This is a genomic window from Bacteroidales bacterium (assembly GCA_014860575.1).
Classification (GTDB): domain Bacteria; phylum Bacteroidota; class Bacteroidia; order Bacteroidales; family JAAYJT01; genus JAAYJT01.
Genome location: JACZJK010000065.1, coordinates 1 through 49,481, shown reverse-complemented (window position 1 = coordinate 49,481; position 49,481 = coordinate 1). Strand labels below are relative to the sequence as shown.

Genomic DNA, 49,481 nt, shown 5'->3' with positions numbered 1-49,481 from the left:
GTTGTTTCGTAAATTTCGGAAAATCGCTCTTCACTAATGGGTAAATTGATTAAATGTTTAGGGATTCAGAAGGTTACAGTGAGGCTTGTAATATGCTTTTTTATTTTGGTCGGGCAGAGATCAGTTAAAAACATCCATTGCCTTATCAAGTTCTTCGTTTACGATTTTGGCATATACCTGGGTGGTTTTGATGGAAGCATGGCCCATGAGCTTTGAAACGTACTCGATGCGCATGCCTTTGCGGAGGGCACGGGTTGCCCAGGTGTGGCGGGAGGTGTGGAAGTGGAGGTGTTTGGTTATGCCGGCGTCTTTTGCCAGGTCTTTCAAATCGGTGTTGGTATAGGCGGTGATGCTGCTGATGGCCTGGTGGAGGACTTTGGGTTCGGAATAATTTTTTTCGTTGCTGAGAAAGGGGAAAATGTAATGAGCCGGTGCCTGTGATGGGGTCTTATATAAGCTGATAATCTCAAGGGCTTTCGTAGGCAGTTTGATTGAGATTACAGCACTGGTTTTGGTAGTGGCCATTAGGATGCGTTCACCGTCGAAATTTTCCCAGCGGAGCTTGATAATATCGGAAATGCGCATACCTCCGGCATAAGCAGCGAAAACATACATGTTGCGGTGGTGATATTTCATGGAACCGGTTTCGAGGTTGAGGTCTTCGAGAGCTTTTAGTTCATCTTCAGTTAGAAAGGCTTTTTCGGTGTTCTGCCACTTGAGCTTATAGCGGAGGAAGGGGTTTTTCTCGTAAGGCAATAGATCATCGTTTATGGCTTCGTTAATGATCCGGCGGATGATCTTCATGTTTGCATTTATGGTGTTGGGAGAATTGCCCAACTTGTCACGTAGATAGGTTTCGTAGTTTTTGAGGAAGTAAACATTGAGATCGTCGAAGGTGAAGTCCTTCTTGCCAATGTATTCCTTTAGCTTGGCGATTATGGCTTTGACGCGGTTATATGAGCCTATGCGGCCTTGCTTTTCAATCTCGGCAGCATACCTATCGGCATAGGGGATAAATTGCTCGGTTGTCTTTCCGGTGATGGCCTGCTTGATGCTTTTGGGAGTGACATACTTGGAATTGGTTTCCATATCCAGCGATACGGATTGGGCATCGGCGATTTTCTTGGCCAGGTAACTGTTCAAGTAGACGGAATTGGGGTGCGATTTGCGGACCACCTTATCACTTTCGTTCCAGTATTTGGGCAGTATGGAAACTCCCAGGGAAATGAATTTTGCCTTGCGGTCTTTGATAATGCGGAGGTAAATTGGTACTTCTCCGTTAGATTTTGCTTTTTTGGTTCTAAGTATTATCTTTGTGGTCGCCATGGAAGTGTTATTTATGTAAAGGTACAACAATTATTGATAGGTACAACAATAGGTACAACAAATGTTACTTTTGGTTGCTTTTTGGAGCATTGTGATGCTTTGGTGTAATTTATAATAATCTGTATATCAGTGTATTGATTGTAAGTGAGTGCAAGAGAGTGAGGGGTGTTGAATCCCAGCGGGATCACAACTTTAAGCACAACGCTTTCAATAAACGCTAACTATCAAGTAGTTAGCGTTTTTTTATTCCCCTGCCCTACCCAAAATTCTCATTAAATCTCAACTATTAGGGTACCAATTCGGGTACCATTAATGTTCTATAGATACTGTCACAAATAACTTCCATAAGGTTTGGCTGAAGCCAAATGTAAAAGTCTAACTAGACCATGCAACACTTTTTATATTTTTTACCGCTGCCACAAGGGCATGGTTCGTTCCTGCCTATTTTCAAGAATCGGGCTTGTGTTGGTTGATCATAGGATACATCTTGATCATCAACACTTTCATCGAAATCATTGTCATCGTTCTGATAGCCCGCCCAGGAGCTTAGAATGTCATCATACATTTCAAAAATTGTGAAATCATCTCTCTTAGGACTGCAAGCTAACGTTTCATCAAAGGCCTTTTCTACAGCCTCACAATCGCCTACGATGCCGATAGCAACATGTTTCTTGTCAAAAAGAACTCTTATGATAGGCAAGAGTTCTTTCAAACCGCAATCAATTGTATCACTGATGGCAAGGCCTATAAAATTAGTATCAATCAGATTATCCTCTTAAATCAGATCCTTAAAAATATATCTTACATCGGACTGCACCATTAACAAGATTCCCCAACTTTTGCCCCGCCCATTTTTTTATCCTAAGTTTGCAGCATAAAATGTAACATGAAAGCCGTGGGAGTTGAATTGTGAGTAATGAGCGGTGAAGAGGCATGAGCACCTAAACACTCTAAACACCCTAAACTCACTAAACATTTTAAACACCTGAATACACTAACACCTTAACACAATAAAAAGAAGATGAAAATAACCGTCGTTGGATCCGGCTATGTTGGATTGGTTACCGGAACTTGTTTCGCTGAAATTGGCATTGATGTTACCTGCGTAGACATTGACAAGGAAAAAATTGAAAAGCTAAAAAAAGGCATCTCCCCAATTTACGAACCGGGCCTTGATGAAATGCTTGCCCGTAACATCGAAAAAGGCCGTCTGCATTTTACCACTGATTTAACAAGTTGTGTAAATGATGCAGAGGTGATTTTTTCCGCTGTCGGAACTCCACCCGACGAAGATGGCAGCGCCGATCTGCAATACGTGCTGGATGTTGCCCGCACCGTCGGCAACGTAATGAACAAGCATTTGATCCTTGTAACCAAGAGTACGGTTCCCGTTGGTACAGCGATCAAGGTGAGGAATGCTATCCAGGAAGAATTGGACAAGCGTGGCGAAAAACTCACTTTCAATATAGTTTCGAACCCTGAATTTTTAAAAGAAGGCGCCGCCATTGACGATTTCATGAAACCCGACCGCATTGTTGTGGGCGTTGAATCGGAACATGCAAGGGAAATCATGGCCAAACTTTACAAGCCCTTCACGCTGAATAATCATCCTGTACTTTTTATGGATGTGCCTTCGGCCGAAATGACCAAATATGCCGCCAATTCGATGCTGGCTACCCGCATCAGTTTTATGAATGACATTGCCAATCTTTGTGAAATCGTGGGCGCCGATATCAATATGGTTCGCAAAGGAATTGGCAGCGACTCCAGGATCGGCCATAAATTTCTTTACGCCGGTGTAGGTTATGGCGGCTCCTGTTTCCCAAAGGATGTGAAGGCTCTAATCAAAACCGCCGAACTCAACCATCACCCGCTGAGAATCCTCAAGGCTGTTGAAGATGTGAATGACGACCAGAAAACTGTGTTGTTTAAGAAATTGCAAAAGTATTTTAATGGCGAACTCAAAGGCCGGACCATTGCAATGTGGGGACTTTCATTCAAACCACAAACTGATGATATGCGCGAAGCCCCTGCGCTGGTATTGATTGATCTGTTGCTGAAAGCCGGTTGTAAGGTAAAAGCCTACGATCCTGTGGCGATGGAGGAAGCAAAACGCCGCATTGGCAATGTGATCGAATATTCAAAAGATCCTTACGATGCTTTAATTGATGCCGATGCAATGCTTATGGTTACAGAGTGGACTGAGTTTCGGTATCCGAACCTGAAGGTGCTAAAAAAACTGTTGAAAACACCTGTGGTTTTTGATGGGCGTAATATCTACGACCCCAACGACATGCTGGAAGCCGGAATTGATTATTTCAGCATCGGGCGCAAGGTCAATAAAAAATAAAACAATGAAAAAACGCATCCTGGTTACCGGTGGCGCCGGATTTCTTGGTTCGCACCTTTGCGAACGCCTGCTAAGCGAAGGGCATGATGTAGTGTGCCTGGATAACTATTTTACCGGCCAGAAACAAAATGTAGTGCACTTGTTGAAGCATCCGTTTTTTGAGATGGTCCGGCATGATGTTACAATGCCTTACTATGTGGAGGTTGACGAAATTTACAACCTGGCCTGTCCGGCATCGCCAATCCATTACCAGTTCAACCCGATTAAAACGGTGAAAACCTCGGTGATGGGCGCTATTAACATGCTTGGAATTGCAAAAAGAATCAAAGCCAAAGTGCTGCAGGCATCCACAAGCGAGGTGTATGGCGATCCGGAAATCCACCCGCAAACTGAAGAATACTGGGGCCATGTGAACCCGATTGGCGAAAGGGCCTGCTACGATGAAGGCAAAAGGGCTGCGGAGACTTTGTTTGTTAATTATCACAAACAGAATAAAGTAAGAATTAAAATTGTTCGGATTTTCAATACCTTCGGGCCACGGATGCATCCAAACGACGGGCGTGTTGTTTCAAACTTCATCGTGCAAGCGCTTCAGAATAAAGACATCACCATGTACGGCGATGGAACCCAGACCCGCAGTTTCTGCTATGTGGACGATATGATTGAAGGTCTAACCAAAATGATGAACACAGGTGATGAAATTACCGGACCTATTAATATTGGCAACCCCGGGGAGTTTACTATTCTTGAACTCGCAGAAAAAATAATCAGGCTTACTGGTTCTAAATCGAAAGTAGTATTTATGCCCTTGCCTTCTGACGATCCCATGCAACGCCAACCTGATATCAGCAAAGCAAGGGAAATACTTGGCTGGGAACCGAAAATCCCTTTAGAGGAAGGTCTGGTAAAAACCATTCAGTATTTCAGGGAAACTCTAACTTTGTAATCCTGTGAGGCTTTCTCAAAATTTAATTTTAACCGCTAAGACGCAAAGACGATAAGAAAGCTATATTAAACTCCAATTATTCGCGCCTTTGCGCCCTTGCGGTAAAAGAAATAACAGTCACCATGAAAAACATCTTGGTAACAGGCAGCAACGGTCAGCTGGGAAATGAGTTGAGAAACCTTTCAATCCATTATCCCAACTTCAACATGATCTTCACCGATCTGCCTGAGCTGGATATTACCGAACGAATCGCATGCGAATCATTCATCAAAAAGCACAACATTGATTTCCTTATTAATTGTGCTGCCTACACGGCTGTTGACAAAGCCGAAAGCGAACCTGAACTTGCCTTTAAACTCAACAAAGAAGCGCCAGCAATACTTACAGAACTTGCTGCAAAACATCATTTCACACTGGTGCATTTTTCCACCGATTATATTTTTGATGGGCAGCATTTCGAACCGTACACCGAACAGGATACTCCTAACCCGTCATCAGTGTACGGGAAATCGAAATTGGAAGGCGAAACGGCAATTTTGAATTCCGCCTCTTGTGCCATTATCATCCGAACCTCTTGGTTATATTCTGCTTATGGGCATAATTTCGTTAAAACCATTTTGAGGCTTGCAAGGGAAAAGGAGATTATCAACATCGTTTACGACCAGGTTGGAACGCCAACCTACGCTGCCGATCTGGCGAAGTGCATATTGGATATGTTGAAAAGTAGAAAAATTGAAGGTCAACACATTTATAACTATTCCAACGAAGGCGTTTGCTCATGGTATGATTTTGCCAATGCAATTATTGAGTTACGCGGTTTACAATGTAAGATTGTTCCGATCAGATCAGCAGACTACCCGACAGCAGCCCCCAGACCACCCTATAGCGTTCTTGATAAATCTAAGATCAAAAAAGATGTTGAAATTCATATTCCGTGGTGGAAAGACAGCCTTGCACTCTGCCTTCAATTCATGCAAAAACAAATTTGATTGAATGTACGTTTACCGAAATAGCAATATAGGGTTTAGAATGTAGAATATTGAATTTGGAATTTTGAATAAAGATTACACCAACAAACCTTAAATCAAATGAAACCAACCGATCCGGCAATCATTACCAAAGCCCAGGCATGGCTTAGTGAGCAATTTGACGAAGAAACCCGCGGCAAAGTCCAGCGCCTCATTGATGATGATAAGGAAGAACTTACCGACTCATTTTACAGGCACCTGGAGTTTGGAACTGGCGGACTGCGGGGCATTATGGGTGTGGGAACCAACCGCATGAACAAATACACGGTGGGAATGGCCACTCAAGGCCTGGCAAATTATGTAATAAAATCATTTCCGGGCAAAAGCCTTAAAGCAGCCATCGCTTTCGACTCGCGCAACAATAGTCCGTACTTTGCAAAAATCACTGCCGAGGTATTTTCAGCCAATGGTATCCAGGTTTATCTGTTCAATGAAATTCACCCTACCCCTGTCCTCTCCTTCACCATCCGCCACCTTGGTTGTCACACAGGTGTAATGGTTACGGCTTCGCACAATCCCAAAGAATACAACGGATATAAAGTTTATTGGAATGATGGTGGCCAACTGGTTCCTCCTCATGATAAAAACGTTATCAGCGAAGTGCAGAAAATCACTTCGCCTGCCGAAGTTAATTTCATCAGCCGTCCTGAACTTATATCCGGCGTTGGCGAAGAAGTTGACAGAGCTTACATAGAAGCAGTAAAAGGTTTGACCCTCGCGCCAGAAGCCATTGCTCGTCAAAAAAATTTCAAAATCGTTTTTACCCCGATCCATGGAACCGCGGTACATCTGGTGCCGATTTGCCTGAGGGAGTTTGGTTTTAAAAACATTTATGGTGTGGATGCACAAAATATCCCGGATGGAAACTTCCCCACCGTCATTTCACCGAATCCGGAAGAACCCGAAGCGCTGTCAATGGCCATTGAAAAAGCCAGGGAAGTAGATGCCGATATTGTGATGGCTACTGATCCTGATGGCGACCGTGTTGGGATCGCAGTGAAAGACAATCATGGGGAATTTATACTGCTTAACGGTAACCAGGCTGCTTCGGTGCTGATCTATTATCTGCTACACAAATGGCAGGAAAAGGGCTGGCTCACTGGCAATGAGTTTATTGTGAAAACAATTGTAACCAGCGAATTGCTTTCAAGGATCGCACAGAAATACAAAGTTGAGAGTTTCGATGTGCTTACCGGCTTCAAATACATCGCTGAAATTATCAGGGAACTCGAAGGGAAAATGAAGTTTATCGGAGGCGGCGAAGAAAGCTATGGTTATCTTGTTGGTGATTTTGTGCGCGATAAAGATGCAGTGGTTTCATGCTGTATGCTGGCAGAGGCAGCAGCATGGGCTGCAGATCAGGGTAAGTCGTTTTTTGATGTGCTGCTTGATATTTATATTGAATTTGGTTTCTACAAAGAGAAACTTTTATCAGTAACAAAAAAAGGAAAAGCCGGCGCTGAGGCTATAGCGGCCATGATGGATAACTTCAGGCGTATTCCACCACAGGAAATAGCCGGCACCAGGCTCGAAATAATCAAGGATTATCAGAAACAACTGGAAATGAACCTCGCAACAGGAATCACCAGCCCAATTGATTTGCCGGCATCTAACGTTTTGCAGTTTTTCCTGGCCGATGGCAGCAAAATTGCCATCAGGCCTTCAGGTACTGAACCAAAAATCAAGTTCTATTTCGGAATCAGGGGCGAACTCTCTAATCGCCAAAGCTTTGATGCCACTGATAATCTGATGGAAGAACGCATCAACCGTATTATAAAAGATATGGAGATCTAGTTCGTGTGCGGCGTTTGATGTTCGGCGTTTCGGGTTACCCTGCCTGAACGAATGTTCATTCGAGCAGGGGTTCAAAGTTCCAAGTTCAAAGTTCCGGGTTCGGCGTTTCAGCTCCTGGTTACATGTTGCTTGTTTCATGTTTCTTGTTTCTTGGCTCTTGTGTCTTCATTCTTGGCTCTTGTGTCTTGTTTCCTGGGTCATGTAATTCTCATATTTTCAGGGTATTTTATCTCTGTGAGAAAAAGCCCTTCGGCGGGAACCGAAAACCCGGCTAATTTTCTGTCGCCAGTTTCGATAATTCGTCGCAAATCGTTTAATGATATTTTTCCACGGCCTAACTCTGTTAATGTACCTACAATTGCACGAACCATGTTTCGAAGGAAGCGATCGGCGGTAATTTTAAATGTCAGAAGCTGTTCGTGTTGTTCCCATCTTGCATGCATGATGCTGCAGATATAGGTTTTTACCTGAGTATTTGACTTCGAGAAGCAGGCAAAATCATTGTATTCGAGTAGGATGGCAGCTCCCTGGTTCATCAGGTCAATATCCAGTTGCCGGGTGTTGAACCAGGCACGGTTCACAAGAAACGGATCTTTACTCCGGCTGATAATATATTCGTAGGTTCTTGAAATTGCGCTGAACCGCGCGTGCATATCTGGATTAACCTGGAACACTTCGTAAACGGCGATGTCTTTCGGAAGTATCCCATTTAGACTGAAAACAAGTTGTTCGCATTCCTCAGAGGAAATACGCTGTCCCACATCAATATGTGCATAAAACTGCCGGGCATGTACTCCCGTATCTGTGCGTCCCGCACTGTGCGCCATTATTGGTTTCCTCAATACAGTTGAAAGCGCATCATTCAAAACTTGTTGTACAGTGATGCCATTTGGCTGAATTTGCCAGCCATGATAAGCTGTTCCGTCATAAGCCAGGTAAATGAAATAGCGGGGCATTATCTAAGTTTCAAGAAGCGAAAGTAAGGATTTTCATTTTATACTTGCCGGTGAACACATTATTCTATCTTCAGGCATAAGCAAAAAGTAACAAGCAACAAGTATCTAGCAACTTAAACACCTACTGATATTTAGATCAATTATAAATTAAGCTATTACAGCGAAAAAGAGACTGTATTGTTAATTTTATAACAAACAGAATGGTTATTTTTGCAAATCATTGTTAGTGGGATAACAGTACATCTATATAATGCTATATTTTACAACAACTTAATAAACTACGGAGGATAAATGTCAAACACTGAACTTTTAGTTAAAGAGCTGGTAAAGCAGCATGGCAAGACCCGCAACAGTCTCATGGCTGTCTTACAGGGTGTTGTTCAGGAAGAGAGGTTCCTGTCAGAAGACGCCATGATCGCTGTAGCAAGGGAATTGGATCTGGCTGCTGCCGATGTTTACGGTACAGCGTCTTTTTACACCTTCCTTGATACAGTACCACGTGGAAAAAACATCATCAGAGTGTGCAAAACAATTACTTGCCACATGAAAGGTAAAGACGAAGTATTACTTGCACTCGAAAACATGCTCAAAATCAAAGTTGGGGAAACCACCCATGACAAAAGGTTCACCTTATTAACAGCCAACTGTCTTGGCTGGTGCCATAAAGGCCCCGTGATGCTTGTTAATGATGAGATCTATCCAGAGTTAACGCCTCAGAAAGCTATAGAGATCATCGAAGAATACGCTAAACATCACTAATAACAAAGAGAATAAAAACATTAAAACTATTCTAACATGGACAAGCCAATTAAAAAAGTTGATATCATTTTTGAGATAGGTGATGACTATAACGCACTTGATGTACTGGACAAAGCATTGGCACGCCCTGCTGATGACATTGTCCTCGATCTGATTGACTCCGGACTAAAGGGACGTGGTGGCGCGGGCTTCCTCACAGGCCTCAAATGGAAATTCACAAAAAATGAAGACAGCGATATTAAATACGTGATCTGCAATGCCGATGAAGGCGAGCCTGGCACTTTTAAGGATCGTGAAATACTCGACAGGGTTCCTGAAAAAGTATTTGTGGGAATGGCAATATGCGGTTACGTCATCGGGGCACGTGAAGGATATATCTACCTGAGGGGCGAATACAACTTCCTCGTTAAAAACCTGCTGAATAAACTCGAAACATTCAATAAACAATTGAAAGAGCGCAATCTTGACTTTGTGATCGGAATCCGGTCAGGAAGCGGCGCCTATGTTTGCGGAGAAGAAAGTGCATTGTTTGAATCAATGGAAGGTCATCGTGGCGAACCTCGAAACAAACCCCCCTACCCAACAGTTGCCGGCTACAACAAAAAGCCAACCGTTATTAACAATGTTGAAACCCTGGTTTATGTAGCTATGATCACCAGACTTGGCGTCAACAGGTTCAAGGAACTTGGAACTAAGGATTCACGTGGGTCAAAAGTGTTTTCAGTTTCAGGGGACACGCCAATTCCAGGCATCTATGAATTGGAATTAGGCATGCCGCTCAGTCAGTTTGTTGATGAATTTGCTGATGGTGATGCCAAGGCAGTTCAGGTTGGAGGCGCGTCCGGCAGTTGTGTTCCAAGAAAAAAATTCGGCGACACGATTATTGGGTTTGAAGGCATACCTACCGGAGGTTCAATGATGATATTCAACAGTTCGCGATCAATGTACAACGTGCTTCACGATTATCTTGAATTCTTCACTGAAGAATCCTGCGGACAATGCACACCCTGTCGTGTTGGATGTCAACAGCTTCTGAAAGGAATAGAAGCGGTGAAGAGAGGCGAGAAACCACCAGCATATCTTGATGAGCTTAAAAAACTTACCGCTACCATGCGCATCGCAGCCAAATGCGGGCTCGGACAGTCAGTTGGCAATCCCTTCAACTCAATCATTGACAATTTCAGGGAAGAAATTATTTACTAGTCAAACCTTTAAAGATTAAAACAATGAGTAAATATCTGGTAAATCTTAAAATTAACAATACACCAGTCTCTGTTGAGGAGGGTACCACCATACTTCAGGCTGCAAGGCAAATCAATTTCCGTATCCCAACATTATGCGATCACCCCGATCTTAATGTTGCTGGCAATTGCCGCGTTTGTGTGGTTGAAGTGAAAGGTGGAAGGCTGCTTGCTGCTGCTTGCGCTACCCCGGTCTCAGAAGGAATGGAAGTATTCACAAACAGCGAAAAGGTAAGAACCTCTCGCAAGCACATCATCGAATTATTATTGTCAGAACACAATGCCGATTGTACCAAATGTTTCAAGAATGGGCATTGCGAGCTTCAGGACCTCTCCAGTGAATACCGGGTGGGCGATCATGTTTTCCTCGATCTGGTGAAACCTAAGGATAAAATCCAGGATATCAGTTCACCTTCAATCGTTAAGGATGATAGTAAATGTGTTCGCTGCCAGCGTTGTGTTCGCACATGTACCGATCTTCAGGCTGTAAGCGCACTGGCTGTTATAAACAAAGGTGATCATCAGAAGATTTCCACTTTCATGGGAAAACCAATGCATGATGTGGTTTGTACAAACTGTGGTCAGTGTATCAACCGTTGCCCAACCGGCGCCCTAACCGAACGCAACTATATCGAAGAAGTTTGGGATGCCATTTACAACCCCAATAAATTCGTTGTAGTAGAAACCGCACCAGCCGTTCGTGTTGCTTTGGCCGAAGATTTAGGTTTTGATCCTGGTCTGCGCGTTACAGGCAAACTAGTATCAGCTTTGAAGAAAATCGGGTTCAACAAAGTACTTGATACAGATTTCACCGCCGACCTTACCATCATTGAAGAAGGCACCGAGTTACTTACCCGCCTTAAACGGGCTTTGGTTGACAAAGACGAAAAAGTTGTATTACCAATGATGACATCATGTTCACCAGGTTGGATCAAATTCCAGGAACACATGTTCCCCGGATTGCTTGGCAACCTGTCCTCTTGCAAATCACCACAGCAAATGTTTGGTGCTCTTGCAAAAACTTACTATGCCGATAAAATTAATATCAAAGCACAGGACATGATCGTTGTTTCCATTATGCCCTGCACCGCCAAGAAATTTGAAGCCGGCCGTCCCGAAATGCGCGACAGTGGTTATCAGGATGTGGATTTCGTTCTTACCACCCGCGAGCTTGCTATGATGATAAAACAAGCAGGCATTGATTTTGAAAAACTCGAAGATGAACACTACGACAGCGTATTAGGCGAATCAACCGGTGCTGCCGTGATTTTCGGTGCAACAGGTGGAGTTATGGAAGCTGCCCTTCGCACAGCATACGAGATTGTTACCGGCCGTGAAGTTCCATTCACGAACCTGAATATTAATCCGGTGCGTGGAATGGAAGGAGTAAAAGAAGCCAGCATAAAAATCAAGAATGTGAAACCCGAATGGAGTTTCCTCGAAGGTGTTGATCTGAATGTTGCGGTAGCTCACGGCCTTGCGAACGCTAAAATCCTGATGGAAAAAGTTCATGCAGGTGAATCTAACTATCACTTTATTGAGATTATGGGCTGTCCGGGTGGATGCCTTGGTGGTGGTGGCCAACCAATTCCAACTACACCAGAGATCAGGAAAAAACGTGCCGAAGCCATTTACTCTGAAGATGAAGCCATGGTGCTGCGTAAATCGCATGAAAACCCTGAAGTCAATGGCTTGTATAAAGAATTTCTTGGTGAAGCTAACAGCCACAAGGCTCACGATTTATTGCACACACATTACAAACCTAGAAAGCGCTACTAAATCTTGGAAATCTAAATTAGAAGCCGTCTCGACTCTGAGACGGCTTTTTCATTTAAATTAAGCTGTCAAAAATGGGTTTTCGTGCTATCATAAGCAAGTAAAAGCTAGTATTATTTGGATCGTAAATTGCTAATTGAAAAACAATTAAACACATTTGTGTTATTTTATTAACATTGTGAATATTTTCACAATAATATTTGGTCAGCATGTTTTATATCACTACTTTTGCATCGTGATTATTGGTTTGGTTAGTAATCAATAAGCCGGTTGAACGAAAACAATTAACTAAATGAAAATCCGGGAAATAGCATCAGTACTAAATGCAAAGATTGTTTGTGGAGAACAGTATGCTGATAAAGAAACAGCATATGCTTTCTCATCCGATCTGATGAGTGATGTATTAACTACTAAGAAAGACTCCCTGTTGCTGATTACCGGGCTGGCAAATGTGCAAACTATTCGCACAGCGGAGATGTCAGATATTCATTGTATTGTTTTCGCGAGAGGGAAAAGAGTAAGCGATGAAATGATTGAACTTGCAACGGAAAATGAAATGGCTCTGGTGGAATGCAGGTATTCAGTGTTCAAAACTAGCGGCATGCTATATGCCGCGGGGATCCAACCGGTTTATTGATTACATTTTTGTGTGCTTATTATGGAACCAATGCATATGCACTTTGAAGTCGAAGGTGGCAATTTCTCGAGAGCCGGATATGCATCCAGCGAGATCAAGAAAGTGCTTAAGAAACTCAATGTAAATGCACAAACAATTAAAAGAATTGTGGTCTCATCGTATGAAGCCGAAGTTAACATAGTTGCACATGCACGCAAGGGTAAGATTAGCGCCACAATTGACAATGATAAAATAGTTCTCCAGTGCAATGACGAAGGACCAGGTATTCCCGATATCGAAAAGGCAATGCAACAAGGATTTTCAACAGCATCGTCCGAAGTCAGAGAAATGGGATTTGGAGCTGGCATGGGACTTCCAAACATCAAGAATAACGCAGACAAACTGGAGATCAATAGTGAAGTAGGCAAAGGAACAAATGTAAAGATTACCATCGCTTTATCGTCTGAAACAAATTGAAATGAAAAGCAACGGATTCCATCATGCACTTACGTTTTGCAAGGAAACTTGTGTAGGATGTTCACATTGTATGAAAGTCTGCCCTACACAAGCCATTCGCGTGCACAACGGTAAAGCGGAACTTATGCCGAACCGTTGCATTGATTGTGGTGAATGTTATCGTGTGTGCCCGGTTGATGCCATCAAAGTTGAACAGGATGACTTCGATTTTATTTTCAACTACAAATACAGGGTAGCGCTCGTACCAGGAGTTTTATTGGGTCAACTATCAGAAGAGATTAACCCACGGCAAATCTACAGTGTATTGATGGAACTTGGTTTCACACATGTGTGCGAAGCCGAAACCGGTGCTGAGATACTCAAGCACGCCATGGAAAATTACGTAAGTAAGAATCCGGATATCCGTCCATTAATCTCTGCATTCTGTCCTGCTATTGTTCGTTTGATCCAAGTAAAATTCCCCTCATTGGTGAACCATATTATCCCGATGAAGCCACCGTTGGACATCGCGGGTCTTTACTATCAGGAACTACTTAAGAAACAAGGCGTAAATGAGGACGAGATAGGGTTATTTTACATCACACCCTGTGCAGCAAAAATAGCAGCGATTAAAAGCCCCGTAGGCGAAGTTAAATCTGTCATCAATGGTGTGATTAATATGGACTTTGCGTTCAACAAAGTGTTGACCACCATTAAGCAATCCAAATCACCAAGCTGCTTTGTTCCTTCTGACTCATATTTAAGTCCCCAGGCAATTCTTTGGAGCCTTACTACTGGTGAATCATCAAATATGCCGGGGCGTAGCCTGGCAATTGACGGGATCAATAACGTGATTGAATTTTTGGAAGAACTGGAAAACGAAGAAGTCAGCAACATTGATTTCCTTGAACTCAGGTCCTGCGATGAGAGTTGCGCGGGCGGTATACTCACCAGTACCAATCGGTTCTTCACAGCCGAAAGACTCAGAAACAGGGCAAAATCTGCCAATAGAAAACCTGATAAGACAGAGGTTGGTATGGAAATCCGTGATTTCAACGATTACCTGGTTGATCATCTAAAAATTGAGAAAATTGAGCCCCGCTCCATGCTTAAACTTGATGAAAACATCAAAGGCGCTTTGGAAAAAATGAAAAAGGTGAACGAGTTGATGGAGATACTTCCTTATGTGGATTGTGGAATCTGCGGTTCGCCAACATGCCAGTCGCTGGCCGAAGATATTGTGCGTGAAGAAGCTGAAGTAAGCCGATGCATCTTCATACAGCGCATCCTTGAGCAAAAAGGAACATTTACTCAGCAAGAATCAATTGATGTTATGAAAGAGATTTGGGGAGAAAAGAAATTGGATAAGGATTTGAAATAAATAGAATGCGGATAAAACGGATTATACGGATTATCACGAATAAAATCAGTGCAAATCATTTCAATCAGCGTCATCAGCGTTCCAATAACAAAATAAAATGAAAGCATTTAAAGTAAACGAAATTATCGAAGCCCTCAACCTCGAGGTTCTGAGTGGCGAGAAGGGTTTGGATCGAATTATAACAGGTGGTTATGTTTGCGACCTGCTCAGTGATGTGATGGGAAATTCAAAGGAAGGACAAATCTGGATCACACTGCAAACACATAAAAATGTTATGGCCATTGCTTCTTTACGCGATTTGGCTGCAGTGGTGCTTATCAATGGGTTCAAACCCGATGCTGATACCGCTGCACAGAGTGAAATCGGGAATATTCCAATTCTTGGAACCAAGGCCCCAGCTTTTGAGATCGCAGGAAGATTGCATGAACTAATAAACGGATAATGAGAACCTTCCGGGCTGATCTGCATATTCACACCTTGCTCTCCCCTTGTGGCGACCTGGAAATGAGCCCGGCAAACATAGTAGCAAAAGCAAAAGTGAACCAACTTGATATCATAGGCATCACCGATCATAACAGCACCAAACATTGCCGGCTCACACGAAAACTGGCAGAAAAAGAAGGGATAACGGTTTTGTGTGGCGCTGAGGTCACCACAAAAGAAGAGGTGCACTGCCTGGCGTTCTTTGAAACAGATGATACACTGGCATTATTTCAACAATTTCTTGAAAGACAATTGCCTCCGGTAATGAACGAAGTGCATCGTTTTGGATACCAGGTGGTGATTGACGAAGAGGAAAACATCGTAGAAGAAGTGGAAAAACTGTTGCTGACTGGTTTGCATGCCGGTATCAACAAGGTTGAACAAATGGTTCATGAACTGGGTGGCATTTTTATTCCGGCTCACGTTGACAGACCCTACTACAGCATTCTGAGCCAACTCGGATTTATACCGCCGGATCTGAAAGCCGATGCACTGGAAATTTCAAGGCTTACAAACCCGGAAGATTTCGACAGGCAACAAGGATTGAATCAGCGCTTCACTTTCCTGAAAAGCTCCGATGCCCATTACATCAGTGACATTGGCAGGGCCTATAGCCAAATGTGGCTCGAAGCGCCAACCTTCAGCGAAATAAAGATGGCATTGGTCAACGAAAAAGGACGTTACGTGAAAATACAATGAAAGACCTGGCCTTACATATTCTCGATATTGTGCAGAACTCAATTACTGCCGGAGCCAAACTCATTGAAATAAATATCAATGAGAACGTTTCTGGAGATTTAATTGAGATTAATATCAGGGACAATGGCAAAGGCATTCCGGCAGAAATGCTGGCAAATGTAACCGATGCGTATGTGACTTCGCGTACAACCAGAAAAGTAGGTTTGGGACTGCCGCTTCTAAAGCAAAATGCAGAACAAACTGGTGGCAGTTTATCAATTCAGTCCGAACCGGGAAAAGGCACAGAAGTAAAGGCGATGTTTGCTGCCGATCATATTGACCTGCCTCCCTGGGGTGACATTTCAGGAGTAATAATTCTGCTTGTCACAGCCAATCCTGATCTCGATTTTTCATACCTTCACCGCTCAAAAACAGGAGGGTATGTATTTGACACTCGCGAGATCAAAGCCGAACTTGAAGGGGTTTCAATTGATGAACCGGAAGTAAGAAAATTTTTAAAAGAGATGCTCAACGAAAATCTTGAAGAAATAAAAGCCCTTAAATAAATTCAAAATTTAAAATTAAAATTCAAAACCGAAATACCAAACAACAAATTAACTAATTAACCAGTCAACTACAGCATCACAGTATAACAGCATCACAGCAACACAGCATCACAATAAACACAAAAGAGAAAAAATATGTCTAAAATCAAATCACTGGCCGATCTCAAAAAAATGAGAGATGAAGTACGGTTAAAAATCACGCTCAGGGAAAGGAGCGACAGCCCCGACGAAAGAGTACAGGTAAAGGTAGCCATGGCCACCTGCGGCATCGCATCCGGCGCCAAAGATGTTATGGAGTTTATGATTGACTCGTTTGAGAAACGCAACATTGACGCCGTGGTCACACAAACCGGCTGCATGGGCTACTGTTATGCCGAGCCTACCCTGGAAGTTAAGGTTCCGGGTAAAGACCCCATTGTATTCGGTTTTGTTGATCTGAACAAAGCCGACGAAATCATTGAAAAATATATAAAAAACGGTGAACTGCTCGAGGGTATCATTCCCGTAAACTATCAAACCATTGACGAATAACAAGCGGAGGAAAAAAGAATGGCAAAATACAAAATGCACATGCTCGTTTGCGCAGGAACCGGCTGCCATGCTTCACAGAGTGATCTGCTGCTCAGCAACCTTAAAAAGGAAGTTGCAAGCAGGGACCTGGCCGACGAAGTACAGGTAATTGGCACCGGCTGCTTTGGGTTCTGCGAAAAAGGGCCTATTGTAAAGATCATCCCCGATAATACTTTCTACACAGAAGTAAAACCCGAAGATGCCGGCGAAATCGTTGCCGAGCATGCACTTAAGGGCCGTAAGGTTGAGCGCTTGCTTTATACCGACCCCGTAAAGAAAGAGCATATCAGCGATTCAAAGCACATGGGTTTTTACCAGAAACAATTGCGTATTGCTTTACGCAATTGCGGTTTCATCAACCCCGAAAACATTGACGAGTACATTGGTCGCGAAGGTTACGAAGCCCTCGGCAAAGTACTCAGTGAAATGACGCCGGAACAGGCAATACAGGAAATCATGGACTCAGGCTTGCGTGGACGCGGCGGTGGCGGTTTCCCAACCGGCCTCAAATGGCAAATCACCAACAAGGTGCAAGCCCACCAGAAATATGTTGTCTGCAATGCCGATGAAGGCGACCCCGGAGCATTCATGGACCGTTCCATCCTGGAAGGCGACCCTCACAGCGTACTAGAAGCCATGGCCATTTGTGGTTACTGCATCGGTGCAACCAAAGGCCTGGTATATATTCGCGCTGAATATCCACTGGCCATCGAACGCTTGAAAATCGCCATCAACCAGGCACGTGAATATGGCCTGTTAGGCAAGGATATTTTGGGAACCGGTTTTGACTTTGATCTGGAAATCCGTTATGGTGCAGGAGCATTCGTTTGCGGTGAAGAAACAGCGCTTATCCATTCAATGGAAGGCCATCGTGGCGAACCTACCTTTAAACCGCCTTTCCCATCCGAACATGGCTACCTTGGCAAGCCCACCAATGTAAACAACGTTGAAACTTTTGCCAATATTCCTGCCATTTTCAACAAAGGCGCAAAATGGTATGCTAGCATAGGAACCGAGAAATCAAAAGGAACCAAGGTTTTCGCACTCGCAGGAAAAATCAACAACGTTGGTTTGATTGAAGTTCCTATGGGAACTACCTTGCGTGAAGTGATTTTTGAAATTGGCGGAGGCATAAAGAACGGCAAGAAATTCAAAGCGGTTCAAACAGGTGGCCCGTCGGGTGGCTGTTTAACTGAGAAACATCTTGACACGCCCATTGATTTTGACAACCTGATTGCCAACGGATCAATGATGGGATCGGGCGGTATGATTGTCATGGACGAAGACGACTGTATGGTTGCGATGGCCAAGTTCTATCTCGAATTTACCGTGGAAGAAAGCTGCGGAAAGTGTTCGCCTTGCCGGATCGGTAATAAGCGTTTGTATGAAATGCTTGAAACCATTACCCAGGGTAAGGGAACAATGGATGATCTTCAAAAATTACGCAACCTCAGTGTTGTCATTAAAGATACCTCACTCTGCGGTTTGGGTCAAACCTCTCCGAACCCGGTGCTCTCAACCATGGATAATTTCTGGGAAGAATACCTTGCCCACGTACAGGATCATAAATGTCACGCCAGCCAGTGTAAGGCCTTGCTTCGTTACGAGGTGGTTCCTGAAAACTGTGTCGGATGCACCGCCTGCGCCCGTAACTGTCCAGTAAACTGTATCAGTGGCGAACGCAAAAAGGTTCACTTTATTGATCAGAGCCTGTGTATAAAATGCGGCGCTTGTGAGGAGAAATGTAAGTTTGACGCCATACGCGTGATTTAAACCGGAGGAAGTAAAATGGAAAAAATAAAACTGAATATAGATAATACAATTGTTGAGGTCGAAAAAGGAACCACAATCCTGAAAGCTGCTAAGCAGATTGATATTGAAATTCCGACTCTTTGCTACATGCACCTCGGCGACATGAATATTGAACACAAACCCGGAGGTTGCCGTATTTGCGTGGTGGATGTGAAAGGCCGCCGCAACCTGGCTCCTGCCTGCGCCACCGAATGTGCGGAAGACATGGAAGTGCAAACCCACAATATCAGGGTGCTGAATGCCCGCAAAACCGTAATGGAGTTGATTTTATCCGATCACCCATTTGAATGCCTTGTTTGTGCGAAGTCAGGCACCTGCGATCTGCAGCACATGGCTATCAAAATGGGTATCCGCGAAATCCCTTACAAAGGTGAACAAAGCACGTATAAGGAAGATACTTCGCCTGCAATTATTCGCGATGTGGATAAATGTATCATGTGTCGCCGCTGCGAAACCATGTGCAACGAAGTGCAAACTGTAGGTGTGCTCTCGGCCATTAACCGTGGATTTATGTCGGTTGTAGCACCGGCTTTCGAACGCAACCTCGACCACAGCGAATGCACTTATTGCGGACAATGTGTAGCCGTATGTCCCACCGCTGCTTTAACCGAAGTGGATCACACCAACCAGGTTATTCACCATCTTGCCGACCCTACAAAGACCGTCATCGTGCAAACCGCTCCGGCAGTTCGCGCAGCCTTGGGCGAAGAATTTGGAATGGAACCTGGCACGCTGGTAACCGGGAAAATGGTAGCTTCATTGCGCCGTCTTGGTTTTGACTATGTTTTTGACACCGATTTTGCCGCCGACCTCACCATCATGGAAGAAGGCGCGGAACTATTGGATCGACTCACAAAATATCTGAACGGCGACAAAGAAGTGAAACTTCCAATGCTGACGTCTTGCTGCCCGGGTTGGGTGAACTTTTTTGAACACCATTTCCCTGATATGATTGATATTCCGTCAACGGCACGCTCACCTCAACAAATGTTTGGTGCTATAGCCAAGACCTACTTTGCTGAGAAAATTAACGTGAAGCGCGAAAACCTGGTCGTGGTTTCTATCATGCCCTGCGTGGCTAAGAAATACGAATGCACCCGCGATGAATTCAGCGTAAACGGAAATCCCGATGTGGATTATGCCCTTTCGACCCGCGAGCTGGCCAATTTGATAAAACGCGCCAACATCAACTTCAACAAACTGCCAGATGAAGAATTTGACACACCAATGGGAGAATCCACTGGCGCCGCCGTTATTTTCGGAACCACTGGCGGTGTTATTGAAGCTGCCACCCGCAGCGCTTATGAACTGCAAACAGGCAAGAAGCTCAAAAAAGTTGATTTTAAACAATTGCGCGGCATGGAAGGTATCCGTTCAGCTAAGGTTGATTTTGATGGTTTAGAACTCAACATTGGGATTGCACACGGATTGGGCAACGCACGCAAACTGCTTGAAGACATCAGAGCAGGCAAGAGTCAGTACCATGCCATTGAAATCATGGCCTGCCCGGGAGGTTGTATCGGTGGCGGAGGCCAGCCCCTGCACCACGGTGATTCATCCATACTGAAAGCAAGGCAGAAAGCCATTTACCAGGAAGACAGTGATAAGCCCATACGTAAATCGCATGAGAACCCATCCATCATTAAGTTGTATGAAGAGTTTCTTGGCAAACCGCTCGGCGAAAAATCGCATCACCTGCTGCACACGATTTATTTTGATAAGAGTAAGAAACCGATTGAGATCGAGGAGTAAAGACCCAAGTCTCAAGTCCCAAATTCCAAATTCCAAGGAAATCCGAAATCGGAAATCGTCAATCGGGAATTATAGATAAATGATCAAATTATAATTATCAAACAAAAGACATGACTTCAATAAAAGTTAAACTCAAAGAAAAAGACGTTGAGCAACTAACACAGGTTTGCCGTGATTTCAATAATGAAGCCGGCGAACTCATCAACGTGCTACATAAGGCCCAGGGTATTTTTGGTTATTTGCCAGCCGAGGTCCAGGAGGTAGTCGCACGCGAATTAAATGTTTCAGTGGCTAAGGTTTATGGAGTGGTCACCTTCTACTCTTTCTTCACCATGACCCCAAAGGGCAAACATCCGATTTCTATCTGCACCGGTACCGCTTGCTATGTGCGTGGCGCCGAAAAAGTATTGGATGAGTTCAAGAAAAGGCTCAACATCAAAGTGGGTGAAACCTCACCCGATGGCAAGTTCTCGCTCAGTTGTCTGCGTTGCGTTGGTGCCTGCGGCCTCGCACCTGTAGTGCTCATAGGAGAAAAAACCTATGGCCGCGTTTCACCGGAAGGGGTGAAGGATATTTTGAAAGAATACGAGTAGAAAGTGGCAGGAGGCAGTGGCAGTGGCAGTCTACCTACAACAGTGAATAGCTGATTTCAAGATTATAACAATCAGTAGATAATACTCCGTAAGTTGGTTGGTTTGCAGCCCTGTCATCGCCTTGCGTATGATGGGGCTGCTTGGTTTCCGGGGCACCCTTCTCCAAATTGGTTACTGGGTCCAGTTCTCAATATTTAAGTTCGGAATTCTGCTAAAGTACTTATGATTGTTAGTAACAAGTGTCAATTCATTTTCAATAGCGACACCTGCAATCAGCAAATCAATATCATCTATAATATTACCAGTTTGCCGAAGCGAGGAATATAATTCTGCAGAAATCCTAGATGATTTTTGAGTCAATGGGATGATTTTGTTGTCATTTACAAACTGCTCAAAAGATTCCAACAGCTTGAAAGCCTTCTTTGCAAGCAAACCGCTTGCAATTTCATAATAGGTTATCAAACTGATTTCTATGAAATCGAAATGCTCAAGGTTAGCTTCAAAATGATCAATTACTTTTGGGTTACCCTTAAAGTAATAGGACAAGATGTCCGTATCAATCAGCGCTCGTTTCATTGGTTCTACGGGTATTCTTCTTTCTTCTGGCACTTAATTCATTGGTAAATTGATGAAGCACATCGTCATCCAAGTCTTTCAACGCTCCAGCATAAGAAAGTATTCTTTTCTTTCTTGTATTCCCGGATTCCAATTTTTTCAGATACTTATCAATCCTTGTAAGATGTTCTTCAGGGATTTGCTTGATTTTTTTAAGAATCTGATTTCTTATTTTTGCTGCTGTCGTCATTGTTTTGAACATCTATAACATTAAGAAATACAAATGTACATCTTTACTAAGAAACTACTATCTGCCATTTTATTAATTAGAAAAAGGCAGACTAAACTACAAAATGTAATTTTCAGGACATGAATCACAATAATTAAGTTGATTGTCAGTCCTGTCATCGCCTGGCGAATAATGGAACTGCTGGTTTCGGGTCAACCAAAAATTGTGCTCACAACATGTCCGAACACTTCCATTCTCTTGGCCTCTGAGTAGAGAAAAACCTCTACCTTTGCACCCGATTTAAGATCATATAAAAATGTTACAGAAATTAGAAGCATTATATAACCGGTGGAAAGAAATTGAGCAACAGCTCAACGACCCCGGTATTATGAGCGATATGAAGCGTTATGTGAAGTTGAACCGCGATTACAAGGATTTGCAAGCAGTTGTGAACGCGTATCTTCGTTATAGCAAGATTGAGAGTGATCTGGCTTCGGCAAGGGAAGTAATGTACAAAGAAAAAGATGAGGACTTCCGGGCTATGGCCAAGGACGAGATAAACCAGCTTCTTGCCGAAAAAGAAACCCTGGAAGAGGAAATCCAGGTGCTGCTGCTTCCTGCCGATCCGGAGGACAGCAAAAACGCTATCCTTGAAATCCGTGCCGGTACCGGTGGCGATGAGGCCAGCATTTTTGCCGGCGATTTGTTTCGTATGTACACAAAATATTGCGAAACCAAAGGATGGAAAATAGAACTCGTCGATTTTGCAGAAGGAACCGCCGGAGGTTACAAAGAAATTATTGCCAATGTAAGCGGCGAAAAGGTTTACGGCCAGTTGAAATACGAATCAGGCGTACACCGCGTGCAGCGAGTTCCACAAACCGAAACACAGGGACGTGTTCACACATCCGCTGCAACCATAGCCGTACTTCCTGAAGCCGACGAGTTTGACATAGATCTCAGGCAGGAAGATGTGCGTAAAGATACCTATTGCTCATCGGGGCCAGGCGGGCAGTCAGTTAATACAACCTATTCTGCAGTGAGGCTCACCCATGTGCCAACCAATATTGTTGTTCAATGCCAGGATCAGAAATCGCAGATCAAGAATTATGAAAAGGCTCTCGCGGTTTTGCGTTCGCGTATCTACGAGATGGAGCACCAGAAATATCTTGACGTGATTTCTTCAAAGCGTCGCACTATGGTTTCAACCGGCGACCGCTCGGCTAAAATCAGAACCTATAATTATGCACAGGGCCGGGTCACAGATCACCGCATCGGCATGTCAATCTATAACCTGCCTGTTTTTATGGACGGCGATATCCAGGATATGATTGATGCGTTGCAACTGGCCGAAAATGCTGAAAAAATGAAAGAAGCTGTGGCTTGATGAAGAGCTAAAAGTTTAGGAGGTTTATAGAGTTTAGGAGTTTAGATGTTTAATTGTTTATGTGTTAGCATTACGGTTTAAAATCTAAAATATAAGCAACATTACTTGAAATAGACCCATCTTAACCTTTAGCTAATGCGGGACTTTGAATCTTGAATTATGAATCTTAAATCTTGAATTTGAACTATTTATGACCCGAAAAGAGCTCGTTGCCCAAATCCACAAGAAAAAATCCTTCCTCTGCGTTGGGCTGGATACTGATTCTGCTAAAATTCCTCAACATTTATTAAGTTTTGATGATCCCGTTTTTGAGTTCAATAAACAAATAATAGATGCCACCCACGATCTGGCCATCGCTTACAAGCCCAACCTTGCGTTTTACGAAAGTCAGGGAATCAAAGGCTGGACAAGCTTCGCAAAAACCATTGCCTATCTCCGCGAAAACTATCCTGACGTATTTGCCATTGCCGACGCCAAACGCGGTGATATTGGAAACACTTCATTGCAATACGCCAAAGCTTTTCTTGACGATGTGGACGGCTTTGGCTTTGATGCCATCACCGTAGCGCCTTACATGGGATCTGATTCAGTAATTCCATTTCTTCAATACCCTGGCAAATGGGCCATTGTGTTGGCTCTCACTTCAAACAAGGGGGCAGATGATTTCCAGTTACAAGTTTTCAATAACAATGAAAAAGTGTTTGAGCATGTTTTGCAGGTAAGCGCTGGCTGGGGCAATCCCGATAACATGATGTATGTGGTAGGTGCGACACAGGCTCCAATGCTTAGCGGAATCCGCCGCATAATTCCCGATCACTTTTTGCTTGTTCCAGGTGTTGGTGCGCAAGGCGGAAGCTTGGCAGAAGTTGCTAAATACGGGATGAATAAGGAGATAGGGCTGATTGTGAATGCCTCAAGGAGCATCATTTTTGCTTCAAAGCATAGAGATTTTGCTGAGAAAGCCCGCGAGGCTGCAAAAGAAGTCCAGCAGGAAATGCAGGAATTGCTGAAGGACAAATAAAACCAAAATTACCCACCCACAACACTCAACACTTACAGCGTGCGTGTCACTGCATCCCAAATAACTGGGCTTCAATCCCCTCGTACCTCGGGGCTTGTATCCCATAATACTGCAGCACAGTTAAACTGCATTATTCAACAAAGCTTATCCACCCAAACTTGTCTTCTTCATCGCCGAATTGAATTCCAGTGAGTCTTTTGTAAAGCTTTGTAGAAATCGGGCCTGCAATTCCATCTTTGCAGTACTTGAATTCCTGTCCGGTGTCGCGGTCAACAATTCTTTTAATGGGTGATATAACCGCTGCAGTTCCACAAGCGCCAACTTCGTCAAATTCTGCAAGCTCTTGCACAGTTACCGGGCGGCGTTCAACTTCGAGTCCCATATCTGCAGCAAGTTCCATGAGGCTCTTATTGGTGATGGAAGGCAAAATGGTATCAGAAAGCGGGGTAATGTATTTGTTGCCTTTGATGCCAAAGAAGTTGGCAGGTCCGGCTTCGTCAATATATTTCTTTTCTTTCGAATCAACGAACAGTATGGATGCAAAACCCTCTTTGTAAGCACGTTCGCCAGCACGCAAGCTCGCAGCGTAGTTTCCTCCAACCTTGTACTGCCCTGTACCTTTGGGTGCAGTACGGTCGTAATCACGGGCAATCTGAATGCTAACGGGGTTGAAACCTTCTTTAAAATAGGGTCCCACAGGGGTCACAAAAACCATGAAAAGATATTCATCAGCAGGTTTAACACCAACTTTTGGGCCCGAGCCAAAAAGCAATGGCCTGAGGTAGAGCGAAGCGCCGGTGCCATGCGGTGGAATGTATTTTTTATTAAGCTGAACTACCTTAAAGATAGCTTCTTCGAATAATTCTACCGGAGGCTCCTGCATCATGATCCCATAAGCTGATCTTTGCATGCGCTTTGCATTCTCTTCCCATCGGAAAAGCCTGATGCGGCCATCGAGGCCTTTGTAGGCCTTCATGCCTTCAAATGCTTCCTGTCCATAATGCAGTGCCGTGGCAGCCATATGAACACTAATAAATTCTGAGGATGAAATTTCAAGTTGTCCCCACTCTCCATTACGGAAATAACTTCTAATGTTGTAGTCGGTTTTCTGATAACCAAAGGGCAATTTACCCCAATCCAAATTGACCATAATATAGTGTTTTAAGAGTTTAGCGATATTGACAATCAGAGAAGGCTAAATTATAACTTTTTTATGAATTACGGCCGCATTCTGTCTACATTATTTACGACATTTGAGATTCTTATACTCATTGAAATATAGCTGATTGGGATTGCATGACTCCCCTCTGTCAGATTAAGCGTACTACAATAAATACATGAAATGGAAATTACCATGGATTATCAATCTTCATCAGAATAAACCCGCTATGTTTCCAAATTTCCGATACCTTTGCAGTTTAAAACCGTTCTAAATTGCAAAAGGCACTATATGCTAAATTCAGGCATCCGATTAGCACTTTCAAACTAATATGAACCTTTTACTTGATTTAAAACATTTCACTCTGTGAACCTCCTGCAACTCGAAGTTGGCGAAAAAGCCATCATTACTAAAGTCAAAGGGCGTGGTGCATTCCGGAAACGCATAATCGAAATGGGCTTCATTGCAGGCAAGGAAATTGTTGCCGTGCAGCGGGCGCCAATGAAAGACCCCGTCGAATATAATGTAATGGGTTACAATGTATCACTTCGCAACAGTGAGGCTGCTCTTATTGAGATATTTTCAGAAAGCGAAGCAATAACCAATGTTGAAAATGGCCTGAAAGGAATTCCTGGTGAACTATTGCTAAAGGAAACAGCCAGGCACAAAGAAAAGACAATCAATGTGGCATTGGTCGGTAATCCAAATTCCGGGAAAACCACCATCTTTAACTATGCCTCGCATTCCCGTGAGCGGGTAGGAAATTACAGCGGTGTAACTGTTGATGCCAAGGAAGCACGGTTCAAATTAGGCGATTACCAATTCATCATCACCGATTTACCGGGGACCTATTCACTTACTGCCTATTCACCCGAAGAATTATTTGTAAGGGATTTTATCTTTGATAATTTGCCTGATGTTGTAGTTAATATTGCCGATGCATCAAACCTCGAACGCAATCTTTATTTAACTACGCAACTGATTGATATGGATATCAAGGTTGTTGTAGCGCTGAATATGTACGACGACCTGGAACGTCATGGCGACAAACTTGATTATAAAACCCTGGGCAAATTGCTTGGGATTCCTTTTGTTCCTACGGTAGCAACAAAAGGCAAAGGGATCAAAGAATTATTCAATAAAATCATAGAAGTTTATGAAGATCGTGAGCAAATACTCCGCCATATCCATATCAACTATGGCGAGACTTTTGAAAAAGCGATTGTTGAACTTCAGGAAAAGATAAAGGTGCGGGAAAACGATTTTATCACCAATAATATTTCGCCCCGCTTTCTATCAATTAAACTGCTTGAAAAAGACAAACACACTCAGAAACGCACTAAACTGTTCCACAATTCTGATGTAATCCTGAAAACTGCAGAGTCGCATATTAACCGGATCGAAAAAGAAATCCAGGAAGATACCGAATCACTTATCACCGATGCCCGTTACGGATTCATCTCCGGCGCCATCATGGAGACCTATAAATCAAGCCCGGAGAAGAAAGTCAGGCGCAGCGATTTGATTGACCAGCTTATCACAAACAGATACTGGGGCATTCCCATTTTTCTGCTTTTTATGTACACGACGTTTTTTGCAACATTCCGCCTGGGTCAATTCCCAATGGAATGGATTGAATGGGGTGTGGATGCGTTATCTGCAACCGTTAATGCAGGAATGCCTGAAAGCTGGTTCAAGGATTTGCTTGTTAAAGGTATCATAGGCGGTGTAGGCGGTGTCATCGTTTTCCTTCCCAATATTTTGCTTCTGTACTTTTTCATCTCATTGATGGAAGATACCGGCTATATGGCCAGGGCAGTGTTTATCATGGATAAATTTATGCATCGCATCGGTTTGCATGGAAAATCATTCATTCCGATGGTAATGGGCTTTGGCTGCAATGTTCCTGCAATCCTGGCAACAAGGATAATTGAAAGCCGTCGCGACAGACTGATTACCATGCTTATAAATCCGTTTATGTCTTGTAGTGCACGTTTGCCGGTTTATGTATTATTTATAAGCGCATTTTTCGTAAGTTACCAGGGAAGTATTTTGTTTGCACTTTATTTCACAGGCATCCTCCTTGCTATAGGTTCATCATTGCTTTTCAGTAGGATTTTATTCAGAAAACAGGATATCCCTTTTGTGATGGAACTCCCCCCCTACCGGCTTCCAACTTTACGTTCGATCCTGAAGCACATGTGGTACAGGGTTGAACAATATATTCGTAAGATTGCAGGTGTTATATTGGTGGCATCAATCATAATCTGGGCCTTAGGTTATTTTCCGCGACCGTCGCAGCATAATACTACGTTGCCATTGAATGAGATAGTTTCTTCCGACCCAAACACAGTAAATAACTTAGAACTGCAGCATTCACAGCAGGAAAACTCCTATATCGGACAATTGGGTAAAATGATAGAGCCGGTGATGAGGCCATTGGGTTTCGATTGGAAAATGAGCGTGGCCATTCTTACCGGGGTGGCAGCCAAAGAAGTGGTTGTTGGAACCCTTGGCGTTCTATATCTCGATGACCCTGATGACACCGACAACTCAGCATCGTTGATCAGCAGGCTTCAATCTCAGGTTTATACCGATGGGGAACGTGCTGGCGAACCTGTGTTCAATAGCATTGTTGCAATGAGCTTTATGTTGTTTATTCTTATTTACTTCCCCTGTGTTGGCGTGTTGGCGGCCATTAAAAAAGAATCAGGAAGCTGGAAATGGCCTGCTTTTGTTGTCATCTACACTTCATCGCTGGCATGGTTTGTATCTTTTGCCTTTTACCAGATTGCCCGATTGTTGTAGGTTCTGCAGATAATCTCCTGGTTATTATATGTAACAATGTAATCATTGATTTATAAACGAATTGCTACAAATGAAAAAGGCTCTATATTTGTACCCGTTGTAACAATCCTCACCGCAAACGTCCGGTCATGATAGACAAAGAAGTTTTCCGTTCAGTTTTTGCCGACTTTGATGCAGAAATCATCCATCAGATCATAAATATATATATTAGTGAGCATCCTGTTAAATTCAATGCCCTTAAGGAATCGCTTGAACAGAAAGACTTTAATAACTTACGCAATATAGCGCATGGGCTCAAAGGCGTTCTTTCTCAGTTTTTCGCTGAGGAGGCCAGGCAGCTAGCCAAGGAGCTTGAATTCTATGCAAGGGAATTAAACGAACATTATACTGCAAATTCTGCAATTGGCGTTGATGAAGCACATTTCATCAGACTCACGGATATGATTGAAAACCTCAGGTTAGCATCCCTCAGGGTTATTGAGGATCTGAAAGAAATAGGATCAGAATACAATTAAAATCTCTTATTGCACTGACTGAATCTGGTCAAGCCGGTTCAACCCTTCTATAGCGTTAGGGTAGTTAATGCGGGCATCAAGGGCAGTTCTGTACTCTTTGCGGGCGTTATCAAATTGCCCCAGCATTTCATATGCAAGCCCGCGATTGTATACTGCTTCAATATAATCAGGATTGCATTTCACCGCTTTGCTGAAATATTCTATTGCTATGTTAAATTCTTCCAGTTCAACCAGGTTAATGTAGCCTATATTAAACCACGCCTTATAAAAGCAGGAATCAAGTGCCAAAATTCGTTCATAAGACTCAATGGCTTTGCTGAACCGTTGAATTTCCTGCAGAGCCATCCCGATATCGTACAGAAGTTCGGGTTCAGACGGTGCAAGCCTTAAAGCATGATCAAGATAATCAAATGCGAACCTGTCATTGCGTTCAGCCATTAGAAGTCCAAGCTGGAAGTAACCATCAAATGATTCAGGGTCATTGGCTACAGCTAACTGCCAGTCGTTGATGGCAGCAAGCGTGTCGCGGTTCTCGAGCTTGGCAAAACCACGCCAGAAATATGCTTTGCTATTGTAGCTGTCAATCTCCAGCGCTTTACGCAAATTTTCATAAGCCCTTGTGTAGTCCGCTGTATAAACCTGTATGCGGCCAATATTGACGTATATTTCTGCATTATTGGGTTCGAGGTCTAATGCCTTGTACATGATTAATTGCGCACGATCAGCATCTCCCATCATCAGGTAAATATCTGACAAGGTAATAAAATACCTGGTATTGCCCGGTTCAAGTTCAAGACTTTTATTGATGTTATGAAGTGCATCATTAAAGTTATCGTTGCCCAGATAGTACAATGCCAATTCATTAAAAATGTCTGGATTTTCAGGCTCCTGCTCAGATTTGAGTTTAAGCTCACTGAGTTTGTCGTGTGGTAATTCTTCATTGCCCTTTTTCTGCTCAGCCGAATTTCCACCGCATCCTGACAAAATGATCAGCATGCCTGTAACCAGAAGGAAAGAAAGAATTGATCTAATCATTACTTGATGGATCCTAAAAACTGCAATAATGTACTAATATATTTTTAAAATAATGAATGATGAAACCTAAATTGTCTAGTTCTGCTCTTTCAATGCTGCACGAACCAGTTTTTCAAGTTCTTCGGCTAACTCAGGGTTATCAAAGATGAGGTTCTTAACTGAATCACGGCCCTGGCCAAGTTTAGTTTCACCATAACTAAACCATGAACCACTTTTCTTTATTATACCCAAATCAACACCAAGGTCAATAATTTCACCCATTTTGGAAATTCCTTCACCGTAGATAATATCAAACTCGGCGACGCGGAAAGGTGGCGCCACCTTATTTTTAACTACTTTCACCTTGGTACGGTTGCCGGTAATGTTTTCCCCGTCCTTAATCTGTGTGAGCCGGCGTATATCAATCCTTACCGATGCATAAAATTTTAGCGCATTGCCACCAGTTGTTGTTTCAGGATTTCCGAACATCACCCCTATTTTCTCGCGCAATTGGTTAATAAATACACAACAGGAACCAGTTTTACTGATTGTAGCAGTCAACTTTCGCAATGCCTGTGACATCAACCTTGCCTGTAAACCCATTTTAGAGTCTCCCATTTCACCTTCAATTTCACTTCTTGGCGTGAGCGCTGCAACCGAGTCAATAACAATGATATCAATAGCGCCGGAACGGATAAGGTTTTCGGCTATTTCGAGCGCTTGCTCACCATTATCAGGTTGTGATATGAAAAGATTTTCAGTATCCACTCCAAGTTTTTTTGCATAATAACGATCGAAAGCGTGCTCAGCATCAATAAAAGCAGCAATTCCTCCACTACGCTGTGCTTCAGCAATGGCATGCAACGCCAGGGTTGTTTTCCCTGAGGACTCGGGGCCATATATTTCAACAACGCGTCCACGAGGCAAGCCTCCGATGCCCAGTGCGTGATCCAATGAAATTGATCCGGTTGAGATCACCGGGATATCTACCACAGCAGAATCGCCAAGTTTCATGATGGTACCTTTACCATAAGCTTTATCGAGCTTATCCATCGTTAGCTGCAGTGCTTTCAGCTTTTCCTTATTGACTTCTTTCGGTTCGGTCATCGCAGTTTTATTTGTTTAATTATTAAAATTTTATAAAATTCTTGAAGCTTTTTTTTGGATGCTCAAAGATATAAAAAAGGCTGGAGAACCAGCCTTAAAAACAACTTCATAGAAGAAGATTATAACTCCGTAATCTGTTGGGAGTGGTTTTTTGTATCAACCTTATCAAAAACCTTTAAAATAAAGCTGTCCTCATCTATTACAAATGTTGTACGGCTGATTCCTTCATACGATTTGCCCATAAATTTCTTGGGACCCCATACACCATAGGCATTTGCGATTTTCTTATCAGTATCGGGCAGTAACGGAAATGGTAAGCTATACTTTGCAGTAAATTTCTGGTGCGATTTAAGGCTGTCGGCACTAACACCAATCACTTTGTAACCGCTTTTTAACAAACCTTCATAGTTGTCGCGCAGGTTGCATGCCTCAGCAGTACAACCAGGAGTATCGTCTTTTGGATAAAAATAAAGGATAACTTTCGATCCTCTGAAGTCTTCAATTCTCACAGGATTTCCGTCCTGATCTTGCGATTCAAATGCAGGAGCCTTATCGCCGGGTTTCAACGTAGTCATTGTAGTATTTGTTTAAGTTATACATCAAAACTTTAAACGTAAAATGCCGCGATTTGTTTTTAACACAGTAAAACACAACGAGGAATTGGAACTATTGAGTTCACTCCTAGAAGTTAGCAGGCATTTAAGCCCTCGCCAGGCGGGTTATTACGCGAACTGATGAGCTATAAATTTAAACGATCTCAAAAAGGAATAATACTTACAATTCGGATCGTGAACCCGTACTATTTAGCCAATATCATCGGAAGGCTGTTCCACACAACACCGCCAATCACCAGAGAATAAAAATAAGCACCTGTCGGAAGATTACCAGTTTCAACAGTAAGTGTGCCGTATCCTGTCTGCTTAAGCGGGTAAGAACGAATCATTTTACCATGCTGATCAGTAATGAAAATTTCTGCATTCCGAACCATTTCGGGTAAATAATACTCAATTGAGGTGCGTTCCCTGAATGGATTGGGAACGTTCTGAGCAAGATGAGGCCGATCCTCGCTTAAATATTCATTTTCATTAAATGACTGATTTTCTTGCAGGTTGCTCTCACCCTGATAACAGTTCAACAATTTACTCTCCAGTTGATCCAACCGATCCACGAGGCTATTGATCTGGCTTTGCAATTTCTGGTTTTCTGCCATTAATTCTGTATTTTGCGTTTCTTCCATTGCAAGCATTTCCTGGATAGCGGCGATGGCTATTACACCGAAACCTGAGTAATCCAGCATAAAAATTTCTTCCTCAGTATCTCCGATACCACCTTGATAGACAAGTTCCGGAAAAAGAGGCATCACCTCCTGGGCAATAAAGCCGAGATTGGATCTGTCAGAAATCTGATCCCGGAATAAATATGATGAAGGATTCAAGCTTTCTACCCGCTTGAGTACACTTTCCAGGGGTTGAATTTCATGCTTCAGTCTCCGATCTGAAATCTGAATATATGCCCCATTGCTGGAAGCAATTTCTGCTTTTAGAGTGCCTTTGTGATAAAACTCCAGGTTCCCATCAAAGTTGGTTGAATATAGAGTCCAGTAAACATTGTTTCCTCCAGGGTGTTGGATTGCAAAGCCATTCGAGAGGCCACTGCCGTTGCTATGGGCGACTGTGATTTCAGCTCTTCTATTGCTCGTGCGCACCAGCAGGTCATTTTCGCTGTTGTAGTTAAGATGCAAACCACCAGACGCACAATCAATTTCATTTCCGTCCATAATCAATTTTTGGGAACCAGAACGTACTTCAAGACCGGCGATATTTCCATCATTTTCAAAGCCATTTATAGTCAACTTCGAGCTGGGCAATGTGGTACCTATACCAACACTCCCGTTTGCAGCAATAGTCATGCGGTCAATATTTGAGGTTCTGAACAGCAAGCGCCCATCGCTATGCTGGTTAGCCAGATAAAGGTCACTGTTAAAAGCCTGAATAAAAGCCAGGTAATCGTTGTTATTATTGCGAAATTCAACCAAAGGGTTATCCGATCTTAAATTGAGGACAACTGTACCAGGGCTGAAAATATTAAAGGGAGAATGACTGTTGATGTATGTCCCTAAACCCGTGAGGTGGTTTACAGTCAAATTACCGCTAACTGCTCCGTCTCCATCAACATTCAGTCGAAGCTGCGACCAGGATTGAATGGTAACGAAACAAAAACTTAATATAAAGAATAAATTTTTCATAAGCGTTAGATTTATATGTTTACATATATACTAACAATTTATTATAAAAAATGTTAAACTGAGGAAAATGACCTCTGCGTATTTAACCGAATCACACCATTATCCCATCAGTTATCAGCTGCAGTGATAACCTTAAAATGTAACTAAATCGCCCTATTATTCTCATAAAACCTGCACCAGGCAGTAAGCGGGCACTCTTGGCATTTTGGTTTACGGGCAATACAAACATAGCGGCCATGAAGAATGAGCCAGTGATGGGCAATTGGGATCAATTCCTCAGGAATGTGTTTTATCAATTGCATTTCGGCCTGGAGAGGATTCTTTGCATTGGTGGTCAGACCCAAACGTGCTGCTACCCTGAAGACATGCGTATCAATAGCCAGCGCAGGTTTGTTGAAAACAACAGAGGCTATAACATTGGCTGTTTTTCGACCGACCCCCGGTAACTTTTGCAGTTCATCAACTTCAGAAGGAACAATTCCATGAAACTCTTCCTCCAATGTTTTGGCCATACCGATAAGGTTTCTGGCTTTGTTGTTAGGATATGAACAACTTTTAATCAACTCATAAACCTGTTCCTGAGTGGCTTGGGCTAGCGATAATGCATCCGGGAAAAGCCTGAAAAATTGGGGAGTAATTGTATTTACACGCTTATCAGTACATTGCGCTGATAAGATTACTGCAACTATCAATTCATAAGGGCTTTGGAAGTGCAGTTCAGTTTCAGCTATGGGTTGGTTTTTCTGGAAGTATTCCAGGATGTATCGGAAACGGTCTTTTATTGAAACCTTGGTCATGACATTATTATTAAAACACAAATCTAGAAAAGTGTACTGATATAATATTCATGGCAATAAAAAAAGCCTGACAGGTTAAGCTAACCTGCCAGGCGTTCGTCAGCAATACCTTAATTATTAATTCAATAAAAATGAAGTATTGCCAAAATGCTTTGTTCTTGCAACAAACAGTGCAGATGAATAAGCCATCAGGTTACTCAAAACCCAGGGAGATGCTGAATGAACTTCCCTATTAGTGGGGATGGCTTGTGCGAGTGGTTTGCCTGTTGAGAAAAAGGTAGAAAAAGATGAATGAAGCGTAATGGTTTGTTTCATACAATACTGATTGGTTACACAATAATCAGTAAACGGAAACAATGTTCAACTTATTATTTTAACTTCAAAATAAAATGACAAACCTCACACTGTCAGCACAATCTCTTTCTTATCAATAAGCTTTCTCAGATTTATCAAAGCATAACGCATACGACCCAATGCAGTATTTATGCTTACATCAGTTTGCTCAGCAATGTCCTTAAAACTCATCCCTGAATAATGACGCATCATCAACACCTCTTTTTGCTCTGATGGTAAATACTCGATGAGTTTACGAACATCTTCATGAATCTGCTCTATAATCATCCTATCTTCTATTGAATCGTCAGTAAGCCTGATGCTGCTGAATATGTCGAAATCATCATTTTTATTCTCAACCACCGGAATACGTTTCGCTTTTCTGAAATGGTCAATAATCAGATTATGCGCAATGCGCATCACCCACTGGATGAACTTCCCTTCTTCCTTGTAGGTTCCGGATCGTAGAGTGTTCACAACCTTAATAAAGGTATCCTGAAAGATATCATCGGCAAGATGCTTATCTTTTACAACCATAAGGATGTAAGCAAAGACTCTGTTTTGATGGCGATTGATGAGCTGCTCGAGACTGGAATGTTCACCAGACAAATATCTGCTAATTAGCTCCTGATCGCTAACATGCTGGGTAATCATAAAACCCTCCTTTTTATGTTAGATTAAGAGCGTAGAAGTTTGTCTATAGTGTTCCTCCTATGATTTTGTGAGCATTTATGTGTTTTGAAGCGGCAAATATACAACCGGATTGATAAAAAACAATACCCTTGCGCATTTTTAACAAATAATTAAAAGTTTTTTGTCCGAATTTATTAAACTTACATACGATCGCTACCGGAAATAAAGATTCTCAAATACTTACCTATATTACAATCTTCCGGCTATATTGTTTATTATTGATCCTTAAAACAGCCAAATAAATATTTTCAGGTAATTCCGAACCAACAAAAAGCATTTCGCTATGATCGCCGGCTGGTAATGACCCAAATTCGCGGTTCAAAATTAATCTTCCCCCCAGATCATAAAGCAGTATTGATACTTCCGAAGATTGTAGAAGCTGGTAATTTACTTTTAAAGTACTTTCAGCCTGAACCGGGAAAATATTCCATTTAAGCTGTGCGAGATCTTCAATGCCAATAGTTTCGTCCTCCATAATGTTCATGGTTGAAAGCCTCACGTTGGGTTGGCCTATTACGAAAGCCCCATAGAAAACAACATTGCCGGTGCCTGTTGGTGGAGCGGTCCAGGAAAATGACCACTGAGCTGATGGGGCAGTAACTCCGGAACTATGTGTGATATATTTGCCACCTCCTATAAGCTGATTGCCTATGCCGGCTGAAAGTGTTCCAAGTAGAGCTCCGGTTGAATTCTGAGGCGAAACCTGGAATCCTTTTCTGCCAGAACCACTGGTTCCCACGCTTATTGTATATGTTTCACCAGGTACGTAACCGCTGGTGGGTATGTTTGAACTAAAAACTTCACTTATACTTTGCGCGGTTCCACCATGGCAATAAGTGCAATTTTTACCATCGCCAGGCGAACCGGTATGACCAGGTTGCGCTCCGCTTGAGTTTTTCAAGGGATCGCTAAATGAAAACAATCCCGCGATGACGGCAATAGAGACAACGGTAAAAAGTACTTTCATAAATGCTTGTGTTAATAAACTGACTTAAAGTAGTTAAATAGTAGACAAACAACCTTTCGTTTGTAAAGTTTAATGTGAACATGAATATCGCCTGAAAATAACAACTGCAAGCTTTTTCTATTACGTCGAAATGAGATCACGTACGACGACTGATGCGCAAAAGCAACCGAAAACTGCCGGCATATATGAAATGGTTCCAACGTTAGACTTCTTATTCCTCTCATTTTCAATTTTAATGATTGTTTCGGTGGGAACCGGCTCACTCGAAAAAACTGCTTTGAACCCATCGGATATTCCTAGCCTTCGGAGGCGTTTACGCAAATCAAAAGCAAGTTTGCACTGAAAACTTTCAGAGATATCCGCAATCTGAACCATGCCAGGATTTAGCTTACCTCCAGCCCCCATTGAGCTAACAAGTTTCTGATTATTTTTAAGGGCATAATAAATGAAATAAACCTTAGGTGAAAGGGTATCAATAGCATCAACTACATAATCATAGGACTGTGACAGCAGGTCAATGATTGTTTGATCCTTGAGATAAGCGTTCACAACATTTATCTTAACCTCAGGATTGATATCATAAAGGCGCTCAGCCATAACGCGGGTTTTGTCCATTTTTTCAGTGCTGCAGAGAGCGAGAATCTGCCGGTTGCGGTTGCTGGCCTGCACTTTATCAGCATCTGCGATAGTAATTTTGCCAACACCGGCACGACACAGCATTTCAGCAGCCATAGCCCCAACTCCCCCAAGTCCAGCAACCAATACATGGGAATGTTGCAACTTATGGATTCCTTCATCGCCAAGCATTAAGTGAGTTCGCTCCTGCCAATCGTAGTTCATCGTTGATTGGTTTTTGGATAAAGCCACCATGAGAATATCTTTACCATTGTTGGCATTATAATATAAAGCATGATCGGGACGATCACAGCCGCTGTGATAAGAACAACCAACGCAACAGGCATCCAACCAATTACCGGTTCAAAAAGCAAAGGCAAAAACAGTGCAAGCGGGTACAGGCTGAAAAGTGTTATCAGCGCCATTTTATATCGTGGTGGTGCGACCCTGGCGGCTGGCGGCAAGGTAAACCAATAATCCCAACCCTTGAAGCGGTGAATTTCAGGTTCATCAATGGTCAGTTGTTTTCTCTTGTTTTTCCATTCGTCGCGCTCTGCAGAACTTTCCCAGCGCTGCATGTTATCGTAAGAGTTGAACTTGAAGATCAGCACATATTCATCGCTTTGTGGATCAGATGGCCTGATGAAGTTTACACCAAGGTAGCCATCGAATTTCCGGGCAGCTTCAGTGATGCCTTGGGCCCAGGTTTCATAATCAAGCTCTTTACCTTTCATCACCCGGTGTTTGACAATAACTGTTACCGGATCGTTTGCACTGATAATCTTTTCACACATTCGGCTAAACTAGAATTATGTATTGTTGAAAATAGAATGAAACGGAAACAATTCAGATTTAAGTTCGTTATATTTCCGACCCGGCAAAATTAGATGAATTTGCAGAACCGTCAGGCAACGCTTTAACATATATATCATGCAGCACTTTACACTGAAAATACTCACGATTCTACTACTGGCATCCTATTTTACTGCCAGTTCTGAGGTTTACTACCAAGGAAATAATTTAGCTCTAACGATTTCCAATATTAGAAATGACAAGGGTCAGATCCTAATTTCAGTTTTCAATCAGCCTGAAGGATTTCCTTCTGACAGCACAAAGGCTTACCGCACATTTCAGATTGAGGCTCAAGCACCTTCCGTAAGCATCATAATTGAGGGTATGAACCCGGGAGATTACGCCATTGCCGTGGTTCATGACGAAAATTGCAATTTAAAACTCGACTATAACCTTGTTGGCGCCCCGGTTGAAGGTTATGCCGCATCAGTTGCGAATAAGCGTTTTTCTGCTCCAAAATTTGCATCCTCAAAATTCACAATTGAGAATGACTTGAATCTGGAGATCGAAATGAACTATTTGTTTTAGGCACTTCGGTTCGATATTGCTCAATCCCGTGTATGCGGGATCGTTTTTTGTGTTGCAGTAATGCTGTAGTGGGCTTTTGCCAATTGCAGACTGACAACTGCCAACTTTTCATGCAACCACCCTGATTTCAGAACGCCTAAAAAATCCTACCTTTGCACCCTCAAAACCGGGGGTGTTTTCATGGTTCAAACGGATCACAACGATTATCATAAGTACATCATAATAAAGGGCGCCAGGGTTCACAACCTGAAGAACCTGAGCGTAAACATTCCTCGTAACCGCCTTACGGTTATCACCGGATTATCAGGTTCAGGAAAAAGCTCTCTTGCTTTTGATACGCTCTACGCCGAAGGCCAGCGCCGTTATGTTGAAAGCCTGAGCGCTTACGCAAGGCAGTTCCTGGGTCGCATGAGCAAACCGGAAGTAGATCAGATTATAGGAATTTCTCCAGCCGTAGCCATTGAGCAGAAAGTAAACACCCGTAACCCCCGCTCCACTGTTGGCACTTCAACCGAAATTTACGAGTACCTGAAATTGATGTATGCAAGGATCGGGAAAACTTATTCTCCGGTATCAGGAAACCTGGTGAAGCGACACCGTGTGGATGATATTGTAAATTATATACTGGGTTTGCCTTCTGGCACCAAAGTAATGATTCTCGCTCCCTTTTCTCTGAAGAACGGACGTAAGATGAAGGAGCAGCTTACTGTGCTAATGCAGCAAGGGTTTACACGGATCAAAGTGAAAGACGAAATAATCCGGATTGACGAACTCCTCGAAGATGCTGCCCGGATGAAAAAGCTTGGCAATACCTTTCATGTACTCATTGACCGTGTTGTGAGCCAGGAAGGAGATGATCCAATGCGAAGCCGACTGGCCGATTCCATTGAAACTGCCTTGTTTGAAGGAGAAGGAAAATGCATCATTGAATCCATCCAGTACGAAACCTCAGCACAACAGGAATTTTCGAACCGATTTGCATTGGATGACCTTTTATTTGAAGAACCAACACCAAATCTATTCAGCTTTAACAATCCTTTTGGCGCCTGCCGCAACTGCGAAGGTTTTGGATCTGTAATCGGCATTGATGAGGATTTGGTGATCCCCGATAAATCCCTCTCTATTTATGACGAAACCATTGCCTGCTGGCGTGGTGAAAAAATGAGTGAATGGAAAGACCGTTTGGTTCACACGGCATTTAAATTTGATTTTCCTATTCATAAACCATTTTACGAACTCAGCGCCGAACAAAAAGAATTGCTCTGGACAGGCAATCAGCATTTTGGCGGGCTGCATGAGTTTTTTAAAATGGTAGAAGACAACAATTACAAGGTTCAGTACCGTGTGATGATGTCGCGCTACCGGGGAAAAACTACTTGTCCTGAATGCAGAGGGACGCGTTTGCGCAAAGATGCCACCTATGTGAAAATTGACGGCCATTCCATAACCGATGTGGTGTTGATGCAGGCAGCGCATGCATTGGATCATTTCAGGAACCTGACGCTGGATGATAGTGACATGGAAATTTCGCGTCGCCTGCTTACCGAAATTACCAACCGACTGCAGTATTTATGCGATGTTGGTCTGGGCTATCTTACCCTGAACCGTCTTTCGAACACATTGTCCGGAGGAGAATCACAACGTATTAATCTGGCCAACAGCCTTGGAAGCAGCCTGGTAGGTTCAATGTATATCCTTGATGAACCCAGCATTGGGTTACACCCACGCGATACCCTTAGGTTGATTAAAGTCTTGCTTCAGTTGCGAGACCTTGGCAATACTGTTATCGTGGTTGAGCATGACGAAGAAATTATCAATGCAGCCGATCATGTTATTGATATCGGGCCACTGGCCGGTGAATTTGGTGGCGAACTTGTGTTTGAAGGCAACTGGGACAGCCTCATTCATGACACAGCATCCCTGACCGGCCAATATCTGTCCGGAAAGATGAAGATCCCGCTTCCGGAGAAAAGAAGAAAATGGAAGGAATTTATTGAGATAACAGGAGCCCGTGAAAACAACCTGAAAAACCTGCAGGTGAAATTCCCGCTCAAAGTGCTCACAGCAGTGACAGGTGTTAGCGGATCAGGAAAAACGACATTGGTAAAAAAAATCCTGTATTCCGCGCTTAAAAAGATTTATGGCGGCAATAGCGAAAAAACCGGCAAATTCGACCGGCTTGACGGAGATATTTATAGCATCGTTGGTATTGAGTTGGTTGATCAGAACCCCATTGGCCGTTCAACCCGTTCAAATCCGGCTACTTATGTGAAGGCCTGGGATGAGGTTCGCACCTTGTTCAGTAATCAGCCCCTGGCACAGATGCGTGGCTACAAACCTGGCATTTTCTCATTTAATATTGAAGGCGGGCGTTGCGAAGAATGTGAAGGTGAAGGTGTGGTTCACATCGAAATGCAGTTCATGGCCGATATTGAACTCACCTGCGATACCTGCCAGGGCAAACGCTTCAAAGACGAAGTGCTGGACGTAAGTTACAGGGATAAAAATGTGTCGGAAGTGCTTGATATGTCTATATCGCAGGCCCTGGAATTTTTTAGCGGCGATGCTGAAAACGAAACAATTTGCCAGCGTATCACCAGCAAACTTCAACCCTTGCAGGATGTCGGACTGGGTTATCTCAGGCTTGGACAATCTTCAAGTACGCTAAGCGGCGGTGAGGCGCAACGCATCAAGCTGGCATCATTTCTTACCAAAGGCCAGGCTGTTCACCCAACCCTTTTTATTTTTGATGAACCCACCACCGGTTTGCATTATCATGATATCAACAAACTCATGCTTGCTTTTGATGCCCTGATCAAGCGACAGCACACCGTAATTGTGATCGAACACAACATGGAGGTAATCAAGTGCGCCGATTGGGTTATTGATCTGGGTCCTGAGGGCGGTGATGCCGGCGGGAATATTGTTGCTGAAGGCACTCCCGAAGAATTGACTTCCAATAAGCAATCATATACTGGTCAGTTTCTGGCCCCTAAACTCCTGAATCATTCATAGTGGATTTTTTACTCTAACATAACTCGTATACATGGAACTCTTCTCCGATCACTTCCCTATTGTCCACATCCTGAACCAATATTGGCTCACCTTCCTTTTGGTCATCAGCATGGTGCTGGTTTCAAGAACTTTTGTTGCAGGAACCCGCTATTCGCCCATTCTCATCATTGTTGTCTTTGGACTTATCATGGGTTTTATTCTTGTGAACACAGGGCTTGCCACACCTGGCTTACCCGAGTTTCCGATTATGGAGCTTGGTAGCAAAGTAACCATCACTGCTTTGATGGCTTCGTTCTTTGTTGGCGGCCAGGAGATCCGGAAACTTTTAATGCACCGTAAAATTGACCCGAAGGATATTGTTGTCCCGTCCTCCGAAGAACTTTTTCTGGGAACCAAGGCCACCCAGTTCATGTTCCTGATCCGGGCTTTCTTTATACTTATCGGAATTGAATCGTTGAAAAGAGTAATCGTGGGGCACAGCACAGGCGATGTCCTCGATAAGTTTTACCCGCTGCTCGGTTACCTTGGAATAGTCGCTTCAATTATCCTCATTGACCACCGGGCAAAAATTACAAATAAAGCGACCTACATCAGAAAAGGGATTTACGAAACGGGGATGATACTGTTGTTGCTTGTGGTAGCCTGGTATATAGCGCAATGGATAAAACCTTTTATTGCGTTACCGGAAATTTTCTTTGCCATGATAATTTCTGTTAGTCTGGGAATGATAATGGTGAAGTGGAAGTTTGGCCCAACTATACGGTCACTTCTTTTTGCCGGCATACCGATAGTGCTTGCAGCTAATTTTATGGTTGGGGGATCGCGCATTGCCGAAGCATTCCAGTTAAGCGAAATGACAGCAGTGTTGTCTTTCGGATTTTTCGGGCAATTGTTTTGGATGTTTGGCGGACTTTCACTGCTTATCTTTTTCGGATTAGCCAATCATATGCGCAACCTGGCGCCGGGCATGGCTGGTGCGCTTTCACATTCGGGTCTGACAGGCGCATGTACAGCCGGCGACCTTGGCCCTGAAGCAGCCATCCGTGCTCCAATCATGATAAACATTCCTTTTATCGGGCATATCTTTGTGTTTTCTATTCTGGCTGCCAGCGCCACAACCGGCAATCTGGTGATTTCTTACTCACTCATTGTGTTGATCGTTGGAATCGGACTTACATTTTATTCACTTAAAAGACTGAGGAAATCCTTTGGCAGGGAAGTCCAGGAAATACGCGGACTTATGCTTTTCTCACTTGGCTGGCAACTTGTAGCAGTTTTTGGTGGATTGCTGATTCTTGACGTCTCGGGCATGAACCTCAGCGACGCAGTGATGGCCAATTCTTCTGCTATCTCCCATTTTGGTTTGTTTGCAGCAATTCAGGGTGGTATGTTCGGCCAACAAGCTGCAACTATGATCGCTTTTGTGTTCGCTATGCCTTTCCTTGTGCATCCTCTTGTGTTTGGTATTTTTGGAAAAACAGCCGAAAATAATGGTGTTATGCCTGTAAGGATTGTCTATTCCCTGGCATTCATTGGTGCAGCCGGTGTGATTTATGCGATGATAGCCTAATCTACGATAAATGTAATATCGCCGATTGTACGGCTTGTCTTTTACATCCATTATACTTATCTTTGCAAGGATTTGACTAAAATCGAATTAAATTGCTATTAATCAAACTCTTATAGGATAATACCAATTATTATGTACGAAGTTACTTCAAACCGGAACAGCAACAACCACTATAAAACCAGTGAGTACAAAGCCTTTACACTTCACAATTACAGACAGATCCCACAAATCGCAAAGCTATCAGAAGAGCAGATGTTTGATATAGAAGTTGTAGCGAATGTGCTGCCATTTAAAAGCAATTCATACGTTGTAAATGAATTAATTAACTGGGAGAATGTTCCCAACGATCCAATGTTCATTCTTACATTTCCGCAAAAGGAAATGCTGCAGCCACATCACTTCAACAAGATGGCTGATTTGATAAAAAGCGGTTCGGATAAACAAGAAATCGCTAAAGTTGCAAACGAAATCAGGATGGAGTTAAATCCGCATCCAGCCGGACAGCTTGACCTTAATGTTCCGGAACTTGATGGTGTGAAACTTCATGGCATGCAGCATAAGTACCGCGAAACTGCGCTGTTTTTTCCTAGCCAGGGTCAAACCTGCCATGCTTATTGCACATTTTGCTTTCGCTGGCCACAGTTTGTTGGCATGGATGATATGAAGTTTGCTTCAAAAGAGGCCGATCTTTTGGTGCGTTATATGAAGTCCAAACCTGAAGCTACCAATATTCTTTTCACCGGTGGCGATCCTATGGTAATGAGCGCCAAACTGCTGGAGAGTTATATTGAACCATTGTTGGTTCCCGAACTCGAAAATTTGCATACAATCCGTATTGGCACAAAAGCGCTAGCTTATTGGCCTTACAAATTCATCAATGACAAAGATACTCCCGCTCTAATCAATCTTTTTGAGAAGGTTGCCAGATCAGGGCGCCACATCGCGCTCATGGCGCATTTCAACCACTATACTGAGCTTGAGACAAAAGCTGTTAGAAAAGCTATTAAAAACCTGAGGGATGTGAATGTGGAAATCCGAACCCAGTCGCCATTGCTCAGGCATATCAATGATGATTATAAAGTCTGGCTGAAAATGTGGCGTATACAGGCAAAACTTGGATGCATACCTTATTATATGTTCCTCGCACGAGATACGGGGGCACAACACTATTTCAGCGTTGGTCTGGAGCGGGCATACCATATTTACCGCAATGCCTATATGCGGGTTAGCGGTGTTTCCCGAACCGTTCGGGGGCCGAGTATGTCAGCCTCACCAGGCAAAATCCATATCCTGGGTGTAGCAGAGATTCGTGGTGAAAAGGTTTATGTGCTGCAATTCCTGCAAGGCCGCAACCCGGAATGGGTAAGGGTTCCGTTTTTTGCAAAGTATGATCCTGATGCTGTTTGGCTTGATGATCTTAAGCCGGCTTTCGGCGAAGAGAAATTCTTCTGGCAAGCTGATTATGAAGCGATGGTAGGTGCGAAAACTGAGGCTTTACACTATCAGGAGGAAGACTAAGCAATTCAAGATTTCAAATTTAAGATTCAAGATTGTGCGGATTTTAATCATTGAGACTGAGTATATTGAATCTGGAGTTTGGAATTTTGAATCATACTCCATTTTCATAAAACGCTTCCCGGCCGGGAAACATCATCAACTGCCTGGCTTTTTCATGTGAGAACGCAAAATAATGCATCACTGATTCGGCACATAATTCTCCATTGCCATTGTAAAGCAATGCTTCTATGATGACAATGTTCCGGCGTGTTTCAATGATACGACCCTTGATCTTGATCTTGCCGTGGTCAACATGTACCGGTTTCAGAAACTTTATCTCAAGCTTTGAGGTAACGCCTGCGGTTCCCATTTTCACAAAAACTACCCAGCTTCCAAGTTCGTCAAGCAATGCCGTTTGAATACCACCATGCACTACATTGAACCAGCCTTCATGATCACGATTGGGAGTCCATTCGGCAGTGATCCAATCACCATCCTCCTGGAATACAAGTTGTAAACCGATGGGATTGCGGGGAGAACAGCCGAAACAATTGTAGTTTTCGCTTTTTGAGAACGGGTTCAGGATAGTCTTAGAAGTCATGTACTTGGAATTAGTTTGAACGTAATCCATTATAGATTCAGGAATCAAAAGTAGGAATTAGTTAAAAACCTGAGTAATGAACCAGTAATTGGTAATTCTGAATTTGAAAGGTTTGAGCCACTCCAAAAAGTTGTTTTGAACCACATAGATTCATAGACACATAGAAATCACATAGTTTAAAAACTGACTGTTTGATAATTAAAAAAAACTATGTGATCTATGTGACTATGTGTTAAGAAATTCATCAAGGACTTTTCGGAGCACAAGCTTCAATCTATCACTGACCCATAAACATCAAACGCATCGGCTTTCAGAATCCGGATATTATAGAATTCGCCAGTCTTCAGGCTTTTCTCTGCTACTGGAATCAGAACCTCATTATCAATTCCCGGTGAATCATATTCGGTTCGCCCAACATAATAATCACCTTCTTTGCCTTCGATAATTGTTTTCAAGGTTTTGCCAACTTTGGCAAGATTAAGTTCTTCAGATATTTGCTGCTGTAATTCCATTAATTCTGCTGCGCGTTCATCCTTTACTGACTTTGGGATTTCGTCAGCCAATGATGCAGCCCGAGTTCCTTCTTCTTCGGAGTAGGTAAAAACCCCCATGCGCTCAAATCGGACAGTGCCGATAAACTCCTTCAATTCTTCAAAATGCTCTTGTGTTTCGCCTGGATAGCCCACCATCAGTGAGGTTCGTAAGGTAATTCCCGGAACCTTTCTACGAATAACATCAATCAGCCTGTAAGTCTCTTCTTTGTTGATGCCACGTCGCATTGACGCCAGCAAATCGCTGCTGATGTGCTGGAAAGGTATATCGAGGTATTTGCAAATCTTGGGCTGGGCGGCCATTACGTCCAATACATCCATTGGGAAAGCGGCAGGATAGGCATAATGCAACCTGATCCATTCAATGCCATCAATTTCGACAAGCTTTTCGAGCAAAGCCGCTAGCATGCGTTTCTTATATAAATCGAGGCCGTACCAGGTCAGATCCTGGGCAACCAAAATCAGTTCTTTCACTCCTTTTGCTGCAAGTGCCCGGGTTTCTTCAAGCAAGTTTTCAAGCGGCAGCGAAATATTTTTTCCACGGATGAGTGGGATCGCACAGAAAGAACAGGTACGATCGCAGCCTTCAGCAATTTTCAAATACGCGTAATGCGGCGGAGTAGTAAGCATTCGTTCGTTATACAGCTCGTGCCTGGCAGAAACATTCAGGTCTTCCAGTATCTTTTCAAGGTCGTTGACGCCATAAAAATGGTCAACCTCAGGAATCTCAACTTTCAGCTCGGCCATATAGCGTTCGGAAAGACAACCCATCACAACAACCCTGGCAACTTTTCCATTTTTTTTCTGCTGAACCGCCTGCAGGATCGCTTCAATAGATTCCTCTTTGGCATCCTGAATAAAACCGCAGGTATTGATAATGAGAATATCGGAATTTCGCGAAAACCCATGACTTACATTTATGCCGGAAACCTTCAATTTCCCCATGAGCTTTTCAGAGTCCACCAGGTTTTTGGGACAGCCCAGCGTGATAACATTAACAATGGGAAGATGAGTTCGGGATTTATCGGCCATCAGCTCAGGATTGATATCGGATTTTAATCCGCTCAGGTTTTTTCAAACAATGAATCAACAAAAGCACGACGGTTGAAAATCTGCAGGTGTTCAAGCTTCTCTCCTACCCCAATGTATTTTACAGGAATTTTCAGTTGATCGGAAATGCCAATCACAACGCCACCTTTGGCTGTTCCATCCAGCTTTGTGAGCGCAAGGGCGGTGACTTCAGTTGCCGCAGTAAACTGTTTTGCCTGCTCAATTGCATTTTGACCGGTTGAAGCATCAAGAATGAGCAATACCTCGTGCGGTGCATCGGCAACCACTTTTTGCATGACCCGTTTTATCTTGCTGAGTTCATTCATCAGGTTGACTTTATTGTGAAGCCGGCCTGCAGTATCAATAATGACCACATCGTGCTTGTTTTTCTTCGCTACCTGCAATGTTTCAAAAGCAACGGCAGCAGGGTCTGAACCCATTTGATGGTTCACAATAGGAACACCAACTCTCCCCGCCCATACCTGCAACTGGCTGATGGCGGCAGCGCGAAAAGTGTCAGCCGCGCCAAGCAACACCGATTTTCCTGCAAGTTTGAAATGATAGGCAAGCTTGCCAATTGTAGTGGTTTTGCCTACTCCATTAACGCCAACAACCATGATCACATAGGGTTCGGACCTTGGGTCAAAGTCAAAGCGAACTTCCTGGGTATTGTTGCCTTCTTCAAGCAAGGCAGTTATTTCTTCGCGCAAAATTTCATGAAGTTCACCTGCATTCAGGAACTTATCGCGCGAAACCCTTGCTTCCAACCTGTTGATGATTTTGAGCGTGGTTTCTACCCCAACATCGGAGGTAACCAAAATTTCTTCCAATTCATCTAAAAAACTATCGTCAACTTTTGAGCGGCCGGCAATGGCCCGTGATAATTTTCCAAAAACGTTGGTCTTGGTTTTCTCCAGGCCTTTATCAAGTTGCTCTTTCTTATCGCGCGAAAGAAATGAAAACAGTCCCATGATTGCAGTTTTTGTTGATGATAATTTCTTGCGAAAGCATTGGTTCCCAAATAAAAAAAGCCCTTCTCTGAATGGAAAAGAGCTGTCCTTTACAGGAGTGAACCCGCATTATTTCTTTGCTAAAAAGTCCTTTACCTGATCGTTGGGAAGGATGGTTTCTTTAAACACGTAAGCGCCTGTTTTTGGCGATCTCACTGTGCGGATTACCTTAGCAAAATCTTTACCCGTAGCGGTTCTAAGGGTTGCAACAACTTTCTTTGCCATGACTTATCTTATTTAATTTCTTTGTGTATTGTCATTTTTTTCATGATTGGATTGTACTTTTTCAACTCCAATCGTTCAGGTGTATTCTTCTTATTCTTGGTAGAAATGTAGCGTGAAGTGCCTGGTAAGCCACTTGTTTTGTGCTCTGTACATTCCATAATCACCTGTATGCGAGCTTCTTTACTCTTCTTTGCCATTGTTTAAACTCCTCTATGTTTTAAGGGCTGCAAAATTAGTGATTTCAACGATATAAACAAATTTGAATTCAAATAAATTATAGTAATGAAGCCATGAACCAAATAAAGGCTGTTTTTATTCTTACGTTAACGTTTGCAAATGTATAATTTTACACTTTCTGGTAATATTGAATTGAGAAATTAATGGCCTGGCAATCATACATAAATGGGTTTCGCATTTACCTGCAGGTTGAGCTTTCGCTATCAGAAAACAGCGTTTCGGCTTATCTGCGTGATATTAGCAAACTGGTTAAGTTTGTTGAAGACCAGTACCCGGGACTAACACCGGCAGAGATCACCCAGGACCATTTGCACAAATTCATTGTTTGGATTAGCAAACCTGGCATGAGCGCCCGCTCACAGGCCAGGATGATATCCGGTATCAGAAGCTATTACAAATTTCTGCTTCTCGAGAATATTGTGAGCCACGATCCGACCCAATTGCTTGACATGCCACGGATTGGCCGCAAACTACCTGATACACTCAGCGTTGTTGAAATCAATAAGATTATTGATTCAATTGATCTGAGCACAGCGGAGGGCGAACGAAATAAAGCTATCCTTGAAACCCTTTATGGATGCGGATTAAGAGTATCTGAACTCACAGGAATGCAGATTTCTGATATTTATTTTAACGAGGGCTTTGCCCGCATCAGCGGGAAAGGCAACAAGGAAAGGCTGGTTCCCATTGGCCGGGTTGCACTCAAACAGATCAACACCTACATGAAACAGGTTCGTGTGAACCAGAAAATCAGGAAAGGGTCAGAGGATACGCTTTTTATAAGCAACAGGGGCAGCAAGCTTTCGCGGGTGATGATCTTCAACATCATTAAAAAGCATGCGGAGCTTGCCGGCATACACAAAGCAATCAGCCCGCATACTTTCCGTCATTCATTCGCCACCCATCTTGTTGAAGGGGGCGCAGATCTTCGCGCGGTACAGGAAATGCTCGGCCACGCCTCTATAACCACAACCGAGGTTTACACACACCTCGACCGCCAATATTTACGTAGTGTGATCCTGGAATATCACCCCCGAATGCAGAAAGAATAAATCCGGTTCTTTACCTACTCGGGTAAATCAACGCTCCAGTTTACTGTAACCAGCTTATTTTCTTCAAAATAGAAGTCAATGAGCGCATCTTCAAAAGAAAGGAGTTTTTCACCCCATTCTTCGTCTTCGGTGTACATTTCACTAAATCCGTTGTCTTTCATCAGTTCGATGATCTGATCTTCGCTCATGCCAAAGATTTTCTTTCCGAAGAGGGTGGCTTCCTGGTTGTTGATTTCAATGCTGGTAAGCACCAGGTCAGGATCGCCCTCAAAAAAGAGTGAAAAACTCTGATCATCGAAATACCATAGTTCTGTATCAGGATCTTCTTCAAGATCTTTTTCAAGAATTTCTATTTCGGTAGGATCTCCAAAATATTTATGGGCTTCCTCAGCGGTTGCTCCAAAAGGCACATCATTGAGGCCTTTTTTTAGTTGAATAACATAATTTGTTTTGCTCATTTTTCTTTTGATTTAGGTTGTTTTATGTTCCGTCCAAAGTTCAAAGTTCCGGGTACAAAGTTCAAAGTTCGTCGTTTGACGTTTGGCGTTTGGCGTTTGGGTTCTTCCCTTCCTCCCTTCGTCCCTGTTTCTTATCTCTAATTCTCTTAGTCTCTAACTCTCTTAGTCTGACTCGTCCTGAAATTTGTTTACACTTTATGATTAATAAATTCCCTTTTTCAAAGCCTTTTTTATTTCAACAATGGGTAATGTTGAGCCGGATTTCTGTTGGGCAAAAACGGTATGGGGCTCGATGCCCCATCCGTTT

Annotated in this window: 48 protein-coding genes; 26 read left to right on the top strand and 22 right to left on the bottom strand. The window is 43.1% G+C overall.

Annotated elements, in window-relative coordinates; translation table 11 throughout:
- Nucleotides 1–120: 120 nt before the first annotated feature.
- Both IH597_16990 and IH597_16985 read right to left on the bottom strand, forming a co-directional pair.
- Nucleotides 121–1,326, bottom strand: a complete 1,206-nt coding sequence (locus IH597_16990) for a site-specific integrase (GenBank protein ID MBE0664155.1) — start codon at nucleotides 1,324–1,326, stop codon at nucleotides 121–123.
- 379 nt (nucleotides 1,327–1,705) lie between these two features.
- Nucleotides 1,706–1,891, bottom strand: coding sequence for an SEC-C domain-containing protein (locus IH597_16985; GenBank protein ID MBE0664154.1), 186 nt, complete (start codon nucleotides 1,889–1,891; stop codon nucleotides 1,706–1,708).
- A 456-nt stretch (nucleotides 1,892–2,347) separates the two neighbouring features.
- Here IH597_16985 and IH597_16980 point away from each other — a divergent pair, with 456 nt between their 5' ends.
- From IH597_16980 to IH597_16965, 4 genes are all read left to right on the top strand, one after another.
- On the top strand, nucleotides 2,348–3,676 hold the full coding sequence (locus tag IH597_16980; GenBank protein MBE0664153.1) for a UDP-glucose/GDP-mannose dehydrogenase family protein: 1,329 nt from the start codon (nucleotides 2,348–2,350) through the stop codon (nucleotides 3,674–3,676).
- A gap of 4 nt (nucleotides 3,677–3,680) precedes the next feature.
- Nucleotides 3,681–4,622 carry an SDR family oxidoreductase gene (locus tag IH597_16975; GenBank protein MBE0664152.1) on the top strand — a complete coding sequence of 314 codons (942 nt, stop codon included), beginning with the start codon at nucleotides 3,681–3,683 and terminating at the stop codon, nucleotides 4,620–4,622.
- Nucleotides 4,623–4,744: 122 nt separating this feature from the next.
- Nucleotides 4,745–5,611 (top strand): dTDP-4-dehydrorhamnose reductase, encoded by an 867-nt coding sequence (gene rfbD / locus IH597_16970; protein MBE0664151.1) that lies wholly within the window; start codon nucleotides 4,745–4,747, stop codon nucleotides 5,609–5,611.
- Nucleotides 5,612–5,710: 99 nt separating this feature from the next.
- On the top strand, nucleotides 5,711–7,444 hold the full coding sequence (locus IH597_16965; protein MBE0664150.1) for a phospho-sugar mutase: 1,734 nt from the start codon (nucleotides 5,711–5,713) through the stop codon (nucleotides 7,442–7,444).
- A gap of 197 nt (nucleotides 7,445–7,641) precedes the next feature.
- Here the strand turns inward: IH597_16965 and truA are convergent, their stop codons facing one another.
- On the bottom strand, nucleotides 7,642–8,400 hold the full coding sequence (gene truA / locus IH597_16960; protein ID MBE0664149.1) for a tRNA pseudouridine(38-40) synthase TruA: 759 nt from the start codon (nucleotides 8,398–8,400) through the stop codon (nucleotides 7,642–7,644).
- A 291-nt stretch (nucleotides 8,401–8,691) separates the two neighbouring features.
- Between truA and IH597_16955 the strand changes: the two genes are divergently transcribed.
- From IH597_16955 to nuoE, 13 genes are all read left to right on the top strand, one after another.
- On the top strand, nucleotides 8,692–9,159 hold the full coding sequence (locus IH597_16955) for an NAD(P)H-dependent oxidoreductase subunit E (protein MBE0664148.1): 468 nt from the start codon (nucleotides 8,692–8,694) through the stop codon (nucleotides 9,157–9,159).
- A 36-nt stretch (nucleotides 9,160–9,195) separates the two neighbouring features.
- Complete coding sequence (locus IH597_16950) at nucleotides 9,196–10,362, top strand: NADH-quinone oxidoreductase subunit E (protein ID MBE0664147.1); 1,167 nt, start codon at nucleotides 9,196–9,198, stop codon at nucleotides 10,360–10,362.
- A gap of 23 nt (nucleotides 10,363–10,385) precedes the next feature.
- On the top strand, nucleotides 10,386–12,179 hold the full coding sequence (locus IH597_16945; GenBank protein ID MBE0664146.1) for an iron hydrogenase small subunit: 1,794 nt from the start codon (nucleotides 10,386–10,388) through the stop codon (nucleotides 12,177–12,179).
- Between the two features lie 289 nt (nucleotides 12,180–12,468).
- Nucleotides 12,469–12,813, top strand: a complete 345-nt coding sequence (locus IH597_16940) for a hypothetical protein (GenBank protein ID MBE0664145.1) — start codon at nucleotides 12,469–12,471, stop codon at nucleotides 12,811–12,813.
- Nucleotides 12,814–12,843: 30 nt separating this feature from the next.
- Entirely contained in the window at nucleotides 12,844–13,269 is a 426-nt protein-coding gene (locus IH597_16935; GenBank protein MBE0664144.1) for an ATP-binding protein, read from the top strand.
- A 1-nt stretch (nucleotide 13,270) separates the two neighbouring features.
- Nucleotides 13,271–14,629, top strand: a complete 1,359-nt coding sequence (locus tag IH597_16930) for a 4Fe-4S binding protein (GenBank protein MBE0664143.1) — start codon at nucleotides 13,271–13,273, stop codon at nucleotides 14,627–14,629.
- A 97-nt stretch (nucleotides 14,630–14,726) separates the two neighbouring features.
- Entirely contained in the window at nucleotides 14,727–15,071 is a 345-nt protein-coding gene (locus IH597_16925; protein ID MBE0664142.1) for a serine kinase, read from the top strand.
- Nucleotides 15,071–15,811: a PHP domain-containing protein gene (locus IH597_16920; protein ID MBE0664141.1), complete on the top strand. Its 741-nt coding sequence runs from the start codon at nucleotides 15,071–15,073 to the stop codon at nucleotides 15,809–15,811. Before IH597_16925 ends, IH597_16920 begins: the two co-directional genes overlap by 1 nt.
- On the top strand, nucleotides 15,808–16,356 hold the full coding sequence (locus tag IH597_16915) for an ATP-binding protein (protein MBE0664140.1): 549 nt from the start codon (nucleotides 15,808–15,810) through the stop codon (nucleotides 16,354–16,356). The genes IH597_16920 and IH597_16915 overlap by 4 nt, the downstream gene beginning before the upstream one ends.
- A 135-nt stretch (nucleotides 16,357–16,491) precedes the next feature.
- Entirely contained in the window at nucleotides 16,492–16,887 is a 396-nt protein-coding gene (locus tag IH597_16910) for a (2Fe-2S) ferredoxin domain-containing protein (protein MBE0664139.1), read from the top strand.
- Nucleotides 16,888–16,905: 18 nt separating this feature from the next.
- A complete protein-coding gene (locus IH597_16905) occupies nucleotides 16,906–18,699 on the top strand; it encodes an NADH-quinone oxidoreductase subunit NuoF (protein MBE0664138.1) in 1,794 nt (597 codons plus the stop codon).
- A 15-nt stretch (nucleotides 18,700–18,714) separates the two neighbouring features.
- Entirely contained in the window at nucleotides 18,715–20,490 is a 1,776-nt protein-coding gene (locus IH597_16900) for an iron hydrogenase small subunit (protein ID MBE0664137.1), read from the top strand.
- Between the two features lie 110 nt (nucleotides 20,491–20,600).
- Nucleotides 20,601–21,083, top strand: a complete 483-nt coding sequence (gene nuoE, locus IH597_16895; protein MBE0664136.1) for an NADH-quinone oxidoreductase subunit NuoE — start codon at nucleotides 20,601–20,603, stop codon at nucleotides 21,081–21,083.
- Nucleotides 21,084–21,254: 171 nt separating this feature from the next.
- Here nuoE and IH597_16890 read toward each other — a convergent pair whose 3' ends face one another.
- Nucleotides 21,255–21,659: a type II toxin-antitoxin system VapC family toxin gene (locus tag IH597_16890; protein ID MBE0664135.1), complete on the bottom strand. Its 405-nt coding sequence runs from the start codon at nucleotides 21,657–21,659 to the stop codon at nucleotides 21,255–21,257.
- On the bottom strand, nucleotides 21,640–21,888 hold the full coding sequence (locus tag IH597_16885; protein ID MBE0664134.1) for a hypothetical protein: 249 nt from the start codon (nucleotides 21,886–21,888) through the stop codon (nucleotides 21,640–21,642). Before IH597_16885 ends, IH597_16890 begins: the two co-directional genes overlap by 20 nt.
- Nucleotides 21,889–22,183: 295 nt before the next feature.
- On the opposite strand from IH597_16885, the gene prfA reads away from it, so the two are divergent.
- Complete coding sequence (gene prfA, locus IH597_16880; GenBank protein MBE0664133.1) at nucleotides 22,184–23,254, top strand: peptide chain release factor 1; 1,071 nt, start codon at nucleotides 22,184–22,186, stop codon at nucleotides 23,252–23,254.
- A gap of 190 nt (nucleotides 23,255–23,444) precedes the next feature.
- On the top strand, nucleotides 23,445–24,275 hold the full coding sequence (gene pyrF / locus IH597_16875) for an orotidine-5'-phosphate decarboxylase (protein MBE0664132.1): 831 nt from the start codon (nucleotides 23,445–23,447) through the stop codon (nucleotides 24,273–24,275).
- A gap of 130 nt (nucleotides 24,276–24,405) precedes the next feature.
- On the opposite strand, the gene IH597_16870 is transcribed toward pyrF, so the two are convergent.
- Entirely contained in the window at nucleotides 24,406–25,425 is a 1,020-nt protein-coding gene (locus IH597_16870; protein MBE0664131.1) for a branched-chain amino acid aminotransferase, read from the bottom strand.
- Between the two features lie 375 nt (nucleotides 25,426–25,800).
- Here IH597_16870 and feoB point away from each other — a divergent pair, with 375 nt between their 5' ends.
- Nucleotides 25,801–28,242: a ferrous iron transport protein B gene (gene feoB / locus IH597_16865; GenBank protein ID MBE0664130.1), complete on the top strand. Its 2,442-nt coding sequence runs from the start codon at nucleotides 25,801–25,803 to the stop codon at nucleotides 28,240–28,242.
- Nucleotides 28,243–28,370: 128 nt separating this feature from the next.
- Nucleotides 28,371–28,757 carry an Hpt domain-containing protein gene (locus IH597_16860; protein ID MBE0664129.1) on the top strand — a complete coding sequence of 129 codons (387 nt, stop codon included), beginning with the start codon at nucleotides 28,371–28,373 and terminating at the stop codon, nucleotides 28,755–28,757.
- 6 nt (nucleotides 28,758–28,763) lie between these two features.
- Here IH597_16860 and IH597_16855 read toward each other — a convergent pair whose 3' ends face one another.
- The 10 genes from IH597_16855 to IH597_16810 all read right to left on the bottom strand — a co-directional run bounded on the left by IH597_16855 (nucleotide 28,764) and on the right by IH597_16810 (nucleotide 37,262).
- Nucleotides 28,764–29,792 carry a tetratricopeptide repeat protein gene (locus IH597_16855; GenBank protein ID MBE0664128.1) on the bottom strand — a complete coding sequence of 343 codons (1,029 nt, stop codon included), beginning with the start codon at nucleotides 29,790–29,792 and terminating at the stop codon, nucleotides 28,764–28,766.
- Nucleotides 29,793–29,867: 75 nt separating this feature from the next.
- Nucleotides 29,868–30,878 (bottom strand): recombinase RecA, encoded by a 1,011-nt coding sequence (gene recA, locus IH597_16850; GenBank protein ID MBE0664127.1) that lies wholly within the window; start codon nucleotides 30,876–30,878, stop codon nucleotides 29,868–29,870.
- Nucleotides 30,879–30,997: 119 nt separating this feature from the next.
- The gene (bcp, locus tag IH597_16845; GenBank protein ID MBE0664126.1) at nucleotides 30,998–31,453 is read right to left on the bottom strand and encodes a thioredoxin-dependent thiol peroxidase; all 456 of its coding nucleotides are present in this window, start codon (nucleotides 31,451–31,453) and stop codon (nucleotides 30,998–31,000) included.
- Nucleotides 31,454–31,677: 224 nt separating this feature from the next.
- On the bottom strand, nucleotides 31,678–33,123 hold the full coding sequence (locus IH597_16840; GenBank protein MBE0664125.1) for a tail fiber domain-containing protein: 1,446 nt from the start codon (nucleotides 33,121–33,123) through the stop codon (nucleotides 31,678–31,680).
- 143 nt (nucleotides 33,124–33,266) lie between these two features.
- A complete protein-coding gene (gene nth / locus IH597_16835) occupies nucleotides 33,267–33,920 on the bottom strand; it encodes an endonuclease III (protein ID MBE0664124.1) in 654 nt (217 codons plus the stop codon).
- A gap of 117 nt (nucleotides 33,921–34,037) precedes the next feature.
- The gene (locus IH597_16830) at nucleotides 34,038–34,235 is read right to left on the bottom strand and encodes a hypothetical protein (protein ID MBE0664123.1); all 198 of its coding nucleotides are present in this window, start codon (nucleotides 34,233–34,235) and stop codon (nucleotides 34,038–34,040) included.
- 84 nt (nucleotides 34,236–34,319) lie between these two features.
- On the bottom strand, nucleotides 34,320–34,907 hold the full coding sequence (locus tag IH597_16825; GenBank protein ID MBE0664122.1) for a sigma-70 family RNA polymerase sigma factor: 588 nt from the start codon (nucleotides 34,905–34,907) through the stop codon (nucleotides 34,320–34,322).
- A 223-nt stretch (nucleotides 34,908–35,130) separates the two neighbouring features.
- A complete protein-coding gene (locus tag IH597_16820) occupies nucleotides 35,131–35,913 on the bottom strand; it encodes a hypothetical protein (protein MBE0664121.1) in 783 nt (260 codons plus the stop codon).
- Between the two features lie 120 nt (nucleotides 35,914–36,033).
- Nucleotides 36,034–36,753: a tRNA threonylcarbamoyladenosine dehydratase gene (locus IH597_16815; GenBank protein MBE0664120.1), complete on the bottom strand. Its 720-nt coding sequence runs from the start codon at nucleotides 36,751–36,753 to the stop codon at nucleotides 36,034–36,036.
- A complete protein-coding gene (locus IH597_16810) occupies nucleotides 36,750–37,262 on the bottom strand; it encodes an antibiotic biosynthesis monooxygenase (GenBank protein MBE0664119.1) in 513 nt (170 codons plus the stop codon). The genes IH597_16815 and IH597_16810 overlap by 4 nt, the downstream gene beginning before the upstream one ends.
- 196 nt (nucleotides 37,263–37,458) lie before the next feature.
- Between IH597_16810 and IH597_16805 the strand changes: the two genes are divergently transcribed.
- The 4 genes from IH597_16805 (at nucleotide 37,459) to IH597_16790 (ending at nucleotide 44,011) form a co-directional block, all read left to right on the top strand.
- Nucleotides 37,459–37,908, top strand: coding sequence for a DUF2141 domain-containing protein (locus tag IH597_16805; protein MBE0664118.1), 450 nt, complete (start codon nucleotides 37,459–37,461; stop codon nucleotides 37,906–37,908).
- Nucleotides 37,909–38,088: 180 nt separating this feature from the next.
- Nucleotides 38,089–40,923 carry an excinuclease ABC subunit UvrA gene (gene uvrA / locus IH597_16800; GenBank protein MBE0664117.1) on the top strand — a complete coding sequence of 945 codons (2,835 nt, stop codon included), beginning with the start codon at nucleotides 38,089–38,091 and terminating at the stop codon, nucleotides 40,921–40,923.
- 31 nt (nucleotides 40,924–40,954) lie between these two features.
- Nucleotides 40,955–42,493 carry a hypothetical protein gene (locus IH597_16795; protein MBE0664116.1) on the top strand — a complete coding sequence of 513 codons (1,539 nt, stop codon included), beginning with the start codon at nucleotides 40,955–40,957 and terminating at the stop codon, nucleotides 42,491–42,493.
- Nucleotides 42,494–42,625: 132 nt separating this feature from the next.
- On the top strand, nucleotides 42,626–44,011 hold the full coding sequence (locus IH597_16790) for a lysine 2,3-aminomutase (protein ID MBE0664115.1): 1,386 nt from the start codon (nucleotides 42,626–42,628) through the stop codon (nucleotides 44,009–44,011).
- A gap of 91 nt (nucleotides 44,012–44,102) precedes the next feature.
- On the opposite strand, the gene IH597_16785 is transcribed toward IH597_16790, so the two are convergent.
- The 5 genes from IH597_16785 to rpmG form a co-directional block, all read right to left on the bottom strand.
- On the bottom strand, nucleotides 44,103–44,591 hold the full coding sequence (locus tag IH597_16785; GenBank protein MBE0664114.1) for a PaaI family thioesterase: 489 nt from the start codon (nucleotides 44,589–44,591) through the stop codon (nucleotides 44,103–44,105).
- 269 nt (nucleotides 44,592–44,860) lie between these two features.
- A complete protein-coding gene (gene rimO, locus IH597_16780) occupies nucleotides 44,861–46,174 on the bottom strand; it encodes a 30S ribosomal protein S12 methylthiotransferase RimO (protein ID MBE0664113.1) in 1,314 nt (437 codons plus the stop codon).
- 32 nt (nucleotides 46,175–46,206) lie between these two features.
- Complete coding sequence (ftsY, locus tag IH597_16775; protein ID MBE0664112.1) at nucleotides 46,207–47,163, bottom strand: signal recognition particle-docking protein FtsY; 957 nt, start codon at nucleotides 47,161–47,163, stop codon at nucleotides 46,207–46,209.
- A gap of 108 nt (nucleotides 47,164–47,271) precedes the next feature.
- A complete protein-coding gene (locus tag IH597_16770; protein MBE0664111.1) occupies nucleotides 47,272–47,427 on the bottom strand; it encodes a DUF4295 domain-containing protein in 156 nt (51 codons plus the stop codon).
- A gap of 8 nt (nucleotides 47,428–47,435) precedes the next feature.
- Entirely contained in the window at nucleotides 47,436–47,624 is a 189-nt protein-coding gene (gene rpmG / locus IH597_16765) for a 50S ribosomal protein L33 (protein ID MBE0664110.1), read from the bottom strand.
- Between the two features lie 183 nt (nucleotides 47,625–47,807).
- On the opposite strand from rpmG, the gene xerD reads away from it, so the two are divergent.
- Complete coding sequence (gene xerD, locus IH597_16760; protein ID MBE0664109.1) at nucleotides 47,808–48,716, top strand: site-specific tyrosine recombinase XerD; 909 nt, start codon at nucleotides 47,808–47,810, stop codon at nucleotides 48,714–48,716.
- A gap of 14 nt (nucleotides 48,717–48,730) precedes the next feature.
- On the opposite strand, the gene IH597_16755 is transcribed toward xerD, so the two are convergent.
- Nucleotides 48,731–49,174, bottom strand: a complete 444-nt coding sequence (locus IH597_16755) for a hypothetical protein (protein ID MBE0664108.1) — start codon at nucleotides 49,172–49,174, stop codon at nucleotides 48,731–48,733.
- Nucleotides 49,175–49,481: the final 307 nt, after the last annotated feature.

What these genes read in the sequence shown, in the direction of transcription:
- IH597_16990 (MBE0664155.1), bottom strand. Translation starts at nt 1,326, where the DNA reads ATGGCGACCACAAAGATAATACTTAGAACCAAAAAAGCAAAATCTAAC.
- IH597_16985 (MBE0664154.1), bottom strand. Translation starts at nt 1,891, where the DNA reads ATGTATGATGACATTCTAAGCTCCTGGGCGGGCTATCAGAACGATGAC.
- IH597_16980 (MBE0664153.1), top strand. Translation starts at nt 2,348, where the DNA reads ATGAAAATAACCGTCGTTGGATCCGGCTATGTTGGATTGGTTACCGGA.
- IH597_16975 (MBE0664152.1), top strand. Translation starts at nt 3,681, where the DNA reads ATGAAAAAACGCATCCTGGTTACCGGTGGCGCCGGATTTCTTGGTTCG.
- rfbD (MBE0664151.1), top strand. Translation starts at nt 4,745, where the DNA reads ATGAAAAACATCTTGGTAACAGGCAGCAACGGTCAGCTGGGAAATGAG.
- IH597_16965 (MBE0664150.1), top strand. Translation starts at nt 5,711, where the DNA reads ATGAAACCAACCGATCCGGCAATCATTACCAAAGCCCAGGCATGGCTT.
- truA (MBE0664149.1), bottom strand. Translation starts at nt 8,400, where the DNA reads ATGCCCCGCTATTTCATTTACCTGGCTTATGACGGAACAGCTTATCAT.
- IH597_16955 (MBE0664148.1), top strand. Translation starts at nt 8,692, where the DNA reads ATGTCAAACACTGAACTTTTAGTTAAAGAGCTGGTAAAGCAGCATGGC.
- IH597_16950 (MBE0664147.1), top strand. Translation starts at nt 9,196, where the DNA reads ATGGACAAGCCAATTAAAAAAGTTGATATCATTTTTGAGATAGGTGAT.
- IH597_16945 (MBE0664146.1), top strand. Translation starts at nt 10,386, where the DNA reads ATGAGTAAATATCTGGTAAATCTTAAAATTAACAATACACCAGTCTCT.
- IH597_16940 (MBE0664145.1), top strand. Translation starts at nt 12,469, where the DNA reads ATGAAAATCCGGGAAATAGCATCAGTACTAAATGCAAAGATTGTTTGT.
- IH597_16935 (MBE0664144.1), top strand. Translation starts at nt 12,844, where the DNA reads ATGCATATGCACTTTGAAGTCGAAGGTGGCAATTTCTCGAGAGCCGGA.
- IH597_16930 (MBE0664143.1), top strand. Translation starts at nt 13,271, where the DNA reads ATGAAAAGCAACGGATTCCATCATGCACTTACGTTTTGCAAGGAAACT.
- IH597_16925 (MBE0664142.1), top strand. Translation starts at nt 14,727, where the DNA reads ATGAAAGCATTTAAAGTAAACGAAATTATCGAAGCCCTCAACCTCGAG.
- IH597_16920 (MBE0664141.1), top strand. Translation starts at nt 15,071, where the DNA reads ATGAGAACCTTCCGGGCTGATCTGCATATTCACACCTTGCTCTCCCCT.
- IH597_16915 (MBE0664140.1), top strand. Translation starts at nt 15,808, where the DNA reads ATGAAAGACCTGGCCTTACATATTCTCGATATTGTGCAGAACTCAATT.
- IH597_16910 (MBE0664139.1), top strand. Translation starts at nt 16,492, where the DNA reads ATGTCTAAAATCAAATCACTGGCCGATCTCAAAAAAATGAGAGATGAA.
- IH597_16905 (MBE0664138.1), top strand. Translation starts at nt 16,906, where the DNA reads ATGGCAAAATACAAAATGCACATGCTCGTTTGCGCAGGAACCGGCTGC.
- IH597_16900 (MBE0664137.1), top strand. Translation starts at nt 18,715, where the DNA reads ATGGAAAAAATAAAACTGAATATAGATAATACAATTGTTGAGGTCGAA.
- nuoE (MBE0664136.1), top strand. Translation starts at nt 20,601, where the DNA reads ATGACTTCAATAAAAGTTAAACTCAAAGAAAAAGACGTTGAGCAACTA.
- IH597_16890 (MBE0664135.1), bottom strand. Translation starts at nt 21,659, where the DNA reads ATGAAACGAGCGCTGATTGATACGGACATCTTGTCCTATTACTTTAAG.
- IH597_16885 (MBE0664134.1), bottom strand. Translation starts at nt 21,888, where the DNA reads ATGACGACAGCAGCAAAAATAAGAAATCAGATTCTTAAAAAAATCAAG.
- prfA (MBE0664133.1), top strand. Translation starts at nt 22,184, where the DNA reads ATGTTACAGAAATTAGAAGCATTATATAACCGGTGGAAAGAAATTGAG.
- pyrF (MBE0664132.1), top strand. Translation starts at nt 23,445, where the DNA reads ATGACCCGAAAAGAGCTCGTTGCCCAAATCCACAAGAAAAAATCCTTC.
- IH597_16870 (MBE0664131.1), bottom strand. Translation starts at nt 25,425, where the DNA reads ATGGTCAATTTGGATTGGGGTAAATTGCCCTTTGGTTATCAGAAAACC.
- IH597_16860 (MBE0664129.1), top strand. Translation starts at nt 28,371, where the DNA reads ATGATAGACAAAGAAGTTTTCCGTTCAGTTTTTGCCGACTTTGATGCA.
- IH597_16855 (MBE0664128.1), bottom strand. Translation starts at nt 29,792, where the DNA reads ATGATTAGATCAATTCTTTCTTTCCTTCTGGTTACAGGCATGCTGATC.
- recA (MBE0664127.1), bottom strand. Translation starts at nt 30,878, where the DNA reads ATGACCGAACCGAAAGAAGTCAATAAGGAAAAGCTGAAAGCACTGCAG.
- bcp (MBE0664126.1), bottom strand. Translation starts at nt 31,453, where the DNA reads ATGACTACGTTGAAACCCGGCGATAAGGCTCCTGCATTTGAATCGCAA.
- IH597_16840 (MBE0664125.1), bottom strand. Translation starts at nt 33,123, where the DNA reads ATGAAAAATTTATTCTTTATATTAAGTTTTTGTTTCGTTACCATTCAA.
- nth (MBE0664124.1), bottom strand. Translation starts at nt 33,920, where the DNA reads ATGACCAAGGTTTCAATAAAAGACCGTTTCCGATACATCCTGGAATAC.
- IH597_16830 (MBE0664123.1), bottom strand. Translation starts at nt 34,235, where the DNA reads ATGAAACAAACCATTACGCTTCATTCATCTTTTTCTACCTTTTTCTCA.
- IH597_16825 (MBE0664122.1), bottom strand. Translation starts at nt 34,907, where the DNA reads ATGATTACCCAGCATGTTAGCGATCAGGAGCTAATTAGCAGATATTTG.
- IH597_16820 (MBE0664121.1), bottom strand. Translation starts at nt 35,913, where the DNA reads ATGAAAGTACTTTTTACCGTTGTCTCTATTGCCGTCATCGCGGGATTG.
- IH597_16815 (MBE0664120.1), bottom strand. Translation starts at nt 36,753, where the DNA reads ATGAACTACGATTGGCAGGAGCGAACTCACTTAATGCTTGGCGATGAA.
- IH597_16810 (MBE0664119.1), bottom strand. Translation starts at nt 37,262, where the DNA reads ATGAAAGGTAAAGAGCTTGATTATGAAACCTGGGCCCAAGGCATCACT.
- IH597_16805 (MBE0664118.1), top strand. Translation starts at nt 37,459, where the DNA reads ATGCAGCACTTTACACTGAAAATACTCACGATTCTACTACTGGCATCC.
- uvrA (MBE0664117.1), top strand. Translation starts at nt 38,089, where the DNA reads ATGGTTCAAACGGATCACAACGATTATCATAAGTACATCATAATAAAG.
- IH597_16795 (MBE0664116.1), top strand. Translation starts at nt 40,955, where the DNA reads ATGGAACTCTTCTCCGATCACTTCCCTATTGTCCACATCCTGAACCAA.
- IH597_16790 (MBE0664115.1), top strand. Translation starts at nt 42,626, where the DNA reads ATGTACGAAGTTACTTCAAACCGGAACAGCAACAACCACTATAAAACC.
- IH597_16785 (MBE0664114.1), bottom strand. Translation starts at nt 44,591, where the DNA reads ATGACTTCTAAGACTATCCTGAACCCGTTCTCAAAAAGCGAAAACTAC.
- rimO (MBE0664113.1), bottom strand. Translation starts at nt 46,174, where the DNA reads ATGGCCGATAAATCCCGAACTCATCTTCCCATTGTTAATGTTATCACG.
- ftsY (MBE0664112.1), bottom strand. Translation starts at nt 47,163, where the DNA reads ATGGGACTGTTTTCATTTCTTTCGCGCGATAAGAAAGAGCAACTTGAT.
- IH597_16770 (MBE0664111.1), bottom strand. Translation starts at nt 47,427, where the DNA reads ATGGCAAAGAAAGTTGTTGCAACCCTTAGAACCGCTACGGGTAAAGAT.
- rpmG (MBE0664110.1), bottom strand. Translation starts at nt 47,624, where the DNA reads ATGGCAAAGAAGAGTAAAGAAGCTCGCATACAGGTGATTATGGAATGT.
- xerD (MBE0664109.1), top strand. Translation starts at nt 47,808, where the DNA reads ATGGCCTGGCAATCATACATAAATGGGTTTCGCATTTACCTGCAGGTT.
- IH597_16755 (MBE0664108.1), bottom strand. Translation starts at nt 49,174, where the DNA reads ATGAGCAAAACAAATTATGTTATTCAACTAAAAAAAGGCCTCAATGAT.